Below are 57,671 nucleotides of genomic sequence, written 5' to 3'. Positions count from 1 at the left end.
GGCGTCGGGCCGGTCGGTGGTCTCGCTCATGACGGTCTCCCTCGCGGCGCTCCGGGGTTGTTCTACCGAAGGTACCCGAATGGACGCACTGCGTTCAGCGCGGCCAGAGGTCGGGATCCGGCGCGAACCGGACCTCCAGGGCTCCGTCGCGCAGCGCCGCGCCGTCGACGGTGCAGCGCCGCAGGGCGGAGGGCAGCGGGAGGATCCGGCGGAAACCTTCCGCGTCGACCACGAGTTCGTCACCCCGCCGGACCAGTCCGAGACCCTCACGGGTGGCCCCGGGCAGCGGCAGCCGCCAGCGGAAACGGTCCTCGGCGCCGGGCTGGTCGGTCACGCTCCACGGATCGGCCGCGCGCCCGTCCGTCCCGTCCGGCTCCGCCCCGGGACCCGGCGGTACGGCGCCGAGCGCGCCGAGGTCGTCGGTGCCGCGCGGTTCCCGTCCCAGGTGCGGCAGTTCATGGACCGCCGTACCGGTTCCGGCCAATTCGGCCCGCAGCGCGGCGAGTTCCTTGTGCTGGACGCCGGACAGGTCGGCGAGCCAGGGGTCGGGCGAGTGGTCGGGCAGCAGCCGGTTGGCGACCACGGCCTCCAGCCGGTGCCCGAAGAGCGCCAGTCCGGTACGGGCGGTCCTGACCGCGTCGGCCGCGGCCGCGCCGGGCTCGACGACCAGCCGTACGGTCGTGCCCGCGGCCTCGATCACGGCCTGGGCGGCGGCGAGTTCACGGTCGACGCGCTCGGCGGCCTCGTACGCCCACTGGGCCGGCATCGGCACGCCCGCGAGCTGGGCGAGCACCGGGCGCAGCGCCCTGGCCGCCTGGCGCTGGACGGGGACGAGCCGCCGCAGGTAGCGGCGCAGCTGCTCGGGGAGGGCGAGGGCGGCGAGCGCCGCGGGGGTGGCCGGCAGGTCGACGACGACCACGTCCCAGCCGGCGGATCCGTCGGCCGATTCGCGCAGCGCGCGCAGCAGGGCCAGCGAGTCGGCGCCGGGGAGTTCGGTGAGTTCCTCGGGGTCCAGCGGTTCGGCGCCGAGCAGGTCCAGGAGGGAGCCGAGCCGGGACTGGACGTCGCGGGCGTCGGCCCGGAACGTCGCCTGGGTGTCTATCCGGTGGGCGCGCAGACCGGGCACGGTGGTCCGGTCCCCGTCGAGTACGGCCTCCAGCGACGTGCCACGGTCCGTGGACAGCAGCAGGGTGCGGGCACCCTGCCGGGCCGCGCTCACCGCCGTGGCGGCGGCCGCCGTGGTGCGGCCGGCTCCGCCGGGGCCGGTGACCAGGACCGTGCGCACGGCGCTCAGCTCTTGTCGGGCGGACTGTCGGGCGCGCCGGCGGGCGGACCGGATTCGACGCGCTTCTTCAGACCGGCGAGTGCGCGGTCGATGATGACCTTCTCGGCCTTACGCTTGATCATGCCGAGCATCGGGATCTTGACGTCGACCGTCAGCTGGTACGTGACCTCGGTGCGCGCGCCACCGTCCAGCGGGGCGACGGCGTACGAGCCGTCCAGGGTGCGGAGCATCTGGGACTTGACCAGCGACCAGTGGACCTCGCTGTCGCCGACCCAGCGGTAGGCGAGCGTGTGGTCGTCCTTGATCGCCCCGGCGTCCAGCAGCAGCCGGACCCGCTCCGCGCGGCCCTCGGCGTCGGCGGAGAGGATCTCCGCCTCCTTCACCTCACCGGTCCACTCGGGATAGCGGTGGAAATCCGCGATGACGCCCATGACGTCGGCCGGGGCCGCCTCGATGGTGATGCTCGACTTGGTGTGTTCCGCCATCGCTGTGGCCCCTCCGGGACTTCGCGCCGTATGTCTGGGTCTGCTGGTGCAGGCTACCGCCTGCCGGTCGAACAACTGTCACCCCGGCACTCACCACTCCAGGGCCCATGGCCTGCGGGTGGCGTTGAAGTGTCCGACGTTGACGCACTCGGTCCTGCCGATCCGCATCCGCGGGACCAGCGGCTGGTGGACATGGCCGAAGAGGGCGTACTTGGGGCGGGTGGTGCGGATCGCGTCGAGCAGCGCCTCGCTGCCGCGTTCGAAGCGGCGGGCGACGGTGTCGTAGCAGAGCTCGGGAACGGCGGGCGGGATGTGCGAGCAGAGCACGTCGACCCGCCCGAGCGCCGCGACCTTCCCGGCGTACTCGGCCTCGTCGATCTCGTACGGGGTGCGCATCGCTGTCCGCAGTCCGCCGCCGACGAAGCCGAAGACCAGGCCGCCGATCTCGGCGGTGCCGCCGTCCAGGACCGTGGTGCCCTCGGTGGCGTACTCCGACCACAGCGCCGGAATGTCGACATTGCCGTAGGTGGCGTACGTCGGCGCGGGAAAGGCCGCGAAGAGTTCCGCGTACTGCTTCCGTACGGCGGTCTCGATGGCGCCGCGCCGGTCGATGCCCTCCCACAGCTCGCGGTCGAGGGCGCGGGCCTCCTCGAAGCGCTTGGCGGTCCGCAGCGCGACCATGCGCGAGGCGTTCGCCGCGCCGAAGAGGTCCGGGAAGATCCCCCGTGAGTGATCGGCGTAGTCCAGGAAGAGCACGAGGTCGCCGAGGCAGATCAAGGCGTCCGCACCGTCTCCGGCCCTGGCCAGAGCCTCCGCCGCACCGTGCACATCGCTCACCACATGGACCCGCATGGCCGTCAGCCTATCGCCGGTTACCTGCGGGTTACCGGCGCTCTGGACTACTGTTCGCGGAGCGGTTCAGCCGCACTCCTGGGTATGTGATGCATAAAACATCTGTACTGCACCCCTATCGCGAAAGCTTTACCGGTGGGTAACGTCCAGGCCGTCCAACTATCCCTCCGGGTGCGCCGTCGCGCCGATGAGGAGCACCAGCCTTGCGTGAGTTCAGCCTTCCGGCCCTTTACGAGGTCCCCGCGGACGGCAACCTGACGGATCTGATCCGCCGCAACGCCGCTCAGCACCCAGCTGTTCCGGTGATCGCCCGCAAGAACGCGGGCGGCGAATGGCAGGACGTCACCGCCACCGACTTCTTCTCCGAGGTCAGAGCCGTCGCCAAGGGACTGATCGCATCCGGCGTGCAGCCTGGCGACCGGGTCGCCCTGATGTCGCCCACCCGGTACGAGTGGACGCTCTTCGACTTCGCGATCTGGAGCGCCGGCGCGGTCGCCGTGCCCGTGTACGAGACGTCCTCGGCCGAACAGGTCGAGTGGATCCTCGGTGACTCGGGCGCGGTGGCCTGCATCGTCGAGTCCGGTACCCACGAGGCCGCCGTCGCCTCGGTGCACGACCGGCTCCCCGAGCTCAAGCACATCTGGCGGATCGACGCCGGTGCCGTGGAACACCTGGTGTCCGTCGGCGCAGACATCTCCGAGAAGGTGGTGGACGAGCGGGGAGCGACCGCCGTCGCGGACTCCCCCGCCACGATCGTGTACACCTCCGGGACCACCGGCCGCCCCAAGGGCTGTGTGCTGAGCCACCGGGCCTTCTTCGCCGAGTGCGGCAATGTGGTGGAACGCCTCGCCCCGCTGTTCAGGACCGGCGAGTCCTCGGTGCTGCTGTTCCTGCCGCTCGCGCACGTCTTCGGCCGGCTGGTCGAGGTGGCGGCCGTGATGGCGCCGATCAAGCTCGGGCACGTCAGCGACATCAAGCACCTCACCGACGAGCTGGCCGCGTTCCGGCCGACGATGATCCTGGGCGTGCCCCGGGTCTTCGAGAAGGTGTACAACTCGGCGCGGGCCAAGGCGCAGGCCGACGGCAAGGGCAAGATCTTCGACAAGGCCGCGGACACCGCGATCACCTACAGCCGGGCGCTGGACTCCGCCGGCGGCCCGTCGGTCGGCCTGAAGTTCAAGCACAAGGTCTTCGACCGGCTGGTCTACAGCAAGCTGCGCGCCGTCCTCGGCGGCCGCGCCACGCACGCCATCTCCGGTGGCGCGCCGCTGGGCGAGCGGCTCGGGCACTTCTACCGGGGCATCGGCTTCACCGTCCTGGAGGGCTACGGCCTCACCGAGTCCTGTGCGGCCACCGCGTTCAACCCCTGGGACCGTACGAAGATCGGCACGGTCGGCCAGCCGCTGCCCGGTTCGACGGTGCGGATCGCCGACGACGGCGAGGTGCTGCTGCATGGCGAGCACCTGTTCTCCGGCTACTGGAACAACCAGACGGCCACCGCCGATGCGGTCTCCGACGGCTGGTTCCACACCGGTGACCTGGGCACGGTCGACGAGGACGGCTATCTGTCCATCACCGGCCGCAAGAAGGAGATCATCGTCACGGCCGGCGGCAAGAACGTCGCCCCCGCCGTGATCGAGGACCGGATCCGGGCCGACGCGCTGATCGCCGAGTGCATGGTCGTCGGTGACGGCAAGCCGTTCATCGCCGCCCTCGTCACTCTGGACGAGGAGTTCCTGCCCCGCTGGGCGGAACAGCACGGCAAGGCCGGCCGCAGCGTGGCCGAACTGGCCGAGGACCCGGAGCTGCTGGCCGCCGTGCAGCACGCGGTGGACCAGGGCAACGCGGCCGTCTCCAAGGCCGAGTCGGTGCGCAAGTTCCAGATCCTGCCGAACCAGTTCACCGAGGAGTCCGGCCATGTGACGCCGTCGCTGAAGCTGAAGCGCAACGTCGTCATGAAGGACTTCGCGGGCGAGATCGAGGCGCTCTACCAGCACTGAGCGCACGCACGGAAAACGGCTCCCCCGGACCTCGTCCGGGGGAGCCGTTGCGCGTCAAGTGCCCTTTACAGCAACGACTTCAGACGTTCCGCCAGCAGATCCCAGCGCCACGCCTCCTCGACCCAGCGCCGGCCGCGCTCGCCCATCCGCCGGCGCAGCTCCGGGTCGCCCAGCAGGGTGACGATCCGGTCCGCCGCCTGCGCGGGCGAACCTCCGGGCACCACCCAGCCGGTCTCGCCGTCCAGCACCGCGTCCGGGGCGCCGCCCGAATCGCCCGCCACCACCGGCAGTCCGGTCGCCGAGGCCTCCAGGTAGACGATTCCCAGGCCTTCGACGTCCAGCCCGCCGCGGCGGGTCCTGCACGGCATCGCGAAGACGTCGCCCGCGCCGTAGTGGGCGGGCAGCTCCTCCCAGGGCACCGGTCCGGTGAAGCGCACGGAGGCGGTGACGCCGGTCCGCGCCGAGAGTTCGGCCAGGTCCTTGGCGTACGGTCCGCCGCCGACCACCAGCAGCACCGCGTCCGGCACGGCGGCCAGGATCCGCGGCATCGCCAGGATCAGCGTGTCCTGTCCCTTGCGCGGCACCAGCCGCGAGACGCACACCACCACCGGCCGGTCCGCGAGCCCGAGCCGGGCCCGTACCGCGGCGCCGCCCGAGGCCGGGTGGAAGGTCTTCTCGTCGACACCGGGCGGCAGTTGCACCATCCGCGCCGCCGCGGCGGGCGTGAGCGCCTTCGCGATCCGCGACCGCGTGTACTCGCCCAGGTACGTGATGGTGTCGGTGCCCTCGCCGATCCGGCGCAGCAGCTGCCGGCTGGCGGGCAGTTGGGCCCAGCCCGCTTCGTGGCCGTGCGTGGTGGCGACCAGCCTGCGCGCGCCCGCCCGGCGCAGCGCGGGGGCCATCAGCCCCAGCGGCGCCGCCGCTCCGAACCACACCGACGAGCAGCCGTGCTCGCGCAGCAGCCCGGCCGCGCGCCGGGTCACGCCGGGGGTGGGCAGCAGCATCGTCGTGCGGTCGCGGATGACCGGGAACGGCTGTTCGGCGTCGAAGCGCTCGACCTCGCCGCCGTCCGGCCCTTTCCACGTCGAGGCGTACACGACCACCTGTCCGGGATCCAGCCGCAGCGCCATGCTGTGCACGAAGGCCTGGATGCCGCCGGGCCGGGGCGGGAAGTCATTGGTGACGATCAAGGTCTTGTCCATCGCCGCCGAGAGTAGCCGACCGGTGCCGGTCCCTGCCGGTCCGCACCGGTCCCTGCCCCTGGGTGTCAGGAACGGACTTCCGGTTCCTTGACGGGCACGCTGTCGTCGCCCGGCACCCGCGCGCCGGGTACCGGGCGGCCGGGGTCGGTCCGGTGCAGCAGGACGACGCCGTCCTTCGCCCACAGCACGGTGTAGCCGTTGTCGAGCAGCAGCAGCACGCGGTCGCGCTGGTCGTCCACCGTCGTGAAGGGGAACATCTTCCGCACCGTCTGGAGCAGCACGTACTCGGCGTCGCGCGGGGTCTCGTCCGCGATGACGACCTGGGCGCGGCGGGTCAGCCGGGGCGCCGCGTTGTTGTCGGCCTCGACAGTGGCCCCCGCCGGCACCAGGCGCACGCCCTCGGCGAGCGCCCGTTCCGAGGGGCTGGGCGTCCAGGCGGCCGGCAGCAGCAGATTGCCCAGACCGCACACGACCGAGATCAGCAGTGAACAGGCCACCGCCACCGGCGTCCAGCGAGCGACCGGCCGCCCGGTGTGTCTGCGGTGCAGCCGGGCCGCCGTCTCCACCGCGGCCACCAGCAGGACCGGCCACAGGAAGGCGTCGTAGTGGTGGGTGGTCGCCCAGTGGCTGGGGTTGTCGGAGAAGAGCCGCTCGGCGAGCAGCGGGACCGCGCACCAGAAGGTGGCGGACCCGAGCGGCAGCAGGAGCAGCGGCCCCAGCAGCCACAGCAGGAGAACCGGTTTCGCCGAGTGGTCGACGGTCACCGCGAAGGCCGCGATCGGATCGGTCAGGAAGCGCAGCGCCGCGGACCCCATGTCCGGGCCGAGGGCGCTGTAGTTCCAGTAGTAGCCGGGCACCCCGCCCATCGCCGGTATCAACACCCGGATCGCGAGCAGCGCCGCCACCGGCCCCAGCACGAACAGCGTGAGCCCGGTACGCACCGCCGGCCGGTCCCCGTCCCGGCGGCCGCGGCCGATGAGGACGGCCCCGTACGCCGCCGCGAGCAGCCCCAGGTCCTCCTTGGTGCAGCACAGCAGGACGGCGCAGACCAGCACCGCGCCGTAGCGCCGGGCCAGCCCGCGCTCCAGCATCAGCAGGGTCAGCGGGACGGCGAAGGCGACCTCGTGGAAGCCGACCCCCGAAGCGCGCAGCAGCGGCCAGCCCAGCCCGTGGACCAGGCAGCTCAGGTCGGCGGCCCTGCGGACGGTGGCCTGCGGCGCCTCGGCGAAGCAGTGCCCCGCGATCCGCCGCACGACCGGCACGCCGGCCGCGAAGAGCGCCGCCTGGGCGCCGATCAGCATGCGGGGGTCGTCCCACACCCAGTACAGCGGGGCGAGGAGGGCGAGGACCGGCGAGAAGTGGTCACCCAGCAGGGAGAAGCCGGGCGGGAACTCGTGGTGGTAGTTCTTGATGGGCGAGCGCGGCAGCTGGAAGTGGGAGTACGCGCGGACCGCCTGGTCGAATATCCCCAGGTCGAACCCGCCGATCCGGACGGTCGCCCACTGCTGCAGCCCCACGGCCAGCACGGCGGCGAAGCAGAGCACGGTCAGGGCGACCGTGCGTATTCGGTCCTGCTGCCGCGCGATCGGCGCGGCTGCCGCGCTCTCGCGCGCGGACTGCGATGCGACGAGCTGTGCCACCGTTCGACGCCCTCCCTCGTGAACGAGCCTTCACCCTACTGGGCGCCGCCGCCGCGTCGTGGGCTCCCTCCGGTCACTCCGGCCGCATGACGCACCGGTGAGCACCGCACAGGTCAGCAGGAAGCCCGTCGTCCTCGTGTGGGCGCTGACCCGCGGTGCGCTGCTGCTGTGCGTCTTCCACGTCGTCGCCCTGCCGGGCCCGGATGTCACGACCGATGTGTCTGTGATCTACCAGGGCTGGTACCAGATCCTGCGCACCGGCACCTTCCCGCTGGACGACGTGACCTGGCAGTATCCGCCGGCCGCCGCCCTCGTCGTGCTCTCCCCCGCGCTGCTGCCGTTCCGGGGCTACGCGGCGGAGTTCTTCTGCCTCGTGTGCGCCGCCGACGCCGCGGTGTTCGCGGCCTGCTGCGGGCCGGCCGGGGCCCCGGCCGGCGGCTCACCGGGGCCTGGGTCTGGGGGATCCGCTCCCCCGTCAGCGCACCGCAGGAATCCGCACCCCCGCGCTCACCTCCCGCTGACGTCCCCACCGCCGGGGGCGCGTGGCACTACCGCGCCGCGGCGATCCGTTCGGCCGACGTCGGATGCGTACCGAACAGCGCATGCAGCACCGGCGGCGGCTCCGGATCCGCGATGTTCGCCACCGCCAGCCGGCGCTGCATCGCGATGAACCCCGCCGGATCCCCCGTCAGCCGCAGCGCGTGCGCGTCGGCCCGGCGTTCCACCCGGCGGCTCAGCGCACATCCGAACGGCCCCGCCAGCGTCGACCCCACCGCGGCCACCGCCGCGAGCAGCATCATCGAGCGCGGGTCGGAGAAGCGGGACACGCCCGCGGCGTCGAGGAGCGGCTGCCGGCTCACCACCGCCGCCAGCACGCACACCCCGGCCGCCGCCCCCAGCGCGCCGAGCACCGTCCCCCACGCCACATCCCGGTGCTTCACATGGCCCAGCTCGTGCGCCACGACCAGCTCGACCTCGCGCGGCTCGGCGGTCGTCAGGAGCGTGTCGTAGGCGACGATCCGCCGCGTCCGGCCGAAGCCGGAGACGTACGCGTTGAGCGCGGTGGTGCGCCGGGAGGCGTCGGCGACGAGGACATCGCGTACGGCGATCCCGTCGCGCGCCGCGAGGGCGAGGAGCGCGTCGCGCAGCGGACCCGGTTCCATCGGGGCGAAGCGGTTGAAGAGCGGTTCGAAGACGACGGGGGCCAGCCACGAGAGAGCGACGGTGACGGCGGCCGCACCGAGCGCCGTCCAGATCCACCACCGGGAGGTGGTCCCGGCGAGCGCGTAGCCGGCGAAGAGCGCACCCAGCGCGAGCGGTACGGAGACGAGCAGCCCGCGCAGCACATCCACCGCCCAGCCGCCCCACCCCTGGGTGACCAGCCCGAACCGGGCTCGTACGATCCGCACCCGGGCGGCGAAGGGCAGCGCGACGAGCTGTCGCAGCAGCACCAGGGCGAGCCCGCCGCCGACGATCCGCGCGGCCCAGGAGTCGCCGAAGAGACCGACGAGGCCGGCGCCGGCCGGGGTCAGCCCGAGGACGAGAAGGAGCAGGAGGGAGGCCAGCCGGCCGGCGAGGGCGGGCGGCCACTGCCCGCGCCGCAGCGCCCGTCCCCGCGCGATCTCCTCAGGGGTGAAGTCCGCCTCCGGCACCCCGTCACCGTCACTGCTCCCACCGGTCGTCATGCCAACTCCCGCTGCACATAGGCGCGCCAGCGCGCGGTGAAGTCGTCGAGGCCGGTCCCGAGGACGGCCCGTAGGTGCGTGTCGAGGGGGCCGCCGGTGCCGGCGGCCCGGTACAGCTCGGTGAGTTTCGCGTCGCCCCAGTCGGCGGCGATCAGCCGGCAGGCGAGCCACGCTCCCTCGTACGCCTGCGCCAGACTGCCGGCCGTCGTCCCGAAGCCGGCGTCGGACGGCAGGTTCCGCGGGACTCTGCCCGCGGCCACGTCTCGGCTCAGTTCGGGCGCGTCCTGGCGGGCGGTGCGGCCGCTGCCGCGGTAGCCGACCCAGTCGGCGAAACCCTCGGTGAGCCACAGCGGGGTGGTCGCGGTGGTGGCGGCACGGGTCGCGACATGGGCCGTCTCGTGGGTGAGCACGACCTGGCGGCCGAACGCGGAAAGCTCCCCGAACGCCTCGGGGTTGATGATCACGCGGTCGGCCGGCGCCCCGGAGGATCCGCCGAGTTCGCCGGTGGTGACGGCGGCGATGCCACGGTAGGTGTCGGGGGCCCCGTGCAGCAGCGCGGCCATCCGCGCCAGCGAGGACGGCGCTTCGACGACGACGCGCCCGCTCCAGCCGTTCCCCCAGGCCCGCCCCACCGCGGGCACCGCACGGTCGGCGGCGTCGGCGTAGGTCCGCAGCGCCGCGGGCCCGTCCGTCCCGAGCACGAGGCTGTGCGCTCCGCGCACCACCCGCACCGGGCCCTGGTCCCACAACTGCTGGGCGTCGTGCCGGTCCCCGGCGACGTACCAGCGGCCGCCGCGCCGGACGAACGTCAGATCGGCGTCCGAGGTGACCGCCGAGGTGTCGTACCCGGTCAGCCGGTAGCCGACCTGGACCCGCGCCAGAGCCCGGTCACTGCCACCACCGCCGGCGTCGGCACCGACACCCGTCACCCGGTACGACCACGAGTCGAGCGGCACCTGCGCCAGGTTCCGGAACACCTGCCGCTGCCGGTCCCGGAATCCCGGGTCGACGTCCGCGAGGAACGCCGTCTCGTCGTGGTGCAGCAGCGCCGCCGCATGCCGGTCGAGCACCGACTGGACGGCGGGAACGCCCGGGCCCGCGGGGACGACGGCAGCACCGCTCCCGCCACCGCCGCACCCGGTGAGCAGCGCCGGCAGGGTCAGCACGACGAGAACCACCGCGCACCACAGCGCGGCGGTCCCGGGTCGCGTGCGCGCTGCCGCCATACGCCCGATCGTACGGGCGCCGCCCCGTGGCCCGGGTCAGGGCCGGGTGGCCGACGGGCAGGTCAGGGCCGGGTGACCGCGGAGATCGGCATCATGTTGACCGGGTCGTAGCGCACCCGCGCGCCCGGGTACGGGGCGTGCACCACCCGGCCGCCGCCGACGTACATCCCCACATGGCTCGCGTTGTCCCGGTAGATCACCAGGTCGCCGGGGCGGGCCTGGTCGAGCGGGACCTGGTGGCCGGCGTGCTTCTGCTCCTGCGAGGTCCGCGGCAGCGACACCCCGGCCTTCCGGTAGGAGTACTGCATGAGGCCGGAACAGTCGAAGGACGACGGGCCCGTGCTGCCCCACACATAGGGCGAGCCGATCGCCGCCCGCGCGGCGGCCACGGCCATCGCGGCGCGGGACGAGGAGGCCGGCAGATCCGGCATGTCGGGTACGGAACGGCTCGAGCGCGACGTCCGGTCGTCCAGGCCGCGGACGAATCCGGCGCGCTGCGCGGCCGGCATCTGGTTGAGGAGCCGCTGCGCCGCGCCGAGTTTGCCCTGCACGCTGCGCTTGCGGTCCTTCATCGTGGACCTGGCGCGTTCCAGGTCGGCCAGCTTGGCCGCCGCCATCGAACGCTTCTGCTCCAGCGAGCGCTGTGCTTCCTGCAGTTGCGCCAGATCGGCGGCCTGGTGGTTGCTGATCCGCTCCAGCGCCTCGGCCCGGTCGAGATAGCTGTCGGGATCGGAGGAGAGCATGAGGGCCATCGTCGGGTCGATGCCGCCGCTGCGGTACTGGGCCCCGGCGATCGCGCCGAGGTCGTCCCGCATCCGGTTGACCCGCTCCTGGCCCCGGGCGGCCTGGTCCTGGAGGGAGGCCACCTCGTGCCGCAGCCGGGTGGCGCGCTCCTGCGCCGCGTTGTACTGCTCGGTGGCCTGTTCGGCCTGCTGGTAGAGCTGTCCCACCCGGGACGACGTGTCGGTCGCGGGACCCGCCGGGTCGGCGGCCGCGACCTGGGCCGCCGCGCCTCCGGAGAGCGCCGCCGCGGCGGCCGCCGCGGAGAGCACGGTGACGCGGGAGGTGCGGGTGAAGCCGGGTTGCGGGGACCGCCGATGTGTTGCCACGGCTGAGACAGTAGTCAGACCATCACGCTGAGTTCAAAGACCGCGCGGCCGTGACGGGCGGGCGGCCTTCTCGATGCCCAGGTCACTGCCGCTCGGCCGTCAGCGGTCACCCTCCGATATCACTCGAATGAACCACACCGCCGGCCGGAGGAGACGTGATTCCGGCCGGGCGGGAGAGTGCCGGGAGAACGAACCGGATCAGATCCGTACGCCGAACTGGAACGGCATGTTGCCGATCGCCTCGTAGCGCACGTACGCACCCGGCTTGGGAGCGTGCAGCACCATGCCGTTGCCGGCGTAGAAGCCGACGTGGTGGCGGTCGCCGAAGAAGATGACCAGGTCGCCGGGGGCCAGCTGGCTCATCGTCAGGTGGGTGCCGTAGTTGGCCTGGTCCTGGGACATCCGGGGGATGTTGACACCCGCCTGCGCGTAGGACCACATGGTGAGGCCGGAGCAGTCGAAGGTGTTGGGACCCGTCTTCGCCCACTCGTACGGCATGCCGATCCTGGTCTTCGCGGCGGCGAGCGCGGCGGCGGCACGCTGCGAGGGCGCGGGAACGTCGCCCAGGTTGGGCCGCTCGTTGCTACGGCTCGCGCGGGCGTCCTGGTCCGCGATGGCCGCCCGCTGCTGCGCGGTCAGCGAGTTGAGCACCTTCTGGGCCGCGGCGAGCTTGCTCTGGGCCGCGTTCTTCTGCTTGCCGAGTTCGGTGCGCGCGCTCTCCAGCGAGGCCATCTTGGTGGTGGCCTCGGCGCGCTGCTGGTCCAGGGTGCGCTTGACTTCCTGGATCTGCTTGAGCGATTCGGCCTGCTGGGCGCTCACCTGGTCCATCATGGATGCCTGGGACAGGTAGGTGTCCGGGTCCGCCGACAGGAAGAGCTGGAGCGTCGGGTCGATGCCGCCGGTGCGGTACTGGGCACTGGCCATCGCGCCGAGGCCGTCGCGCAGGGTGTTGAGCGTGCCCTGTTCGCGCGCCACCTGGTCCTGGAGGTCGCCGACCTCCTTCTGCAGCTTGCCCTGCTGCTCCTTGGCCCCGTTGTACTTCTCGGTGGCCTGCTCCGCCTCGTCGTACAACTTGTCGACCTGGGACTTGACGTCCTTGATGTCGGGCTTGGCGGGGGCGGCGTTCGCGGCCTGGGAAGTGAGGGCGACGGCTGCGGCAGCGGTAGCGGTGAGTACGGTCACCCGCATGCGGCTTGTCGGCTTGGGACGACGGTGGGACGCCACGAAGGCGAGCTCCTTCTTCCTTCAGCCGCCTACCCGGTTGGTCGGCGGTCCCCCCTGCGCCCGGTCGTTCGGCCGCTGGACCCACGGTTTTCGTGGTGCGGCTTGATCGACGGCGCGGAGGTTCGAGCCCCGACCATAGTGACCTTCCTGTGATCGGTTCAAATCCTTGTAGGTAAAACTTCGATCGCGACACGTTTTCTTTACGAAGATCGAACGTGCAGTAGTGGTCATCTGACGCTGAGTTGATCGCAGATGCGCATAAGGGACACCGGAGTGCGAGGCACACCGGTACGGGAGCGGACCGGAGTTCAGCCGCGCGCGAGCCGCTTGAGGAGCAGCGTCGATGCGACGGGCCGCGCACCGGCCTTGGCGACGCCGTCGGCGACCTCACGGTCCGCGGAGACCACCACGACGACCCGCCCCGGCGGTTCCGCCCGGACCAGGCGGCGGATCAACTCGTCGGCGGTCTCGCCCGCCTTGCTGAACATCACCCGCACCCCGCGCGGCGGCGCCAGCAGCACCGGGGCGTCCAGATCGGCCCCGTCGAAGACACAGGTGACCTCGGCGCCGCTCTGCGCCGCCAGCACCGCGAGGCCGCCGAGCAGCCGCAGCCGCTGCTTCTCCAACGGCAGGGACGGATAACCCGTCTTGGTGACGTTGTAGCCGTCGATCACCAGGTGCGCCTGCGGGAGGGCCAGCAACTGGTCGAGCAGGGCCGGGTCGTTCTCGGACAGGGCGCGCTGCGCGATGTCCTTGGGGCTGATCGTGCCGGGCGCGACCGCTTCGACGGTGTCGGCCGGCCGGACGCCCATGGTGTCGCGCGGTGGCAGCGCCAGCTCGCGGCGCAGCCCGGTGGCCGCGTCCAGCACGGTGTCCAGCAACAGCCGCAGCCGTACGCCCTCGGCGCTGCGGCCCTCGCGCACGGACCTGCGGCCCGCCTCCAGGGCGGCCTCGGCCTCGGTGACGCGGGTCCTGAGCCGGCGTGCCTCGTTCTCGGCGGCGGCCTTGTCCGCGGCGGCCGCGGCCCGGACCTCCTCCAGCTCGGTCTCCACCTTGCGCAGCGCCGCCTCGGCACGCTTCATGTCGCTGACCGCGCTGCGCAGCCTGCGCTGCGTCGTGTCGATCTCCTTGCGGGCAGCCTCCAGCTCGCCGCGGCCGCGGGCGGCCTCGTCACGGGCCTGCAGCTGGAAATCGGCCAGCTCGTCCCTGAGCTGCTGCAGTTCGCGGGTGGTCTCACCGTCGGCCCGTTCGGCCAGCGCGCGCTGCGCCTCCTCGCCGGCGGTCGCGACGATCTTGGCCCAGCCGGCCGGGCGCAGCAGATAGGCGGCGGCGGCCACGTCGAGCGGGTCCGCGGCGGGCGGCGGGGTGCCCGCCTCCAGCGCCTCGGCCAGCTCCGGCTGGGACTCACGCAGCCGGGCGGCGATCTTCTGCCGGAAGGCGGGATCGGTCTCCAGGGCGGTGGCCAGCGCGGTCGCCGCGAACTTGGCGCGCCGCGACGGGGTGAACCGGGCATAGGGCCGCAGCGGGGACGGCAGTTCGGCGAGGGTGAGGCCGCCGAAGGCATCAGCGGCTATCGTCACGACCCGGTGCCGCACGCCTTCGGGCAGCGGTCGGTCCAGGGCCGGCTCGGCCGCCTCGTCGGCGCCGCTGCTCTCGGCCTGCGGGTGCCCGCCGGTCCCATCCACCAGTCACTCCCGTCCAGTGCTGTCGGCGCCTCCCCGGCCCCCTTCGATCCCTCCGGCCGCCGCCGTACAAGTCCATTGTCGCCGCACAGGGTCAACCCTGCGTCGAATCCGCTTCCGCTTCGACACCGGCGTCGGCGCCGCCCTCGGCTCCCGCACTGGGCCGGTCGACCAACTCGACCTGGTCGGCCGCGTTGCACCAGCGGCAGCGCACCGACTCCACGGTCTCGCTGAGCACCTCGGTCTCCTCGACCTTCGCCTCACCGGCGAGGTCCAGGTGGACGTACTCCACGACCTTCGTCGATCGCGTGACATCGAACCGGGTCAGATTGCCGCACAGCGTGCAGCGCCACCGGGTCGTCGCGGTCGGCAGGGGAACCGGCATCGGGCGGACACCTCTTTCGGGACTTTCGGGTCGGCACGTGGCGTACGCGCGCGTTCCGGTTACCCTACGGCCTCCACGGCGGGCGGCGCTGCGGCGAGGCGCCCCCTGACCGATACGCCTGTTCCGTCATGATCGATACATGGTCATCCCGGTCTACGACAAGAACCCGGTCCGCCGCACTCCCGTGGTGACGTACGCCTTGATCGCCCTGTGCGTGGTCGTGTTCCTGCTGGGTCCGATCTCGGGGTTCAACCCCTCCTACGGCACGGGTGACCAGCTCCAGTGCGCCCAGGCGGTGTATTTCGACCGCTGGGGAGTCATCCCCGCCGAGCTGTTCCACGGGCAGCTGCCGCTGGACCGGCTGGGGCTGCCCGCCGGCTGCCCGGCCCCGCACACGTTCACCAAAATGACATTTCCGTCGGTGCTCACCGCGATGTTCGTCCATGGAAGTTGGCTGCATCTGATCGGCAACATGCTGTTTTTGTACGTCTTCGGCGACAACGTCGAGAGCCGCATGGGCCGCTTCCGCTATCTGCTGTTCTTTCTGGCCGCCGGATACCTCGCCACGTACGGCTTCGCGCTCGCCGGCGCCGACTCGACGCAGACCCTGGTCGGCGCCTCCGGCGCCATCTCCGGGGCGCTCGGGGCGTATCTCTACCTCTATCCCAAGGCGCGGGTGACGAGCCTGTTCCCGTTCCTCTTCTTCGTCCCGCTGCGCTTCCCGGCCTGGATGGTTCTCGGCTTCTGGTTCGCGCTGCAGTGGCTGGCCGCCCAGACCAGCCAGTCGGGTCCCGGGGTCGCCTATCTGGCCCACGTGGTGGGCTTTGTCTTCGGCTTCCTGGCCGCCGTGGTGTGCTTCCGCCGAAGCCCTAAGCTGGAGACCGCAGCCAGGGCGACCCAAGGAGACCTACAGCCGTGATCACCGCGATCGTGCTCATCAAGACCAGCGTCGACCGGATCCCCGAGATCGCCGAGGCGATCGCCGCCCTGGACAGCGTCAGCGAGGTCTATTCGGTCACCGGGACGTACGACCTGGTCGCCATGGTCCGGGTCTCCCGGCACGACGACCTCGCGGACATCATCCCGGGCCGGATCAGCAAGATCCCCGGCGTCGAGGCCACCGACACGCATGTCGCGTTCCGCACGTACTCCCAGCACGACCTGGAGGCTGCCTTCGCGATCGGCCTCGAAGGCTGACGCGGCCGGCCGCCGCCCGGCGTATCCGGCCGCTCAGTCGCGGGCGGGCACGCAGCGGCCGTCCTCGGTGCGGTAGTTCCACTTGGCGCCGTCCCTGACGAGTTCCGTGACGGCGCCCAGGAAGCGGTCCACGTGCTCGTCCGGCGTGCCCGCCCCGAAGCTCACACGGATCGCGTTGAGCGACTTCTCCCCCGGCTCGGTCTCCGGGGATCCGCACTCGCCCGGCTCGGTCGGCTCGCTGCCCAGCAGGGTGCGGACCAGCGGGTGGGCGCAGAAGAGGCCGTCGCGCACCCCGATGCCGTACTCGGCGGACAGCGCGGCGGCGAAGTGCGAGCTGTTCCAGCCGTCCACGACGAACGAGATGACACCGACCCGGGGCGCGTCGTCGCCGAACAGCGACAGCACCCGGACCTCCGGTACTCCGGCCAGTCCGGCGCGGACCCGGGTGACCAGGCCCTGCTCCCGCTCCACGAGCGAGTCGAAGCCCGCCTCGGTCAGCGCCCGGCAGGCCGAGGCGATCGAGTACACGCCGATGACGTTCGGCGATCCGGCCTCGTGCCGGGCCGCGGTGGTGTGCCACTCGACGTCCACCCCGCCGTCGGCACGCCGCGCGACCTTGCGGCTCGCGCCGCCGCCCGCCAGGTACGGCTCGGCCTCCTGCAGCCAGTCCGCCCGGCCGGCCAGCACGCCGGAGCCGAACGGGGCGTAGAGCTTGTGCCCGGAGAACGCCACCCAGTCCACGTCCAGCTCCGCGATGTCCACCGGGTGGTGCGGGGCGAGCTGCGCGGCGTCCAGCACGATGCGGGCGCCGTGCGCGTGCGCCGCGTCGGCCAGCTCACGGACCGGCCACAGCTCACCGGTGACGTTCGAGGCGCCGGTCACGCACACGAGCGCGGGGCCGTAGGGGTCGCGCTGCGCGAGCGCCGCCTCCAGCGAGGCGACGGCCTGCTCGGGGGTGCGGGGCGCGGTCAGGTACGTGACGCGCGCGTCCCGCCACGGCAGCAGCGACGCGTGGTGCTCGGTCTCGAAGACGAAGACCTGGGTGCCGGCCGGGAGCACCGAGGCCAGCAGGTTCAGCGAGTCGGTGGTCGAGCGGGTGAAGACCACCTGGTCGCCCTCCCGGCAGCCCAGGAAGTCGGCCACCGTCGCCCGGCTCTGCTCGAACAGGTCGGTGGAGAGCTGCGACAGGTAACCGGCCCCGCGGTGCACGCTGCCGTAGTAGGGCGCGTACGCGGCCACGTCGTCCCAGACCCGCTGCAGCGCGGGCGCGCTGGCCGCGTAGTCCAGGGCCGCGTAGGTGACCTCGCCGCCGGTCACCAGCGGGACCCGGACGTCACGGCCGAGCACTTCGAGGGGAGCGGTGGCCACGGAACCGGGGGTGCAGGTGGAAACGGGGTGCACGGACATGACGGAGCTCCTCAGGGACCTGGACCCCGGAAGCAGTCGCGAAGGGGCCCGCGCTTGCCGTAGACACCTCGCCTACGGCCCGGTCATCACCTGGGGCACCCCGCCACGGACGGAGGGTTGCCGGACAGCAAGCCAGGGCCAAATCGCTGTCACTCGTGACCTGACGAGAAGTATGCCAGCTGTCCTGCCGACGGCAAGCGGCATTCCGCGATACGGACGGTCCTCCGGACGGGCTCGAGGGAAGCCCGCCGTCAGGACGGGCAGGCCTCGTCCCGGTCCGGGAGCGCGGAGAGCCCCCGGACCGGGGAGCGGACAGGGATCCGCCGGACGGGGTGCTGGGGCCTGTCCGGCTGGGCAATGGGCAGCCCAGACGCCGTCCGCCGCAGGGGGTCTCCCCGCCCGAAGGCGGGGGAAGCCTCGTCAGGGCTCCCTCCGGCCGAAGGCCGGGAAAGAGCCGTTCCTCATCCGCCGGAAGGGCGTTACGCGTTGCTCGCCGCGACCCAGCGGTCCAGCGCGATCCTGGCCGCGCCCGAGTCGATGGCCTCGGCGGCGCGGTTGATGCCGTCGGCGATCTGGACCTCCAGGGTGGCGGATCCGGGGTCGAGGGCGACCAGGGCGGCGGCCGAGTTGAGCAGGACCGCGTCGCGGACCGGACCGCGCTCGCCCGCCAGCAGCCGGCGGGCGACCTCGGCGTTGTAGGCGGCGTCCGCGCCGCGCAGGGCCTCGACGGGGACCAGCGGGATCCCGACGTCACGGGGGTCGAACGCGACCTGGTCGACCTTGCCGTCCCGGACCACCCACACCTGGGAGGTCGCGGTGGTGGTCAGCTCGTCCAGCCCGTCGTCGCCGCGGAAGACCAGCGCGGAGGAGCCGCGCTCGGCCAGCACACCCGCCATGATCGGCGCCATCCGGGCGTCGGCGACCCCGGTGGCCTGGGCGCGGACCCGGGCCGGGTTGGTGAGCGGGCCGAGGAAGTTGAACGTGGTCTGGGCGCCGAGCTCCCTGCGGGCCTTGGCCGCGTACCGCAGCGCGGGGTGGAACTTCACCGCGAAACAGAACGTGATGCCCGCTTCCTCGGCGACCTCCACGACCCGCTGCGGGGTGAGCTCCAGATTGACCCCGAGCCGCTCCAGCACGTCGGACGAGCCGCTCTGGGACGACGCGGCGCGGTTGCCGTGCTTGACGACCTTGGCGCCGGTGCCCGCCACGACGATCGCCGACATGGTGGAGATGTTCACCGTCCTGGCGAGGTCACCGCCGGTGCCGACGATGTCCACCGTCCGGCCCGGCACCTCGATGATGTTGGCGTGCGCGTACATCGCCCGGACCAGGCCCGACATCTCGTCGACGGTCTCGCCCTTGGAGCGCAGCGCGATGGCGAAGCCGGCGATCTGCACGTCGGTCGCCTCGCCGGTCATGATCTGGTCCATCGCCCAGGCGGTGTCGTCGGCCGTCAGGTCATGGCCGCGCAGCAGCTGGTTCAGTACGCCCGGCCATGAGTGGTTCGCCGAGCTGTCGCCGCCTGCCGGGGTCACAACGCTCATGGTCCACACTCCTGGTGGTCGGGTCGATACTGCGTGCCCAAGCCTATCGGGGGCGGGGCACGGCGAAGGGCCCCGTCCATGTCATGGACGGGGCCCTTCGAGGTTGCCGTCAGCCGGCGCGAGGGATCAGCGGACGATCAGCGGTGGCCGTGGCCACTGGTGATCTCCGCGTGCTCCTCGGGGGTCGGCTTGGGGATCTGGCTGGCCTCGCCGTAGAAGCCGTGCGACAGCTTGGTGCGCAGCTTCGTGATCGGGCCGATCTTGCGTTCCACGCCGTTCTCGTCGACCTCGGGGCCGGCTTCGAGCGGCTTCGGCTGGTCGTGCGCGGTGAGCGTGTGCAGCGCCTCCTGGGAGAGCTGCTCGTGCACCTCGATGAACTCACCGTGCGGCAGCCGCTTGATCAGGCCGGTCTCGCGACCGTGCAGGACCTTGTCGCGGTCGCGGCGCTGGAGGCCGAGGCAGATCCGCTTCGTCGCGATGAACACGAGCACCGGGAGCACGAAGAACCCGATGCGCACGACCCAGGTGATCTGGTTGAGCGACAGGTGGAAGTGCGTCGCCCAGAGGTCGTTGCCGCCACCGACGAGCAGGATGCCGTACCAGCTCAGCCAGGCCGCGCCGAAGCCGGTGCGGACCGGGTGGTTGCGCGGCCGGTCCAGCAGGTGGTGCTCCCGCTTGTCCCCGGTGACCCAGGACTCGACGAACGGGTAGATCGCGATCGCGACGAGTACCAGCGGGAAGATCATCAGCGGGATGAACACACCCAGGGCCAGGGTGTGGCCCCATGCGTTGATCTCCCAGCCCGGCATGACACGGATCAGGCCCTCGGAGAAGCCCATGTACCAGTCGGGCTGGGCGCCGGTGGACACCTGGTCCGGCCGGTAGGGGCCCATCGCCCAGATCGGGTTGATCGACGCGATCGAGGCGACCGCCGCGATGACACCGAAGACCAGGAAGAAGAAGCCGCCCGCCTTCGCCATGTACACCGGCAGCAGCGGCATGCCGACGACGTTCTTCTCCGTCTTGCCGGCACCCGGGAACTGGGTGTGCTTGTGGTAGAAGACCAGGATCAGGTGGGCCACCAGCAGACCGGCCATGATGCCCGGCAGCAGCAGGATGTGCACCGAGTAGAAGCGCGGTACGAAGTCGGTGCCGGGGAACTCCCCGCCGAACATGAAGAACGACAGGTACGTGCCCACGACCGGCATGGACAGCACCGCGCCGTCCATGAACCGGACACCGGTGCCCGACAGCAGGTCGTCCGGCAGCGAGTAACCGGTGAACCCGGTGAACATGCCGAGGACCAGCAGCAGGAAGCCGAAGAGCCAGTTGACCTCGCGGGGCTTGCGGAACGCACCCGTGAAGAACACGCGCATCATGTGCACGAGCATCGCGGCCACGAAGATCAGTGCGGCCCAGTGGTGGATCTGGCGGACCAGCAGACCGCCGCGCACCTCGAAGCTGATGTGCATCGTCGACGCGAACGCGTCGGACATGCGCTGGCCCTGCAGCGGGGCGTAGGGGCCGTCGTAGACGACCTCGGCCATGCTGGGGTGGAAGAACAGCGTCAGATACACACCCGTGAGGATGAGGATGATGAAGCTGTAGAGGCAGATCTCACCGAGCATGAAGGACCAGTGGTCCGGGAAGATCTTGCGCATGTTGGCCTTGGCCAGGCCGTAGATGCCGAGACGGCCATCCGCCCAGTCGGCGACCCGCTCGCCGGCGGGGGCTTTGCCCCGGCGCTGCGAGTTTTCAGCAGTGGTACTCATCCGCGCTCCCAGAAGCTCGGGCCGACGGGCTCCGTGAAGTCGCCGAGGGCGATGAGGTTGCCCTCCTCGTTCACGCTGATCCGCAGCTGCGGAAGGGCGTGACCGGCAGGGCCGAAGATGACCCGGGCGCCGTCGGACAGGTCGAACGTCGACTGGTGGCACGGGCAGAGGACGTGGTGCGTCTGCTGCTCGTAGAGGCTGATCGGGCAGCCGACGTGCGTGCAGATCTTGGAGAACGCGACGATGCCCTCGTGGGCCCAGTCACGCTCCCGCTTGTCCTTGATGTCGTTCGGCTCGAGCCGGATGATCATCAGGGCGGCCTTGGCGATCTCCTTCTGGAACCGCTCCTGGTTCTCCTCCAGGCCCTCGGGCATGGCGAAGGTGAGCGATCCGACGGGAACGTCCTCGGGCCGGAGCGGCTTGTTGGTGTTCTGGTTGATCAGTACCTTGCCCTTGGACCACAGGGTGTGCCGGAGCTTGTCGCCCGGCAGCGGTCCCAGGTCACGCAGGAGCACGACACCGGAGAGCGGCACCAGGGCCAGCGCGCCGAACATCGTGTTGCGGATCAGCTTCCGGCGGCCGAAGCCGCTCTCCTTCGCGCCCTGCGCGAAGTCGGCCAGCACCTGGGCCTTGACCTCGGGCTCGGCCGAAATCGGGTGACGCTCGGCGGCGTGCTCCTCGTCGGACATCAGCGTGCGGGCCCAGTGGACCGCGCCGGCGCCGATACAGAAGAGGGCAAGACCCAGCGTCAGGCCGAGCGAGAAGTTCAGCGCACTGACGTGGCCGAACGGGAAGACGTAGATGATCTTGTCGACGGGGAAGACCACGAAACAGGCGATGAAGCCGATCGTGGACAGCATCGACAGGAGGAAGAGGAACGCGATGGTGCGTTCCGAGCTCTTCGCGGCACGCTCGTCGATGTCCTGACGGCGGTGCTCGTGGGGCGGAAGGCCGGGGTCGGCGAACGCGTTCTCTCCGCGGACGGCCGGCACGTCGCCCCCGTGAGCGTGTGACGGCTCACTCGGCAGGTTCTCTTCTGACTCTGACATGTCCTGACTCATGACTTCTTGGCCTTCGTGGTCCGGGCCGCAACCCAGATGGCGACAGCGATCATGGCTCCGAGGCCGAAGACCCAGGCGAACAGACCCTCCGAAACCGGTCCGATGCCTCCGAGCTCAAGGCCACCGGGGCTGGGGGTCTTTTCGCCGTTCACGGCGTCGAGGTACGCGATGATGTCCGCCTTCGCGTCCTCCGGCATCGTGGTGTCGGGGAAGGACGGCATGCTCTGCGGGCCGCTCTGCATGGCCTCGTAGATGTGCTTGGGGTCCACGTCCTCCAGGCTGGGCGCGTACTTGCCGTTGGTCAACGCACCGCCCTTGCCTGTGAAGTTGTGGCACTGCGCGCAGTTCGTGCGGAACAGCTCCCCGCCCCTGGCGGCGTCCGCGCCGTCCGGGCTGTACTGCTCCTTGGTGGGTACCGAGGGACCCGGGCCCAGCGAGGCGATGTACGCGGCGAGCTGGTCGATCTGGGCCTGCGTGTAGATGTTCTTCTTCTTCGGGATCTGCGATCCCGGCTGCTGGGCCGGCATGCGGCCGGTGCCCACCTGGAAGTCGACGGCTGCGGCGCCGACGCCCACCAGGCTCGGGCCGTCGTTCTTACTTCCCTGGCCGGACGTGCCGTGGCAGCTGGAGCAGCCGACGGCGTACAGCTTCTTGCCCTCTTCGATCGCGAGGGACTGGGCTGTGTCGTCAGCCTGCGCCTTCTGCGCCGGCGCGAACGCGGCGTACAGCCCCCCGGTGGCCGCGAGCGCGAGAAGTAGGACGACAAGCGCCGCCAGCGGATGGCGCCGTCGTGCGGAGAGCTTTTTCACGGATTACCCCGGTCAGGATCTGTGTCGATGCTTCTGTCTGTGTCTGTCTGCACGTCGTTCCGGCCCGTGGCCGGCCCGCCGGTTACTTGATCAGGTAGATCGTGGCAAAGAGGCCGATCCAGACGACATCGACGAAGTGCCAGTAGTAGGACACGACGATGGCCGCCGTGGCCTGCTCGTGAGTGAACCTCTTGGCCGCGTACGTTCTGCCGAGAACCAGCAGGAACGCGATCAGACCACCTGTCACGTGCATCCCGTGGAAGCCGGTCGTGAGGTAGAACACCGATCCGTACGGGTCGGACGACAGCGAGAGGCCGTCGTTCTTGACCAGTTCGGTGTACTCGAAGATCTGGCCACCGATGAAGATCGCGCCCATCACGAACGTGAGCATGAACCACGCGCGGAGCTTCTTCACGTCGCCGCGCTCGGCGGCGAACACGCCGAGCTGGCAGGTGAGGGAGGAGAGCACGAGGATCGTCGTGTTCGTCGCCGAGAACGGAACGTTCAACGCCGACGCGTGTTCCTTCCAGAACTCGGCACCCGTCACCGAGCGAAGGGTGAAGTACATCGCGAAGAGGGCCGCGAAGAACATCAGCTCGGAACTCAGCCAGATGATGGTTCCGACGCTGGTGAGGTTCGGCCGGTTGACCGACGGGTGCGCGTGCCCGGTATCTACTGCTGTTGCTGTCGCCACGTCCGACATTATGTCGGTCCCTTATCTCGCGCTCACTCCGGGGGGTGCCATTCGGTGTGTCCGGCCCCGCAGGAGACCCGCGTGGCCTACCGAAGCCGTCCCTCGAAGGAGGGATGACGGAGCATCGGACGGATCTTGTCCTGGGCCGAAGGCTCCTCGCGGAGCTGTTCACGGGAGTAGCATCCGAGCCGCTTGACGACGGACTCGACGACGATTCCTCGACGATCAGGAGGCACGATGCGGGCGACTGCCACGGTGCTGGTCTACAGCGACGACGCGAACACCCGGGAGCAGGTCCGGCTCGCCGTCGGGCGCAGGCCGGCGCCCGACCTGCCGCCGGTCGAATTCCTGGAGTGCGCGACACTGCCGGCCGTCCTCACGGAGTTGGAACGGGGCGGCATCGACGCCTGCGTCTTCGACGGTGAGGCGGCTCCCGCGGGGGGCATGGGCGTGTGCCGGCAGGTGAAGGACGAGATCTTCCAGGCGCCGCCGGTGCTGGTGCTGATCGGCCGGCCGCAGGACGCGTGGCTGGCCACCTGGAGCCGGGCCGAGGCGGCGGTTACGCACCCCGTCGACCCGGTGGCGCTCGCGCAGGCCCTGGCCGGGCTGCTGCGCAAGCGCCTCGCGGTGACCGCACCGGCGTAGCCGGACCGGTCAGACCTCGGGACGGAGCCGGGCGGGGGCGGCGGTGTTCTGCACCGCCGCCGCCTTGCCCGGGCTGCCCAGCGCGCTGCCCTTCTTCCACTCGGACCAGTTCAGGTTCCAGTCGCCGAAGCCGTTGTCGAACGGAGTCATCGTCGAGCCCGCGCTGTTGACGACCTGGACGACGTCGCCCATGCGCACCTGGTCGAAGAACCAGTGCGCGTTCTCGGTGCTCATCCCGGTGCAGCCGTGGCTGACGTTGTCGACCCCCTGCGAGCCCTCCGACCAGGGCGCCGCGTGCACGTACTCGCCGCTCCAGGTCACCCGGGTGGCCCAGTAGACGGGAAGGTCGTACCCCTCCGAGCTGCCGGCGGCTATGCCGATGCTCTCGCTCTGCATCCGGACGAAGCTCTCCTTGCCCAGGACGACCTTGACGCCGTTGCGGGTGGAGAACCCGGGCTTGCCGGTGGTCACGGGTATCGTGCGGACGACGCTGCCGTTGCGCTTGAACGTCATCTCGTGGGAGCCCGCGTCCGTTATCGCCTCGACCCGGTCACCGGTCGTGAGCGTCAGCGGCTTGGAGGCTCCGCCGTGGAGGCTGTCCGTGACGCGGACGCCGTCCAGGGTGCTGCGGACCTCGATCTTCGCGTGGGCGGGCCAGAAGGTCTCAGGCCGGTAGTGCAGCGTGCGGTCGTCCACCCAGTACCAGGAGCCGACGGCGGCCTCCGGACTGGCGGTGACCTGCAGGTTCTGCTCGACCTTGGCGCGTGCCGCGGGGTCCTTGACGGGCACGGTCAGCATGGCGGTGACGGGCTGTCCGACGCCGTAGGTGCCGGTGTCAGGGCCGAAGGTGACCCGGAGCAGGCTGTCGGAGGCCTTCGTGTCGAATCCGACGGTCTCCCGGCCGGGACGCCCGGCGCTGTCCTCGGTGCTCACCCGGACCGTGTAGTGGGCTCCTGCGGCCAGCGGGGCGGTGCTGTGCCAACGTATGCCGTCCGGGGAGAGTTCGCCCCTGACGTAGCGTCCTGCGGCGTCCGTGGCCGTGACGTCGGTGATCCGGCCGTCGTCCTTGGCGGTGATCTCCAGGGGCTTGTTCGGGTCCACCTTGCCGCCGTCGGCGAGACTGTAGGAGACCTCGCCCGCCGCGTCGTAGGGAGAGGCGGCCAGCGGATCCCCGCCGTCACCGCCGCATGAGGTCAGCCCCACCGCGAGAGGGGCTACGAGAAGCGCGTATCGCATCGCCGTCCGGCGTGTCGAGAAGTGACTCATGGTCACAAGGTATGAAGATTCGCCCGGATCGGCGCGTTGAGCGCATGCGAACGGGCTGGGCCCGGACACCGTGCGGTGTCCGGGCCCAGCCCGTGATGTGTCGCGGCGGTCGCCCGCCGGTCCTACTGTGTCTGGTTCTCACCGCGGTAGTACTCGAACACCCAGCCGTACAGGCCGATGAGGAGCATCGGGGCGGAGAAGTACAGCAGCCACCAGCCGAAGATCACACCGAGGAACGCCAGCGCGCCGCCGATGGCGAGCGAGAGCGGCTGCCAGCTGTGCGGGCTGAAGAAGCCCACCTCGCCGGCGTCGTCCGCGACGTCCGCGTTCTCGTTGTCCTGGGCTCCGGTGTCCGCCCGGCGGGCGGTGAAGGCCAGGTAGAACCCGATCATCACGCTGAGGCCGAAGGCAAGGAACAGCGCCGTGGTGCCGGCGGGCTCCTTGGACCAGTAGCCGTAGACGATGGCCGAGGCGAGGATGAAGACCGCCAGGCCGAGGAACATCTTGCCTTGGACCCTCACAGCTGCTTCCCCTTCTCCTCGTGCTCCTCGCCACCGGCGACGAGGGCGCCGCGCTCAGGGTCGAGGTTCTGCTCGAGCTCCATCGCGGAGATCTCCGGGTGGTGCAGGTCGAACGCCGGCGACTCGGACCGGATACGCGGCAGCGTGAGGAAATTGTGCCGCGGCGGCGGGCAGGAGGTCGCCCATTCGAGGGAACGGCCGTAGCCCCACGGGTCGTCGACCTCGACCTTCTTGCCGTACTTGGCGGTCTTCCACACGTTGTAGAAGAACGGCAGCATCGACAGGCCGAGCAGGAACGAACTGATGGTCGAGATGGTGTTCAGCGTGGTGAACCCGTCGGCCGCCAGGTAGTCCGCGTAACGGCGCGGCATGCCCTCGACACCCAGCCAGTGCTGGATCAGGAACGTGCCGTGGAAGCCGAAGAACAGCGTCCAGAAGGTGATCTTGCCGAGCCGCTCGTCCAGCATCTTGCCGGTGAACTTCGGCCACCAGAAGTGGAAGCCGGAGAACATCGCGAAGACCACGGTCCCGAAGATCACGTAGTGGAAGTGCGCCACCACGAAGTACGAGTCCGAGACGTGGAAGTCCAGCGGCGGCGCCGCCAGGATCACACCGGTCAGACCACCGAACGCGAAGGTGATCAGGAAGCCGACGGCCCACAGCATCGGGGTCTCGAAACTCAGTGACCCCTTCCACATCGTGCCGATCCAGTTGAAGAACTTCACCCCGGTCGGGACCGCGATGAGGAACGTCATGAACGAGAAGAACGGCAGCAGCACACCGCCGGTGACGTACATGTGGTGCGCCCAGACGGTGACCGACAGGCCGGCGATGGAGATCGTCGCGCCGATCAGGCCGACGTAGCCGAACATCGGCTTGCGGCTGAACACCGGGATCACTTCGCTGATGATGCCGAAGAACGGCAACGCGATGATGTACACCTCTGGATGCCCGAAGAACCAGAACAGGTGTTGCCATAGCAACGCCCCGCCGTTGGCGGCATCGAAGACGTGCGCCCCGAACTTCCGGTCGGCCTCCAGGGCGAACAGCGCGGCGGCGAGCACCGGGAAGGCCAGCAGGACCAGCACACCGGTCAGCAGGACGTTCCAGACGAAGATCGGCATGCGGAACATCGTCATGCCGGGTGCGCGCATGCAGATGATCGTGGTGATGAAGTTGACCGAACCGAGGATCGTGCCGAAACCGGAGAAGGCCAGACCCATGATCCACATGTCGGCGCCGACGCCCGGGGACCGGACCGCGTCCGACAGCGGGGAGTACGCGAACCAGCCGAAGTCGGCCGCGCCCGCCGGCGTCAGGAAGCCGGCCACCGCGATCAGCGAGCCGAACAGGTAGAGCCAGTAGGCGAACATGTTCAGCCGCGGGAACGCCACGTCGGGCGCGCCGATCTGCAGCGGCATGATCCAGTTCGCGAAGCCCGCGAAGAGCGGCGTCGCGAACATCAGCAGCATCACGGTGCCGTGCATCGTGAACGCCTGGTTGAACTGCTCGTTCGACATGATCTGGGTGCCCGGGCGGGCCAGTTCGGCGCGCATGAGCAGCGCCATGATCCCGCCGAGGATGAAGAAGAAGAACGAGGTGATCAGGTACATCGTCCCGATCGTCTTGTGGTCGGTGGTGGTGAGCCACTTGATGACCACGGCGCCGGGCTGTGCCCGCTTCACCGGCAACTCGTCCTCGTACGACTCGCCGATGGCGGCCGCGCCCTGATGGGGTTCGTTGAGAATGCTCATGTGGTCTTGGGCTCCGCATTCTTGGCGTTGCCCGTGGTGGCAATGCCCGCCGGGAGGTAACCGGTCTGGCCCTTCTTCGCCAGATCCTGCAGGTGCTGCTGGTACTGCTCCGGGGAGACGACCTTCACGTTGAAGAGCATCCGGGAGTGGTCCATGCCGCACAGTTCCGCGCACTTGCCCAGGAAGGTGCCCTCCTTGCTCGGGGTCACCTCGAAGACGTTGGTGTGGCCCGGGATGACGTCCATCTTCATGAGGAACGGCACCACCCAGAACGAGTGGATGACGTCGCGCGAGGTGAGGACGAATCGCACCGTCTCGCCCTTCGGCAGCCAGAGCGTCGGACCGGGGTTACCGGTGTCCTGGTTCTTCGTGGCGGGAGTGCCGAAGTCGTAGACGCCCTCGGCACCCACCGGGAACTTCAGCTTGTCGACGGGGATCTGCTCGAGCTCCTTGGGAGCCACCGCAGGGGACGACTTGTTGCCGTCCACGTCCTCGACGTAGTTGAAGGCCCAGCTCCACTGCATGCCGACCACGTTCACCACGTGGTCCGGCTTTTCTGAGGTCGCCAGAAGCTTGGATTCGTCACGCGCGGTGAAGTAGAAGAACACCGCGATGATGATGATCGGGACCACGGTGTACAGCGCCTCGATGGGCATGTTGTACCGGGTCTGCGGAGGAACCTCGACCTTCGTCCGGCTTCGCCGGTGGAAGATCACACTCCAGATGATCAAACCCCAGACAAGTACACCGGTCGCCAGCGCGGCGGCCCAGGAGCCCTGCCAGAGCGCCAGGATCCGGGGGGCTTGTTCCGTAGCGGGGCTGGGCATGCCAAGGCGGGGGTATTCACAACCGGTAGCGGTCACAAGGACCAGCGCCGCGGCCAGCGCCTGCGGCAGCTTCCGCCGCACCGGGCGCCGCGACGAGCGGTCGGAGCCGTTGGGACTCACGTAGCGCCTTCCCGAGAGTCTCGCCCACGCGTCCGGGTGCCCGGCCGTCAGCTGGTCGGTCGGCCCTGGCGCGGGCAGGTAGGTGTGGATGTTTATGCGGACCAAACCCTACTGGACGCTATTTGGGGTCGCGCGGGGAGGGGGTCCAACGCGCCGGGGCACTTCCCGAAGGGATGGACCGGCATGCTCCGCATGCCGCCTGACGGCCCGCCGGGCGACAGGCGTAGCGTGCCGGGCGTGTCCTACTTCGATGCGGCTTCGGCCGCTCCCCTGCACCCCGTCGCCCGCCAGGCGCTGGTAGCCGCGCTGGACGAGGGGTGGGCGGATCCGGCCCGCCTGTACCGCGAGGGGCGGCGCGCCCGGCTGCTGTTGGACGCCTCCCGCGAGGCGGCCGCCGAAGCGGTGGGCTGCCGTCCCGACGAACTGGTTTTCACTCCTTCGGGAACCCGTGCCGTTCACACGGGCGTGTCAGGAGCCATGGCGGGACGGCGGCGGACGGGGCGTCACCTCGTGGTGTCGGCCGTCGAGCACTCGTCGGTACTCCATGCGGCCGAGGCGTACGAGGCCACCCAGGTCGGGGTGGACCGTACGGGGCGGGTGGACGCCGCCGCGTTCGCCGCCGCGCTGCGGCCGGACACGGCACTGGCCTGCCTGCAGTCCGCCAACCACGAGGTGGGTACGGTCCAGCCGGTCGCCGAGGCCGCCGAGCTCTGCCGGGAGGCGGGGGTGCCGCTGCTGGTGGACGCGGCGCAGTCGCTGGCCTGGGGGCCGGTGGAGGGCGGCTGGTCGCTGCTCACCGCCAGCGCCCACAAATGGGGCGGACCGCCCGGGGTCGGGCTGCTCGCGGTCCGCAAGGGCGTGCGCTTCGCCGCTCAGGGCCCCACGGACGAACGGGAGTCGGGACGCTCCCCCGGCTTCGAGAACCTGCCGGCCATCGTGGCCGCGGCGGCGTCGCTGCGCGCCGTGCGGGAGGAGGCCGCGGCCGAAGGGGCGCGGCTGTCGGAGCTGGTCGGCCGGATCCGCTCCCGGGTGCCGGTACTCGTCCCCGATGTGGAGGTCGTCGGCCATCCCACGCTGCGGCTCCCGCACCTCGTGACGTTCTCCTGCCTCTACGTCGACGGGGAAGCGCTGCTCGGCGGGCTCGACCGCGCGGGCTTCTCGGTCTCCTCCGGCTCGTCCTGCACCTCCAGCACCCTGACCCCGAGCCATGTGCTGCGCGCGATGGGCGTCCTGTCGGAGGGGAACGTCCGGGTGTCACTGCCGCCGGGCACTCCTGCGGAGGACGTCGAGCGGTTCCTCGGCGTGCTGCCGGAGGTCGTCCGCTCGGTCCGCGACCAGCTCGGCGCCCCGGCCTCCCCCACCGCGGACACCTCCGCCCCGCCGGCCGAGGTCGCCGGTGCCCCCGACGAGCCCGCGCTGACGGTCGACTCGCTCGGCAAGCGCTGCCCGATCCCGGTCATCGAGCTCGCCAAGGTCATCGGCGATGTGCCGGTGGGCGCGGTGATCTCCGTGCTGTCCGACGACGAGGCGGCGCGGCTGGACATCCCCGCGTGGTGCCAGATGCGGGACCAGGAGTACGTCGGCGAGCGCGCGGCGGAGCGGGGTACGGCGTACCTGGTGCGGCGCAGAACGTGAGAAAGATGGCCTCGAGCTCCCCCGGACTCCGTCCGGGAGGTACCCCCAGGCCGGGCTGAAGGAATCAGCCCGGCCGGCGATCGAGGGAACGAAAGGGTCAGGCCAGGTGGGTCTTGACCTCGGCGGCGGCCTCGTGGCCGTAGGCCTTGGTGAAGCGGTCCATGAAGTGGCCGCGGCGCAGCTCGTACTCCTGGGTGCCGAGCGTCTCGATGACGAGGGTCGCCAGCATGCAGCCGAGCTGGGCGGAGCGCTCCAGCGACAGGTTCCAGTCCAGGCCCGCCAGGAAGCCGGCGCGGAACGCGTCGCCGACGCCGGTCGGGTCGACCTTCGCCTCTTCCTCGGCGCAGCCGACCTCGATCACCGGCTGGCCGACCCGCTCGATGCGGACGCCCTGCGCGCCGAGGGTGGTGATGCGGGTGCCGACCTTGGCGAGGATCTCTTCGCCGGTCCAGCCCGTCTTCGACTCGATGAGCGCCTTCTCGTACTCATTGGTGAAGAGGTACGTGGCGCCGTCCACGAGGAGGCGGATGTCCTCGCCGTCCATGCGGGCGAGCTGCTGCGAGGGGTCGGCCGCGAACGGGATGCCACGGCTGCGGCACTCCTGGGTGTGCCGGATCATCGCCTCGGGGTCGTCCGCGCCGATGAGGACCAGGTCCAGGCCGCCCACCCGGTCGGCGATCGGCTGCAGCTCGATCTGCCGGGCCTCGCTCATCGCGCCGGTGTAGAAGGACGCGATCTGGTTGTGGTCGGTGTCCGTGGTGCAGACGAAGCGCGCGGTGTGCAGCACCTCGGAGATGCGGACGGACGCGGTGTCGACGCCGTGCCGGTCCAGCCAGGCGCGGTACTCGGCGAAGTCGGAGCCCGCCGCGCCCACGAGGACCGGCCGGAGGCCGAGCACGCCCATGCCGAAGCAGATGTTCGGAGCGACTCCGCCGCGCCGGACATCGAGGTTGTCGACGAGGAAGGAGAGCGAGACCGTGTGCAGCTGGTCCGCGACCAGCTGGTCGGCGAAGCGGCCGGGGAAGGTCATCAGGTGATCGGTGGCGATGGATCCGGTGACAGCGATACGCACGACTGAATGCTCCTGCGGGGGCGGCGGCGAAGGTCGGCAAGGGCCGGAAGGAGGCCCTGGGCAACACGGAAAAGGCACAGCCATCGTATGGGGTGCGCCGCCGCGACCGGGAACCGACCACCGGACACGGAGAAACTACCCGATAGTAGGGCTTACCCCTACCTGATCAAGTGCCTAGGGTCGAAGACATGGCTTCTACTGCGTCCCCACTGCCCCCCGTCGTCGAACCTGAATCCCGCTCCGAATCGCTCGCCGAACTGCTCGGCGACTGCCGTCGGATGGCGCCGCACTGGACGGTTCCCGCCCATGCGGCCCCACCGGTGGCCGCTCCGTCGAGCCTGCACGGAATCACCGTGCCGCTCGCGTCCGCGCACGTCGTGGACGGTATGGCGGAGTACGGCGCCTGATCCCGGCCGGTCGCGGAACCGCGCGGTGGGAACCGCGCGGGCTCCGGCTCCGTCACAGCTGCATCTGACGGTACGGAGCCGAGGGAGCAGCACGGTGAGCACCGAACGTAACGACGACACGATGGAGCATCCCGTCCCCCGCCGCCGCCTCAGGTCACCACTGGCCGTCGCCGCGATGGCCGCGGCGGTCCTGGTGGCTGGCGGCGGCGGGGCCTACTGGGCGACGGCGAACGCGGGCAGCAGCGCCCTCGACAAGAGCGAGAGCAAGGCACCCGCGCCACTGGCGCTGGACGGCGCCAGGACCGGGGTGGCAGCCGGCACGGACAGCGGCGCGGCGGCCCCCGCCGGGGCGCAGTACCAGGTCACGAAGCCGCTGCCGGCCGGTCCGAAGGAGGCACCGGTCCACCGGCCGCACGGGGACGTGACGCAGGCGGCCGTCGAGAAGCTGGCGAAGGCGCTGGATGTGCCCGGCCCCGTCAAGCTCGACCACGATTTCTGGCGGGCGGGCGGCACCCCGGACGGCAGCGGGCCGTTCCTGCAGGTCAACCGGTCGGGCGAGGGCAACTGGTCGTACTCCCGGCTCGGCCCGATCGCCAAGTGCTACCGCACCACGCCGATGAAGCCGGGGGTGCCGAGTGCTCCCAGCGCCGGCGGTCCCGACTCCCCGGTCTGCACCGGCCCGCCGGTCGCCTCGGCCGACGGCGCGGGCGGTACCTCGACGTCGTCCTCCGGGCCGGCCGGCACGAGTGACGGCGCGGTCTCCGAGGACCGGGCGAAGCAGGCCGCGGCGCCCGCCCTGGCCGCTCTCGGACTGACCGGAGCCGCGGTGGACGCGAGTGAGACCGCCGGCGCGGTGCGCATGGTGAACGCCGACCCGGTGGTGGGCGGGCTGCCGACGCACGGCTGGCGCACCACCCTGCGGATCGGCGCGGACGGGCAGCTGAGCGGCGGCTACGGTCTGCTGGCGGCCCTCGACAAGGGCGACCAGTACCCGGTGATCGACGCGGCGCAGGCCCTGAAGCAGCTGGAGACCGGCGGAGCCGGCAGCACGGACCACGGGGTCGGCGGCACCTGCCCGGCACCGCTCCCGAAGGCGCCGACGGCGCCGAGCGACGACAAGACGCTGCCGCAGTCGATGCCGTGTGTGCCGGCCGCCGAGCAGAAGCTGGAGGTCCGCGGCGTCACGTTCGGGCTGTCGGCCCAGTTCGTCTCGGGCGCGCGGGCACTGGTGCCGTCCTGGCTGTTCGACGTGGCACAGGCCGGAGTGGTGAAGGCGCACACGGTGGCACAGCCCGCCGTCGAGGCGCGCTACATCCAGCAGACGGCGCCGGGCACGGGACTGCCGAGTGAGCCGGGCGGTCCGGGTACGACCGCGCCGACGCAGCCCGCCGACCCCGGGCAGCCCGCCGACCCGAACGCGCCCAAGAAGCAGAAGGCCGTCTCGTACACCGTGCGCGGCAACGTCCTGGAGCTGCACTTCTGGGCCGGTGTCTGCTCCACCTACGCGGCGACCGCCGAGGAGTCCGACGCGGCGGTGACCGTGCGGATCACGGGGATGCACGACCCGGCCGTGCGGGGGATGTGCATCATGATCGCGAAGGACACCACCAGGACCGTGCAGCTGGCCAAGCCGCTCGGTGACCGCAAGGTCGTCGACCTGTACGACGGCACCGTCGTGCCGCTGCGGAAGTAGCCGGACAGGTTCCGGGCGGACCGGTTCCCAGCGGTCCGCGGAACGACGAAGGCGGCGGTCACCCTCTCGGGTGGCCGCCGCCTTCGCGTGCGATCAGTGGAACGAATCGCCGCAGGCGCAGGAGCCGGTGGCGTTCGGGTTGTCGATCGTGAAGCCCTGCTTCTCGATCGTGTCCACGAAGTCGATGGAGGCGCCGCCCAGGTACGGGGCGCTCATGCGGTCGGTGACGACCTTCACACCGTCGAAGTCCTTCACGACATCGCCGTCGAGCGAACGCTCGTCGAAGAACAGCTGGTAGCGCAGACCGGAGCAGCCACCGGGCTGAACGGCGACACGCAGCGCCAGGTCCTCGCGGCCTTCCTGCTCGAGCAAGCCCTTGACCTTGGCCGCGGCGGAATCCGACAGGAGAAGTCCGTCGTTCGCGGTGGTCTCGTCCTGAACCGTCATCTGCTTCACTCCCGGGTTGTTCGGACTGCTGCCACCGACTGGTAACCGATGACCCCCCGGATTCATTCCGGGTCCGATACGTCTTTCCGCCAACAATGCTCGCACACCGGAGGCCGGGAACGGAATGCGTCACATTGACGCGACCCCCATCGTCAATCTGACACGAACGGGCTATCATAGATAACGTCAGGTAGACGAAAAGGCTGTGCTGCACAGAAAGGGCTCCGGGCCCGTGACCACCACAGAACCGCTGGATGTGCTGGATGTTCAGCCCACGCCGCTCGCCCTGCTGCTGCTCGGGCGGGAGTCCGATCCCCGTAGCGAGCGCGGAGTTGACTGCCCCGGCGACCTGCCGGCCGCGTCCGACCCCGACCTGGTCGAGCGCGCCCGCGCCGCCAAGGCGAAGCTCGGGAGCAAGGTCTTCATCCTGGGCCACCACTACCAGCGCGACGAAGTCATCGAGTTCGCCGATGTGACCGGTGACTCCTTCAAACTCGCGCGGGACGCCGCCGCGCGCCCGGAGGCCGAGTACATCGTCTTCTGCGGTGTGCACTTCATGGCCGAGTCCGCGGACATCCTCACGTCCGGCAAGCAGGCCGTGATCCTCCCGGACCTGGCGGCCGGCTGCTCGATGGCCGACATGGCCACCGCCGAGCAGGTCGCCGAGTGCTGGGACGTGCTGACCGAGGCGGGCGTGGCCGAGGCCACCGTCCCCGTCTCCTACATGAACTCCTCCGCCGACATCAAGGCCTTCACCGGCCGGCACGGCGGCACGATCTGCACGTCCTCGAACGCCGAGCGCGCGCTGGAGTGGGCGTTCTCACAGGGCGAGAAGGTGCTCTTCCTTCCCGACCAGCACCTGGGGCGCAACACCGCGGTACGCGATCTGGGCCTGTCGCTCGACGACTGCGTCCTCTACAACCCGCACAAGCCGAACGGCGGCCTGACCGTCCAGCAGCTGCGCGACGCCAAGATGATCCTGTGGCGCGGCCACTGCTCCGTGCACGGCCGCTTCTCGATCGAGTCGGTCGAGGACGTCCGCGCCCGGATCCCCGGGGTCAATGTGCTGGTGCACCCCGAGTGCAAGCACGAGGTCGTCTCCGCCGCCGACTACGTCGGCTCGACGGAGTACATCATCAAGGCGCTGGACGCGGCCCCGGCCGGCTCCGCGTGGGCGATCGGCACCGAGCTGAACCTGGTCCGCCGGCTCGCCAAGGCGCACCCGGACAAGCAGATCGTCTTCCTCGACAAGACCGTCTGCTTCTGCTCGACGATGAACCGCATCGACCTGCCGCACCTGGTGTGGACCCTGGAGTCGCTGGCGGACGGCAAGCTCGTCAACCGCATCCAGGTGGACGAGGAGACCGAGCGGTTCGCCAAGCTGGCCCTGGAGCAGATGCTGGCGCTGCCGTAAGGCCCGGTAACGCTGAACGGGCGGGCCGGAACCCTGAGGGTTCCGGCCCGCCCGTTCATGAGCGGTACGAGGTGCGAGGTGCGATCGCGCGGCTCAGCCCGGGATGAGCCCGTCGTCGCCGAGCATCTCCCGGACCTCCGTGAGGGAGGCGTCGGGAGACGGCAGGATCAGCTCCGACGGCTCCAGGGAGGCGTCGGGCAGCGGTTCGCCCAGTTCCCGTACGGCGTCGAGCAGGGCTCCCAGCGTCTTGCGGAAGCCTTCCTCGTCACCGCTCTCGATCTGGGCGAGCAGTTCGTCGTCCAGCACGTTGAGGCGGGTGAGATGGCTGTCGGCCACCTTCACCTGCCCCTCCCCCATGATCCTGACGATCATGACGGCGCCTCCTAGTCGGTTCGGCTACGGCCCGGCGGTTGTCCTGCGTCACTGCTGTCCTGCGTTACTGCTTGTCCATCCGCGGCTTGTCCTCGGGCTGCTTTCCGCCCTCGATGGCCTGCTGCGGAGTGCCACCGGCCAGTTCGGCCTTCATCCGGGCCAGCTCCAGCTCGACGTCCGTACCACCGGACAGCCGGTCCAGCTCGGCCTGGATGTCGTCCTTCTGCAGGCCGCTCTGGTCGTCCAGGGCGCCGGACGCCATCAGCTCGTCGAGGGCACCGGCCCGCGCGCGCAGCTGCTCGGTCTTGTCCTCGGCGCGCTGGATCGCCATGCCGACGTCGCCCATCTCCTCGGAGATGCCGGAGAACGCCTCGCCGATCTTGGTCTGGGCCTGGGCGGCCGTGTACGTGGCCTTGATGGTCTCCTTCTTGGTGCGGAAGGCGTCCACCTTGGCCTGCAGCCGCTGCGACGCGAGAGTGAGCTTCTCCTCCTCGCCCTGCAACGTCTGGTGCTGCGTCTCCAGATCCGTGACCTGCTGCTGCAGCGCGGCCCGGCGCGACAGCGCCTCACGGGCCAGATCCTCACGACCCAACGCCAGCGCCTTGCGGCCCTGGTCCTCGTAGGTCGACGACTTCTTCTGCAGCTCGTTCAGCTGCAGCTCCAGGCGCTTGCGCGAGGTGGCGACATCGGCCACACCCCGACGTACCTTCTGCAGCAGTTCCAGCTGCTTCTGGTACGAGTAGTCAAGCGTCTCGCGCGGGTCCTCGGCCCTGTCCAGGGCCTTGTTGGCCTTCGCGCGGAAAATCAATCCCATCCGCTTCATGACACCGCTCATGGGCCTCGCGCGCCCCCTTCTCGGACTACAGCTCCAGCACCTCTACAGACCCCACAGTACGGGCCCTGGTTCCATTACCGCACTGTTCGGCGACGGATGCGCTCCTCCCTAGGGACGATCACGGTTCGGTGACCTAAGGCCCAAGGAGTAGGTGAAGGCTGGGGTTCCCGCCCCGGGGCACGTAACCTGGAGTCGTGTTCCGACGTCGTTCCCCAGATGAGCAGGCCTCAACCACCACGGTGCTTGAGGACCAGCCCCGCGACCCGCAGGCTCCCAAGGGTCGCCCCACGCCCAAGCGCAACGAGGCCCAGGGCCAGCGCCGCACCCGTGCCGTCGTGCCGACCGACCGCAAGGCCGCGGGCAAGCAGGCACGCGAAGCGCGCCGTGCCGAGATGGCCAAGCAGCGCGAAGCGCTGGCCGGTGGCGACGAGCGCTACCTGCCCGCACGAGACAAGGGACCGGTGCGCAAGTTCGTCCGGGACTATGTCGACTCGCGCTACCGCGTCGCGGAGTTCTTCCTTCCGCTCGCGGTGGTCATCCTCGTCCTGAGCATGATCCAGAACACTCAGCTGCGGAACCTCTCGCTGCTGCTGTGGATGGTCGTGATCGTCCTGATCCTGGTCGACTCCGTCATCACGACGATCCTGCTGCGCAAGCAGCTGCGCACCCGCTTCCCCGACAAGAACCTGCGCGGTGCGGTGGCGTACGCCCTGATGCGGACGCTCCAGATGCGCCGGCTGCGGCTGCCGAAGCCGATGGTCAAGCGCGGCGTGAAGCTCTGAGCACCGGCAGATCCGGGTTCGAGGGCGGCGCGGCCGGCTGGCTGGGCGGTCTCGGCGGGCTGCGCAACGTCGTCCGCCAGGAACTGGTGGCTCGGCAGCTCGACGAGCAGATAACGGCGCGCTTCGCCGTGGGCCGCCGGCTGCGGGTGCTCGACGTCGGCCCCGGCCAGGGCACCCAGGCGCTCCGGCTGGCCCGCGCGGGGCACCAGGTCACCGGCCTGGAGTCCGACCCGGAGATGCTCGACGCGCTGCGCACCGCGCTGGCCGTCGAACCGGAGGGCATACGCGAGCGGGTCTCCCTGATCGCGGGCGACGGCCGGGAGACCGGCCGGCACTTCGGCCCCGGCAGCTTCGACCTCGTGCTCTGCCACGGCGTGCTGATGTACATGCCCGAGCCCGACCCGATGCTGGCCGCGCTGGCCCGGGTGCTGGCGCCCGGCGGTCTGCTGTCGCTGCTCGTACGCAACGCCGACGCGCTGGCCATGCGGCCGGGGCTGCTCGGCGACTGGCCAGCAGCGCTCGACGCCTTCGGCAGCGACACGTACACCAACCGGATCGGCCTCGACGTGCGCGCCGACCGCCGGGAGGCCGTGACCGCGACCCTCAACGGGCTGGGCACCCCGGTGCACTCCTGGTACGGGGTCCGGGTCCTCACCGACGCCGCACCGAACGACGCGCCGGTACCGGCGGATCTCGAACCGCTGCTGGCCGCCGAGGAACAGGCCGGGCGGACGGACCCGTACCGCGCCGTGGCGGCACTGCTGCACCTGTGCGGGGTACGCGCCTAGGGCGTGCTTCGGCCGTCGGCCGGACCGTCGGCGAAGGCAGTGAGAGCGACGGCGGCACCGGGGCCACGATCGCGAACATGGTGCAGACCTCGGCCGCGATCAACCCCGGCAACAGCGGCGGCGCCCTGGTGAACCTCGACAACGAGGTCATCGGCATCCCGACCCTGGCCGCCACCGATCCCCAGATGGGCGCGGGAGCGGCGCCGGGCATCGGCTTCGCGATCCCGGCCGCGACCGTCACCGACATCGCCGGCCAGATCATCAAGGACGGCCGCGTCACCGACTCCGGCCGCGCCGCCCTCGGCATCACCGCCCGCACCGTGGTCGGCGACGACCTCCAGCCGTCCGACGTCGCCGTGGTCTCGGTAACGGGCGGCGGAGCCGCCGCGAAGGCCGGACTCAAGGCGGGCGACGTCATCACCAAGATCGACACAACCGGGATCTCGACGCTGCAGTCCCTGACGGAGGCACTGGCGGCCCACAAGCCGGGCGACAAGGTCCAGGTGACGACGAGCGTGGCGGGGCCACGAAGACGGCGGAGGTCACGCTGGGGTCGGTCTGACTCGTCAGGCGTGCCACAGCCGGGGCCCGGATCCCCGGCCCTATCCGCACGTGGCGCGGGCCCGTCACACATTCCCCACCGGGGCCTGGACGCGAGGGGCCGGGATCGCGGTTGGGGGCACCCCCGGCCGAAGGTTGCGGGAGGGTCCGAAATGCTGCCGTGTATTCGTGAGCCGCCAGGCTCATAAATAGTCGATTTCGGACCCCCCACGCCGGAGAGCCCGGCCCCGACCCCGAAGCGGCCGGTACCGAACCCCCCGCGCGCTACGCCGCTATTCCTCGTTCCCGTGCAGGCTCATCGGGCCGTAGATCTTGGTCTCCCCGTCGAAGAGCACGACCTGGTCCGCGCCGCCCTCCACCAGGTCCTTCCAGAGCTCACCGATCCAGGACTCCGCATCCCCCTGCGTCGTGAACTCCTCCGGCTGCACCGCGGGCGCAACCTCGGTGCCGTCGGCCTTCTCGAACCGCCACGTCCACGCCATGTATTTCTCCTCGGTCCTCGGTCCACAGCTGCTGCTGTCCGTCGTGTGCCTGTCCCGCAGGGTAACCGCATGGCGGACCCGGCGAGCCCGCCGTACGCGGACGCGAGACGATCGGGGGGTGGAACTGACACTGCTCGGCACCGGAGGCCCCGAGGGCCTGCCCCTGCCCGACTGCCCCTGCGCCTCCTGTGCGGGCGCCATCGGCGACCGCGACGGGCCGCGCGCCGCGACCGCCGTCCTCGTGGACGGCGTGCTGCTGCTCGACCTCACCCCCGGGCTGGCCTTCGCCGCCGCCCGTTCCGGGCACTCCCTCGGCGGCGTGCGGCAGGCACTGCTGTCCCACCCGCACGACGGGCCCGCGGTGGAGATCCCCGTCGGCCTGCCGGCACCGGGCCGCGTCCCCGACGGTCAGGAGCTGACGCTCCTGACCGGGCACCGGGTACGCGCCGTCCCCACGGACGCGCCCGGCACCGGCTACGAGATCGAGGGGCCGGACGGGATGAAGGCCCTCTATTTGCCACCGGGCTGCGCCCCCGCCGGGGTCCAGGAGGCCGCCGCACCGTACAACGTGGTGCTGTTCGACGCGGTCGACCGGCCCGACGCGCTGGGCAGGCTGCGCGCCGCCGGCGCCGTGGGCCCGACCACCGACGTCGTCGCCGTGCACATCGACCACAGCGCGCCGCCCGGCGCCGAGCTGCGGCGCCGGCTCGCCGCGCTGGGCGTGCGCGCCGTCCCCGACGGCACCACGCTGGTCGCCGGCGACTACCACGACGTACCGGACGTGCCCCGCCGCACGCTGGTGCTCGGTGGCGCCCGCTCCGGCAAGTCCGCCGAGGCGGAACGGCGGCTCGCCGCGTTCTCCGACGTCCTGTACGTGGCCACCGGCGGCACCCGCGAGGGCGACCAGGAGTGGGCGCGCCGCGTCGCGCTGCACCGCGACCGCCGGCCCGGTACGTGGGCGACGCAGGAGACCTGCGACCTGGTGCCGCTGCTCGCCGTGGACGGCGCGCCGCTGCTCATCGACTGCCTGGCGCTGTGGCTGACGTCCGCGATGGACTCCGTCGGCGCCTGGGACGACGAGCAGTGGGCGTCGGGCGGCGAACGCGAACTGCACGCCCGGGTCGCCGAGTTGACGGCGGCGTGGCGGGCGACGCGGCGCACGGTGGTCGCGGTGAGCAATGAGGTGGGTTCGGGGGTGGTTCCGGGGACGGCGTCGGGGCGCCGGTTCAGGGACGAGTTGGGGCGGTTGAACGCCGCTGTTGCGGGAGAGTCCGAGCAGGTGCTTCTTGTGGTGGCGGGTCAGGCGGTTTCGCTGCGCGGCTGATGGGGCTGTGTCCTGGTCGGGGCCGGGCTCTCCGGCAGGGGGGTCCGAAATCGACTATTTACGGGCCTGGCGGCCCACAAATAGCTCGGCAGCATTTCGGACCCCCCTGCCTGCGATCCCGGCCCCTCGCGTTCACGCCCCGGTGGGGGTTGGGTGACAGGCCCGCGCCACGTGCGGGTAGCGCCGGCCCTTCGCGTTCACGCCCCGGTGGGGGTTGGGTGACGGGCCCGCGCCACGTGCGGGTTGGGGGTGGGAACTCCGGGCCGCCGCCGGTCGATCCCGCGCCGGCAGGCGACCCTGCGGCCCGCACCCCACGGCCGGAGGCCGGCAGGCGCCCGCTTCCCCTGGCCCGAGGCGCAGCCGGTACTGTGCGGCGAATGAGCGGCCTGAATCTCGATGACTTCGGCTCCCTGGTGGAGCGTCCCGACGCCGGTGTGCGGCGTGACGCGCAAGACCGGTGGCAGCGTCTGGTGAGCCCTCCGGGGGCTCTCGGCAAGCCCGCGGAGCTGGCCGAGTGGCTGTCGGCCGCTCAGGGGCGGGTTCCGGCGCGGCCGATCGCCCGGCCACGGGTGCTGCTGTTCGCCGGGGACCACGGGGTCGCGAGCCTGCGCGTCTCGGCGCATGAGGCCGGTACGGCCGTGGCGCTGGTCCGGGCGGTGCTCGACGGTGGGGCGCCGGTGAATGTGCTGGCGCGTCAGTTCGGGGCGCAGGTCCGCGTGATCGACATGGGCCTGGACTGCGATCCGGCGGAACTGCCGGCCGAGGTCACCGCGCACCGGGTGCGCCGCGGCTCAGGGCGGGTGGACGTGGAGGACGCGCTCACCGTCGAGGAGGCCGAACTGGCGTTCCGCGCGGGCATGGCCATCGCCGACGAGGAGGCCGACTCCGGTACCGACCTCGTGCTGCTCGGTGACATCAGCGTCGGTGGCACCACGGCCGCCGGCATTCTCGTGGCGGCGCTGTGCGGTACGGACGCCTCTGTGGTGACCGGCCGCGGCTCCGGGATCGACGACCTGGCGTGGATGCGCAAGTGCGCGGCGATCCGTGACGGGCTGCGCCGGGCCCGGCCGGTCCTGGGCGACCAGCTCGAACTGCTGGCCGCGAGCGGTGGCGCGGACCTCACCGCGATGACGGGCTTCCTGCTGCAGGCCGCCGTGCGCAAGCTGCCCGTCGTGCTGGACGGTGTCGTCTCCGCGGCCTGTGCGCTGGTCGCGCAGCGTGTGGCGTTCCGGGCTCCCGACTGGTGGCTGGCGGGCCAGGCGAGTGGTGAGCCGGGGCAGGCCAAGGCTCTGGACCGGCTCTCCATCGAGCCGCTGCTCGACCACGGCGTACGGCTCGGCCAGGGCACCGGCGCGCTGCTCGCGCTGCCGCTGCTGCAGGCCGCGGCGGCGCTGGCGGCGGAGTTGCCGGACGTGTCGGGCGAGCCGGTGGTGGAGCGGGCCCCGGAACCCGTCACGGAACCTGTCGCCGTCACGTCGGAGGAGCCGCCCGCGGACCCGCCCCGCGACGCGGCCGACACTCCGTAGAGCGCCGTTCCGCCCGCCCTCCGGGGTGGGCTCCGCGGGGCGTAGCCGGATCCGGCCACCGCCCCTGCGACGAGGATCCGGACATTCCGTCATAAGATCCACAACCATGGGAATGGGCAGCACGACACCGGGTCGCACACCGCAGGACGGGGAGGGCCGTCCGCATGTCTGGGGGCAGCGCTCCGCCGCCTACGCCGTCTGGTATCTGCGGGCTGTCGCCTTCCTCAACTTCCTCGGGGCGGTGTGGGTCTCCTTCGGAGCCGACATCCGGCGGCACAACATCGAGGACCTCTTCACCCCGTATCTGCTGACCGCGGGCTTCACCACGGGTGTGTTCGCGCTCTTCTTCGCCATCACCATGCGGCGCCGCAAACGGGCCGCGTGGGTGCTCAATCTCGTGCTGAGCGGGCTGTTCCTGCTGGTGCTGGCGCTGACGATGGGCTTCGCCGAGTACCGGGGCCACGTCCAGAACTGGATCACCCTGGGCCTGACCGGCTCCTTCGTCGCCGCCCTGCTGGTCGGCCGCCGTGAGTTCCGGGCCAAGGGCGACCGCTCCAATCCGAAGCACGCGATCCTGACCGCCGTCGGCGGCCTCATCGTGGGCTCGCTGATCAGCGCGCTGCTGGTCACCGCGACCAACAGCGAACACGGCTCGGACTTCGGCGCCAGCTTCCGTTACGCGATCATGCGCATGATCGCGCTCGACCCGAATGACGACAATTACGCGAACATCTCAACGCCCGGGTGGGTGGATGTCGTCATCAACGTCATGAGTGCGTTGCTCTTCCTGCTCGTGCTGTACGTGGCGTTCCGCTCGCCGCGCGGCCGGGCACTGCTCGGCCCGGAGGACGAGGCCAAGCTGCGCGGGCTCCTGGACCGCTACGGCGACCGGGACTCGCTCGGCTACTTCGCGCTGCGCCGCGACAAGAGCGTCATCTGGTCGCCGAGCGAGAAGTCCGCGATCGCGTACCGGGTCGTCGGGGAGGTGTCGCTGGCGTCCGGGGATCCGATCGGCGACCCCGAGGCGTGGCCCGGCGCCATCGACGCCTGGCTCGCCGAGGCCCGCGAGCACGCCTGGGTGCCCGCGGTGATGGGCGCGAGCGAGGAAGCGGGCGTGATCTACGCCAGGCACGGCCTGGACGCCCTGGAGATCGGGGACGAGGCGATCGTCGAGACCGCCGAGTTCACCCTGGACGGCCGCGCCATGCGGACCGTGCGGCAGGCGTACAACCGCGTCAAGCGGACCGGCTACACCGTCCGGATGCGCCGGCACGACGACATCCCCGCGGACGAGATGGACGCGATGCTGGAGCGCGCCGACGCCTGGCGCGACGGCGAGACGGAGCGCGGGTTCTCGATGGCGCTCGGCCGGCTCGGCGACCCCGCCGACGGGCGCTGCGTCATGGTCGAGTGCCACGACGGCGAGGGTGTGCCGCGCGCGCTGCTGAGCTTTGTCCCGTGGGGTCCGCAGGGGCTGTCGCTGGATCTGATGCGCCGCGACCGCGACTCCGAGAACGGGCTGATCGAGTTCATGGTCATCGAGCTGATCCAGCGCGCCGACGAGGTGGGCGTGCGGCAGATCTCGCTGAACTTCGCGATGTTCCGCTCGGTGTTCGAACGCGGCTCGAAGCTGGGCGCCGGGCCGGTGCTGCGGTTCTGGCGCTCCCTGCTGACGTTCTTCTCGCGCTGGTGGCAGATCGAGTCGCTGTACCGGGCCAACGCCAAGTACCGGCCCATCTGGGAGCCGCGGTATCTGCTGTTCGGCAAGAGCAGCGAGCTGCCGCGGATCGGAATCGCCAGTGCCCGGGCCGAGGGCTTCCTCGAAGCGCCGCGGCTGCCGTCCCCGCTGCGCAGACGCGACCGAGAGCGGACCGCTGCCAGGTGAGCCCCTTCAACAAGCGCCTCCGCGACTTCGCATACGTCGAATGGGGCGGAATCTCCCGAGATGTGTGGTTCGAGCTGCGGACGAAGAAGCTCCGCGCGATCCCACTGACCCTCTCCGCGTGCCTGTCCATCCTGACCCTTCAGGTGATCCAGCACTCCGGGAGCACCGGCACGGAGTGGGTCAACCGGCTCGGCGGCGTCTACGCGACGCTCCCGTGGTGGAAGGCGCTGCTGCGCACGCCCCTCTCGCTCTTCGTCCCCGACCCGTCGCTGCCGGTGTGGGGGCTGATCGCCCAGGTCGTCTTCATGTTCGGCATCGCCGAGATGACGGTCGGCAGGCGGCACACCCTCGGCATCGGGCTCCTCGCGACGCTCGCCGGCACGTCGTTCGCCCGCTACTCGCTCGCGGTCGGCCCCGACGGCTTCCTCGGGCTCCCGGTCTCCACCCTCGTCGTGCGCGACACCGGCCCGTCGGCGGCGGTCGTCGCCCTCGGGGTGTACGTGGCCTGCCGCTACCGCGCCTGGTGGACGGGGGGCGCGCTGATCCTCGCGATGCTCGTCGAGGTCGTCTTCATCGTGAACCTCGCGGGCTTCGAGCATCTGACGGCGATCGTGGCGACGCTGCTGCTGTGCGCCCTGGAGGGCCACCTCCGGCGGCGCCGGGAGGCGGAGCTCCATCGGGAGTCACCGCGGCAGCCCTCGGGTTAGCCGCCCGGGGTAGCCTCACGCGGTGACCGACTCCGCCGAGCCCTCGAAGGCCGGACCCGCGCCCGCCGCCTCCGTCGCGGACGCGCTCCGCTTCGCCTTCGGCACCCTCACCGCGCTGCCGGTGACCCTCACCCGCTGGGACCGGTCCGCCGCGCGCGGCGGGATGCTGTGCGCGCCGGTCGTCGGGGCGGTGGTGGGCCTGTGTGCCGCCGCGGTCGGCGGACTGCTGCTGCTCCTGGACGCGTCCCCGCTGCTCGCCGCCGTCGCCACCGCGGCCGTGCCCGCCGCCCTGACCCGCGGTCTGCACCTGGACGGCCTGGCCGACACCGCCGACGGGCTCGGCAGCGCCAAGCCCGCCGAGGACGCCCTGCGGATCATGAAGCAGTCGGACATCGGGCCCTTCGGCGTCCTGACGCTGCTCTTCGTCCTCCTCGCCCAGGTCGCCTGCCTCGCCGCCCTCTACGCCGACAGCTGGTCCCACGGCGCCGCCGCGGCCGCCGTCTCCGCCGTGGTGGCCCGTACCGCCATGACCCTGGCCTGCCGCGACGGCGTCCCCCCGGCCCGCCCCGACGGCCTGGGCGCCGCCGTGGCCGGAGCGGTCCCGCTCCGCATCGCGGCCCTCACCGCGGCCGGCACCCTCGTGGTCGCGGCGGCGGCCGGCGCCCTCTTCGGCCTCTCGCCCGCCCTCCACTTCGCCCTGGCCGCCCTCCTCGCCCTCATCACGGCCGAACTCCTCCTCCGCCACTGCCGCACCCGCTTCGGCGGCATCACGGGCGACGTCTTCGGCGCCCTGGCCGAAACGGCGGCGACGGCGGTTCTGGTCGTCCTGTCCCTGGGCTGAGGGCGGCCTCGCCGGGTGCTGTCGCACCAGGCGCCATGGAAGCGTCTGTGGCGGAAGTGAAAGGATCGCTCGGACAGAGGCGAATCACGGGGGTTAGACAGTGGCGAATCGTCCGACGGATTGGCATGTGCTGGACCTGGACCGGGATCCGGTGCCGGGTGATCCGTACGAGGTGAAGGAACTCGCCCGGAAACTGGGCGACTTCGCGGACGATGTGTCGTCGGCGTTGCGGTCGGTGCGCGGGCTGAGCGGCAACAACGCGGTGCAGGACTGGGCGGGTCTGGCGGGGGACGCGTACCGCGAGCAGTTCGGGGATCTGCCGGGCGAGCTGGGCAAGTTGGAGAAGTCCTACCGGCTGGCTTCCGGGGCGTTGGAGACGTACTGGCCGAAGCTGGAGACCGCGCAGGCGGACGCGGACCGCGCTTTGGCGCAGGGGCGTACCGCCCGGCAGGATCTGGACGCGGCCAAGACCACGCAGGGCAACGCCGACGACTGGGTGAAGCGGGCGGGCGACAAGTCCAAGGAGTACCAGGCCGATCCGAAGCCGGGCGTGGAACCGCCGTCGGCGGACGAGGTCCGTACCGCCACCCGTAATGCGCTGGACGCTTCGAACGCGCAGAAGTCCGCGAACACCGCCGTCCACGACGCGCAGCAACGCCTGGACGCGGCGAAGGAACTGGCAGCTCAGGCCGCCCACCTGCGGGACACCGCCGCGTCGACCGCGGAGCACGCCCTGCACGAGGCGTCCGACGCTGGGATCAAGAACAAGCACTGGTGGGAGAAGGCGGTCGACTGGGTCGCCGACCACTGGGACGACATCGTCGCGGTCTGCAAGGTCATCGTCGCCGTGCTCGGCATCGTCGTCCTCATCATCGGCGGACCGCTCGCCTGGATCGTGCTGGCCGCCGCATTGGTCGTCCTCGCCGACACCCTCATCAAATACGCGCAAGGAAAAGCCAGCCTCTGGGACGTCTTCTTCGCCGCCCTCGACTGCATCCCCATGTTCAAGGGCCTGACCACCGCTGGCGGCCTGCTCAAAATGGCCAAGGAACTCCCGGCACTGCTGAAGAGCGGCAAGGCCCTGGAGAACATCGCCAACAGCGTCCGCAAGGGGGCAGGCGGGCTGCGTCAAATGGGACGCGAGATGAAGAAGCTCTTCACCTGTGGCGACCCCATCGACGTGGCAAGCGGCGAAATGGTCATGTCAGCCACCGATCTCCAACTTCCCGGTGTCCTGCCGCTGACCCTGGATCGCCACTTCCGCTCCTCGTACCGGGCGGGCCGCTGGTTCGGTAAATCCTGGGCCTCAACGCTGGACCAAAGGCTTCATCTCGACGATCAGGGTGTGCGCTTCACCACTGGCGACGGGATGCTGCTGCACTATCCCGTCCCCAGCGCAGGCCTTTCCCTCATGCCTCTCGAGGGTCCACGCTGGCCCTTGACATGGGACGGCGGACCTACCAGTGACATGTCGGTCCGCATACCCGAGTCCGGCCGGACTCTCGGTTTCACGCCGCACCCGGGCACAGCCGAACTCCTGCTCACTTCGATCAGCGATCGGTACAACAACCGCGTCACCATCACCTACTCCGCGGACGCGGCCCCCGTCGATCTGCGCCATACGGGGGGATACCACGTCGGAATCGAGACAGGGGGCGGCCGAGTCACCGCTCTGCGCCTCCTCAGCGATCCGGAACGGCCGCTGTTGATGGGATACGGATATGACGGCGACGGCAACCTCACCCAAATCTTTGACTCCTCCGGCCTGCCGCTCGCCTTCAGTTACGACAAACGTGGCCGTATCACGGGCTGGGAGGACCGGACAGGGACCTCGTACGGCTACGAGTACGACGAAGCAGGACGCTGTGTGGGTACGACAGGCTCGGAAGGGATTCTGAACTACCGCTACTCATACGATCCCGACGCCCGCACCACCGTCGCCACAAATTCTCTCGGCCACGCCACCACGTTCCACTTCAATGATCAGTACCAACTCATCCGCGAGACCGATCCGCTGGGGCAGGTCACCCTGCTGAGCTGGGATCGGTACGACCGCCTGCTCACCAGGACCGACCCCCTCGGCCGCACGACGAGCTGCGCGTACGACGGTGCCGGCAACCTGACCATGGCGACCCGCCCTGACGGCAGCTCCGCGACGATCGAGTACAACGACCTCAACCTGCCCGTGAGGATCACCCAACCCGACGGAACGCGCGCCCGCTACTCCTACGACGCCGCTGGGAACCGTACGTCCGCGACCGACGCGCTCGGCGCCACGACGACCTTCACCTACGACGAGCGCGGCGGTCTGACCAGCGTCACCGACGCGTTCGGCACAGTGCAACAGGTCGTGGTCAATGACTCCGCCGGTCTTCCGGCGGCGATCACCGACGTAGGTGGCACCACGATCCGGATCACGCGGGATGCATTCGGACGCATGGTGGAGGCCGCTGACGCGTCCGGGGCGTCCACGAGTGTCGGCTGGACGGGCGAAGGGCAGATCGCTTGGCGCATGGCTCCGGACGGGTCCGTTGAGCAATGGTCGTACGACGTCGAGGGAAACCCCGTCGCGCACCGCTCCGGCAGCGGCCGTGCAACACGATACGAGAACACTCATTTCGACCTCTGCGCCGTTCGTACGGAACCGGACGGCTCTCGTTACGAGTTCACCTACGACACCGAGCTACGAGTGGTGGCGGTAACCAACGCGCAGGGCCGAGTCTGGAGCTACGACTACGATCCCTCGGGCCGCCTCGTTGGGGAGACCGACTTCAATGGCCGGAAGCTCAGTTATCGCTACGACGCAGCCGGTCAATTGACGGAACGCATCAACGGAGAGTGGCAAAGCATCCGATTCGAGCGGGATGTCCTGGGCAATGTCACCCGGCAGGATGCCGGTGGTGTGGTCACCGACTTCGTTCACGACGCACTCGGACGCCTGAAATGTGCCGTCAGCCCCGTTGCCGACCTCTCCCGGGAGCTGGACCCTCTCGGCCGCATTCTGGCCGAAAGCGTCAACGGTCGTACTGTTTCCTCGCGTTACGACGCAATAGGCCGCCGTACTCGGCGCACCACGCCGAGCGGGGTCCTGAGCGTCTGGGAATTCGGCACCACCGGCAGGCCGATGTCCCTGCGGTCGGGCAGCCACACCGTGCGCTTCGCGTACGACGAAGCGGGCCGGGAGGTCGAGCGCGACCTAGGGGGCGTGGCACTCAGCTGGCAGTGGGACGACAACAACCGTTCGACAGCACAGACACTGTCAACCCGCGGCCCGAAGTCCCCGACGGCGCAACGGCGGACCTTCACTCACGCCGCGGACGGAAGCCTCACAGCCGTCGATGACGCCTCGGGGGGCTTTCACCACTTCGAGCTGGATTCCGCGAGCCGCGTCACTGCCGTCAACGGTGCCGACTGGACCGAGGCATACGTCTATGACACCGCCGGGAATCTCGCCGCCGCGACACTGCCGGCCGGTGAGCACACCAGCCCGGAATCGGGCGACCGGTCCTACAACGGAACGCTCATCCAGCGGGCGGGGCACGTCAACTACGCATACGACGATCAGGGCCGGGTGGTCAGGCGTACGCAAAAGCTACTCTCGGGTGGCAGTCGTGTATATCAATACGTGTGGAACGCCGAAGACCGGCTCACGGACGTCACCACCCCGGACGGCATCGCCTGGCACTACGAGTACGACCCGCTCGGCCGCCGAATCTCCAAGTCACGCCTTGCCGACGACGGAACTACCGCCCTGGAAACAACGGAATTCGTCTGGGACGGCACGCGCCTCGCCGAGCAGACAACCGCGGATGCCACGACAACATGGGATTGGGAACACGGCGACATACCCGTCGCACAGACGGTTCGCGCCGCATTGCGCGATGCCCCTCAGGACGACATCGACGAGCGCTTCTACGCCATAGTCACCGATCTGGTCGGTACGCCAACCGAAATGGTCGACGTATACGGTGTGATCGTCTGGAAGAATCGGTCGACACTGTGGGGATCACCGCTCGGCGGCACGTCACCGGCGAATGTGGACTGCCCTCTGCGCTTTCCCGGGCAGTACTACGACGCCGAGACCGGCTTGCACTACAACTATCAACGCTATTACGAACCCGGGACCGCCCGATACCTCAGTCCGGACCCGCTCGGCCTCACTGCCGCTCCCGATCACCACGGCTATGTCTCCAACCCTCTCAATTGGTCCGATCCGCTGGGTCTCAAGGCCAAGTGTCTGGTGGATCTCTACCACGGCACAACGGGAGCCGGCCTGGACGGAATCCTCAAGAACGGGATCGATCCCACCTTCAGTACTCGGGCCATGGACTTCGGACGCGGCGGCTTCTACGTCACCAATGACGCCAACCAGGCCCGACAGTGGGCCACAAGACTCGCCGACCGGGCGGGCGGCACAGCGGAGGTACTGCACTTCCGCGTTCCGAAGAGCGAGCTGGACAACCTCACGAGTAAGATCTTCCATGGTCCCAGCGACGACCTGGCCAGCTTCATCAGGCATCACCGCAATGGCGGCGCAATGCACAGCTTCGAGATGGTGGAGGGCCCCATGCTGTTGAACCTCAGGGCTTTCCGCGGCGGCGCGGACGGCGTCTTCAAGGGACACCAGATAGCGATCTTCTCCTCTAAGGCAGCTGATCTGTTCACCCGATCCTTGGTCCGTTAGGAGATCGACTCGTGTCCGAGTTCACGATGCCCGCAGTTCCGGAGATGCAGGAATACCTGGGCGAAGTCGCCGAAGAACTGGTGACCCTCTTCGGGATCTCCCGGGCCGAGGCGGTGGCGCGTATCAACCGGGCGTGGGGCAACCAGGTGTTCAACGAATGGCCCGACCTACTGGCCCACGAGGAGCCCGAGCACTGGGCCTACGGCCTCTATTACGAAGGTGACGTGCCCTACTGGGAGCCCGACGCCGACCGGTCCCAATGGCGGATCCGCCAGGCCCCGCCGCGGGACTCGCCCGCCTGGACCCTGGAGGCCTGACCGGGTGGCGGTATCGCGGGCCCGGCAGAGGCACTCGGCACGGTCCGCCCGGTGCCGACGGATCCTCAGCGCGACCTGGCAGGCCACATCTGACCGGAAAGGATGCTCCGAACCCCTTCCCCGCACCGCAGGATGACAAGGGCTGAGCGGTTCCGGGGTCATGGGGGGAACGGACGATGCAGCATCTGGCGTGTCCTGAGGGCCGCTGGGAGGTGGCGACGGCGCTGCCGCATGCCCGGCTGCGGCCGGGGGTGCAGCGGTACCGGGGGTACCGGCTGAACCTGGACCTGCCGCGGCAGCGGCTGGAGGTCCCGGACGGCGCGGTGACGCTGTTGTTCTCCTTCGACCATGAAGTGCGGGTGACGGAGGCCCTGACGCCGTCGGCCCCCGGCAACGCCCACCGCTCGATGCTGGTCGGGCTGCGCACCAGCGCCGGCCTCGGGCGGCACAGCGGCCGGCTGTACGGCCTGGAGGTCATCCTCTCGCCGTGGAAGGCGTATTCGCTGTTCGGGATCCCGATGCACGAACTCGCCGACACCATCACCGACCCCATCGACCTGCTCGGCCCCCGCTGCCGCGATCTCGCCGACGCCCTCGCCTGCGCCCCCGGCTGGGCCCAGCGCTTCGACCTGCTGGACACCGTGTTCCTGCACTGGTCCGAGGACGCGCTCCCCGTCTCAAACCGCGTCCGGTACGCCTGGCGGGAACTCGCCAGGACCTCCGGCGCCCTGCCCATCGGCGAGCTCGTCGCCGCCACCGGGTGGGGCTGGCGGCAGTTGGAGAACCGCTTCCGCGCCGAGATCGGGCTGACGCCGAAGGGCGCGGCGCGCGTCATGCGGCTGCGCAAGGTGCTGCGGCTGATGGCGGCGGACCTGCCGGTGGCGGGCATCGCCGCCGAGTGCGGATTCAGCGACCAGGCGCACCTGAACCGCGAGTTCAAGGCGATGATCGGCCGCACCCCCCGCCAGTTCCGGCACGCCCGCGGCCTGGACTTCGCGGGCCCGCCCACGGTGGACCGGGTGGACGGCCAGGTCACCAGCATCATCCTGACCTGACGCCGGCCTGCGCCGAACCGTGCCGGGTGCGGGTGCCGGGTGCGGGTGCGGGTGCGGGTGCGGGTGCGGGTGCGGGTGCGGGTGCGGGTGCGAATTTCTTCAATACGGCGCGACCGCCGCTCTGCGAGCCTGCCGAGGTGTATGACACCCGAACGGCCCCGTCCGCCCCGGCGGCACTACGGCGCTACCAGGAACTGCTCGCGGACCAGAACCGGTTGCTCGCCGAGCAGAACGCCCTGCTGGAACGCATCCAGACCTTCACCGCCCTGGCCGCCGCACCGTCACCGCCCGCCGTCTCCCGCTGCGACCCACCCGTCCTGCCCCCGACGCTCGTGCAGCGCCACATCCTGCTGCTCCTCGCGGACGGCACCAAGGACAGCGCGATCGCCCGCCGGCTGGGCGTCAGCGAACGATCCGTCCGCCGCCACGTCGGCTCCCTCGCCGAACGGGCCGGAGCCAGCAACAGGTTCACCCTGGCACTGGCCGCGGCCCGCCTCGGCTGGCTGCCGGCCTACGACCGGCGGGCCGTCTAGGCCCACTGGGCCCTCTAGTACCAGCCGGTACACACGGTGGTGCCGTTGAACCCGCACGCCCGCATGACGTAACCCGCGTCATCGAAGGCCGGCGTGTGGGTGTCGCTGCCCGACTGCTGCGTGGTCATCCCCATCGGCCCGGTCCACGTGGACCCACCGTTGCTCGACCGGTCGACCCACACCTTGTTGCCCACGTTGGAACTGCTGATCCGTCCCCACGCGCACCGGCTGGACGTGCTGTAGCGCAGCTCGATGTACATGCTGCCGTTGTGCGCGGTCTTCTTGGTCACCGCGTTGCTCGTACTGCACGCCGCGGGCGCGCTGGGCGCCGCGCTCGCGGCTGGGGCGAGGGTGACGACACCTGCCACGACGATGGCGGTACTTCCGATTCCTGCGGCGATCCGGCGCTTGAGCGAAGACATCTGCGATTCCCTTCGGCTACCTGCTGGGACCCCCCGATCCCACCAGCCGAAGTCCTCCCGGACGAGGGCGAACAGGACATGCGTCCCCTTCCGGACACCCTGGAACCGTTAGACCGCCGCGTACGTCGCTGCGGCGGTCACCGTGCCGCCAGCTCGAACCACATCAGCTTGCCGCACAGCCCGAACGGCTCCTCCCCCAGCGCGTATCCGCCGCACCGGTCCGAGAACAGGTCCAGCAGGAAGAGCCCGCGCCCGCCGTCCGCGTCCGGATCCGGCGCGAGCGCCGCCGGCAGCTCCGGGTTGTTGTCCCGGACCGTCACCCGCAGCCGACGCGGCTCCCAGTTGAGCCGCAGCGAAGCGGGGCCCTGCGCGTAGCGGTACGCGTTGGTCGCCAGCTCCGAGGTCAACAGCGCCGCCGTGTCGACGAGTTCACGTAAGCCGTGTGCCACGAGGATCGCCCGGACGGTCGTCCGGGCGATCCCGGGTGCGCGTGGGTCGTGCGGCAGCTGGAGGTAGTACTCCCAGCCATCACTGGAGGTGGGATCGGGGCACGACGGCTGCACTGCGTACATGTTGCCCTCCGGGCAGGTCGAGTGGCGTGCGTCACACAGTAGAGCGTTGAGTTAGATACTTTCTACCAAACACGGTAGATCTGTCGTCCAATGGACCCTTGGGACTCGGAACGGCAGACTTGGCCGCGATCGGAAAGAGGGGCCAATGCCGCCGAGGACAACGCCAACTGCGCGTCAGCAGCGCCTGGGTGCCGAGATGCGCAAGCTTCGGGAGAAGGCGGGGATGTCCGCTCGCGAGGCCGGAGCCCTGCTGGGCGGGGACCAGGCGCGGATCAGCAACATCGAGACCGGTCGGGTCGGGCTCAGCGCGGACCGCGTCAGGACGCTCGCCTGCAACTACGACTGCTCGGACGACGGGCTGATCGAGGCCCTGACCGGGATGACCGGCGAACGCAAGCGCCAGTGGTGGGAGGAGTACCGGGGCGTTCTGCCGCCCGGCATGCTCGACATCGCCGAACTGGAGCACTACGCGGTCGAATTGCGTACCGCGCAGACCGTGAGCCTGCCCGGCCTGCTGCAGACCGTCGACCACGCGCGGGCCGTCTTCCGCGAGGCGGTGCCCACCCTGCCGCCGCCGGAGATCGAGCACCGGCTCTCACACCGGATCAAGCGGCAGGCCGTCCTCTACCGGGACGCCCCGCTCCGCTACACCGCGGTCATCCATGAGGCCGCCCTGCGGATGCAGTTCGGCGGCCGGGCGGCCTCCCGCGAGCAGTTGCAGCACATCCTGGACATGAGCGAGCGTGACGGCGTCACGGTCACGGCGATCCCCTTCGCGGCCGGAGGCTTCCCCGGCTCCGGTCAGACGATCGCCTACGCGTCCGGCGCCGTCCCGCAACTGGACACCGTCCTGCTCGACCAGTCCCACGGCCCGGCGCTCCTGGACGCCGAGGCTCAGCTGGCCAAGTACCGCGACATTCTGGACCGGCTGGACCGGGTGGCTCTCAAGCCCGGCGAGTCCCGGGACTTCATCCGTGAGATCGCCCAGAGCCTCTGAAAGGCAGGACCCTTGTCCACGTCGGACTGGCAGAAGTCTTCGCACTGCGCCGAGAGCAGCAACTGCATACAGCTGGCCGCCGTCGGCCCCCGCGTATCCATACGCGAAAGCACCGAACCCGGGGCGATCGTGACGACCACCCCCGCCCGGCTCAGGGCGTTCCTCGACGCCGTGAAGGCAGGGGCCCTCGACGCGCCGCGTCAGGCGTAGGCTCGACCGCGGCACAGGCCGCGCAGCCCTGGCGTGCCGCCCCGCGGGCGTAGCGGAATACGATGCGAGGGGCGCGGCCGGCCCACCCCTCGGCCGACAACATTCGACGGAACAGGACCACCCTCACCGTGACTGCACTGACACTCAGCACTTCCTCCGGCGCAGCGTTGCGCGCGGATGCCGTCGTCATCGGAGTGACCAAGGGCGCCAAGGGCCCCGAGGTCGCCGCCGGTGCCGAGGCCGTGGACGCGGCGTTCGACGGCAAGCTCGCCGCGACGCTGGAACTCCTCGGCGCCTCGGGCGGCGAGGGCGAGGTGACGAAGCTGCCGGCTCCGTCCGGCGTGAAGTCGGCGGTGGTGCTCGCTGTGGGTCTGGGTGAGACGCCCGCCGACGGTGCCGGCTACGACGCCGAGGCGCTGCGCCGGGCGGCCGGTGCCGCGGCGCGTGCGCTGTCCGGGACGAAGAAGGCGGCGTTCGCGCTGCCGGCGACGGACGCGGCGGGCGTGGAGGCGGTGGCGACGGGCGCACTGCTGGGCGCTTACGCGTACACGGCGTACCGGGTGGACAGCGCCGGCGGCAAGGGTCCGCTGGGCGAGATCGCCCTGGTGGGTGCCAAGCCGCGCGACAAGGCGCACAAGGCCGCGGCCGAGCGGGCAACCGCGGTGGCCGAGGAGGTCAACCGGGCGCGTGACCTGATCAACATGCCGCCGAACGACCTGAACCCGAAGGCGTTCGCGTCGGCGGTCCAGGCCGCGGGCAAGGAGCACGGCCTCAAGGTCGAGGTGCTCGACGAGAAGGCGCTGCTCAAGGGCGGCTTCGGCGGCATCATGGGCGTCGGCCAGGGCTCGGCGACCCCGCCGCGGCTGGTGAAGGTGGCGTACACCCACCCGAAGGCGAAGAAGACCGTCGCGCTGGTCGGCAAGGGCATCACGTACGACTCGGGCGGCATCTCCCTCAAGCCCCCGGGCCACAACGAGACGATGAAGTGCGACATGAGCGGCGCGGCCGCCGTGTTCGCGACCGTCGTGGCCGCGTCCAAGCTGGGCCTGCAGGTCAACGTGACCGGCTGGCTGGCGCTCGCGGAGAACATGCCGGGCGGCAACGCGACGCGTCCCGGCGACGTGCTGAAGATGTACTCGGGCAAGACCGTCGAGGTGCTCAACACCGACGCCGAGGGCCGGCTGGTCCTGGCGGACGCGCTGGCGCGCGCCTCCGAGGACAACCCGGACGCGATCGTGGACGTGGCGACGCTGACCGGCGCGATGGTGCTGGCGCTCGGTACTCGTACGTTCGCGATCATGTCGAACGACGACGGCTTCCGTACCGTGCTGCACGAGACGGCGACGGAGTCGGGCGAGCAGGCGTGGCCGATGCCGATGCCGCCGGAGCTGCTCAAGGCGATGGACTCCCCGGTCGCGGACATCGCGAACATGGGCGAGCGGGCGGGCGGCGGCCTGGTGGCCGGTCTGTTCCTGCAGGAGTTCGTGGGCGAGGGCATCACCTGGGCGCACCTGGACATCGCGGGCCCGGCGTTCAACGAGGGCGCGCCGTTCGGCTACACCCCCAAGGGCGGCGCCGGCACGGCGGTCCGCACCCTGGTCCGGCTGGTCGAGAAGGCCGCCGCGGGCGACATCCTCTAGACCCCCGGCAAACCCCGGACGGACGCGCTTCCGACCGCGCGTTTCAGCCGGAATTCAGTGCTCGTTTGTACGAAGGTACGGCCCCGGGCTAGCACGCCCGGGGCCGTACGCGCGACCGGGCGGGTGTTCGCCCTGAGCGAGATTCCAGCGCCCGGAGTGCCCCTTACGGGCCAGTAGCCTCCCGGGATGAGGCTTAAGTCCGTCTCAGACCCCGGCCCGGTGGCCCGTCCGCCGCGAACAAGTGCGAAGATGTTGGTCGGCACGACAGGGCCCAGTTTTCACAGTTTTCAGACATAGCGGCCGAATAACAGCCGCCGCCCGGTCACCACAGACCGGCTCCGGCGTACCCATGCATGGAGGACGTGACGTGGCGAACGACGCCAGCACCGTTTTCGACCTAGTGATCCTCGGCGGCGGCAGTGGCGGTTACGCCGCGGCGCTGCGCGCGGCGCAGCTGGGCCTGGACGTCGCCCTGATCGAGAAGAACAAGCTCGGTGGCACGTGTCTGCACAACGGCTGCATCCCCACAAAGGCTCTGCTGCACGCGGGCGAGATCGCCGACCAGGCTCGTGAGAGCGAGCAGTTCGGTGTCAAGACCACCTTCGATGGCATCGACATGGCGGGTGTCCACAAGTACAAGGACGACGTGATCGCGGGCCTGTACAAGGGTCTGCAGGGGCTGGTCGCCAGCCGCAAGATCACTTACGTCACGGGTGAGGGCCGGGTGTCCTCCCCCACCACCGTCGATGTGAACGGCGAGCGCTACACCGGCCGCCACCTCCTGCTGGCGACCGGCTCCGTGCCGAAGTCGCTGCCGGGTCTGACCATCGACGGCGACCGCATCATCTCCTCGGACCACGCGCTGGTCCTGGACCGCGTCCCGAAGTCCGCGATCGTGCTGGGCGGCGGCGTCATCGGCGTCGAGTTCGCCTCCGCGTGGAAGTCCTTCGGCGCGGACATCACGATCATCGAGGGCCTGCCGCACCTGGCCCCGCTGGAGGACGAGAACAGCTCCAAGATCCTGGAGCGCGCCTTCCGCAAGCGCGGCATCAAGTTCAACCTCGGCACCTTCTTCCAGAAGGCCGAGTACACGGCCGACGGTGTGAAGGTGACCCTCGCCGACGGCAAGGAGTTCGAGGCCGAGCTGCTGCTCGTCGCCGTCGGCCGCGGCCCGGTCTCGCAGGGCCTGGGCTACGAGGAGGCCGGTGTCGCACTCGACCGCGGCTATGTCCTCGTCGACGAGTACATGCAGACCAACGTGCCGACCATCTCGGCCGTCGGCGACCTCGTCCCGACCCTCCAGCTCGCGCACGTCGGCTTCGCCGAGGGCATCCTGGTAGCTGAGCGGCTGGCCGGTCTCAAGGCCGTGCCGATCGACTACGACGGCGTTCCGCGCGTCACGTACTGCCACCCGGAGGTCGCCTCCGTCGGTATCACCGAGGCGAAGGCCAAGGAGCTGTACGGCGCCGACAAGGTCGTCACCCTGAAGTACAACCTCGCGGGCAACGGCAAGAGCAAGATCCTCAAGACCGCGGGCGAGATCAAGCTCGTCCAGGTCAGGGATGGTGCCGTCGTCGGCGTCCACATGGTCGGTGACCGTATGGGCGAGCAGGTCGGCGAAGCCCAGCTGATCTACAACTGGGAAGCCCTGCCGGCCGAGGTCGCCCAGCTCATCCACGCGCACCCGACCCAGAGCGAGGCGCTCGGCGAGGCTCACCTGGCCCTCGCGGGCAAGCCGCTGCACTCGCACGACTAAGCCCCTCACCACGCACCCCATCCGCACAGATCGTTAGGAGCAACCGCAACCATGGCGGTTTCCGTAACCCTTCCGGCGCTCGGCGAGAGCGTGACCGAGGGCACCGTCACCCGTTGGCTCAAGGCCGAGGGTGAACGCGTCGAGGCAGACGAGCCGCTGCTCGAGGTGTCGACCGACAAGGTCGACACCGAGATCCCGTCGCCCGCTTCCGGCATTCTGGCCTCCATCAAGGTGGCCGAGGACGAGACCGTCGAGGTCGGCGCCGAGCTGGCCATCATCGACGACGGCTCGGGCGCGCCCGAGCCGTCGTCGATAATGGCCA

General features: G+C 70.5%; 53 protein-coding genes, 2 pseudogenes and 1 riboswitch (1 of these 56 running past the window's edge). Of the genes and pseudogenes, 26 read left to right on the top strand and 29 right to left on the bottom strand.

Going from position 1 to position 57,671, the window contains the following annotated elements; translation table 11 throughout:
• The 4 genes from G3I60_RS32040 to G3I60_RS32025 form a co-directional block, all read right to left on the bottom strand.
• A protein-coding gene (locus G3I60_RS32040; RefSeq protein WP_164296244.1) for a DUF5304 domain-containing protein crosses the window boundary here: on the bottom strand, positions 1–30 show its start. 402 nt of this gene lie to the left of the window's left edge; 30 of the gene's 432 nt are visible here — the first part of the coding sequence; its start codon is at positions 28–30; its stop codon lies beyond the left edge, outside the window.
• A gap of 64 nt (positions 31–94) precedes the next feature.
• Positions 95–1,285, bottom strand: a complete 1,191-nt coding sequence (locus G3I60_RS32035) for an ArsA-related P-loop ATPase (protein ID WP_164296243.1) — start codon at positions 1,283–1,285, stop codon at positions 95–97.
• A 5-nt stretch (positions 1,286–1,290) separates the two neighbouring features.
• Positions 1,291–1,770: an SRPBCC family protein gene (locus G3I60_RS32030; RefSeq protein WP_164296242.1), complete on the bottom strand. Its 480-nt coding sequence runs from the start codon at positions 1,768–1,770 to the stop codon at positions 1,291–1,293.
• A gap of 90 nt (positions 1,771–1,860) precedes the next feature.
• Positions 1,861–2,622 carry a metallophosphoesterase gene (locus tag G3I60_RS32025; protein ID WP_138356183.1) on the bottom strand — a complete coding sequence of 254 codons (762 nt, stop codon included), beginning with the start codon at positions 2,620–2,622 and terminating at the stop codon, positions 1,861–1,863.
• Positions 2,623–2,825: 203 nt separating this feature from the next.
• On the opposite strand from G3I60_RS32025, the gene G3I60_RS32020 reads away from it, so the two are divergent.
• Complete coding sequence (locus tag G3I60_RS32020) at positions 2,826–4,622, top strand: long-chain fatty acid--CoA ligase (RefSeq protein ID WP_164608067.1); 1,797 nt, start codon at positions 2,826–2,828, stop codon at positions 4,620–4,622.
• 65 nt (positions 4,623–4,687) lie between these two features.
• Here G3I60_RS32020 and G3I60_RS32015 read toward each other — a convergent pair whose 3' ends face one another.
• On the bottom strand, positions 4,688–5,824 hold the full coding sequence (locus G3I60_RS32015; protein ID WP_164296238.1) for a glycosyltransferase family 4 protein: 1,137 nt from the start codon (positions 5,822–5,824) through the stop codon (positions 4,688–4,690).
• A 65-nt stretch (positions 5,825–5,889) separates the two neighbouring features.
• Complete coding sequence (locus G3I60_RS32010; RefSeq protein WP_244809137.1) at positions 5,890–7,464, bottom strand: DUF2079 domain-containing protein; 1,575 nt, start codon at positions 7,462–7,464, stop codon at positions 5,890–5,892.
• 97 nt (positions 7,465–7,561) lie between these two features.
• Here G3I60_RS32010 and G3I60_RS45865 point away from each other — a divergent pair.
• A pseudogene (locus G3I60_RS45865) lies at positions 7,562–7,923 on the top strand (hypothetical protein); the annotation flags it as partial.
• An 89-nt stretch (positions 7,924–8,012) separates the two neighbouring features.
• On the opposite strand, the gene G3I60_RS32005 reads toward G3I60_RS45865, so the two are convergent.
• From G3I60_RS32005 to G3I60_RS31980, 6 genes are all read right to left on the bottom strand, one after another.
• Complete coding sequence (locus G3I60_RS32005) at positions 8,013–9,149, bottom strand: M48 family metallopeptidase (RefSeq protein WP_203674390.1); 1,137 nt, start codon at positions 9,147–9,149, stop codon at positions 8,013–8,015.
• Positions 9,146–10,375, bottom strand: coding sequence for a hypothetical protein (locus G3I60_RS32000; protein WP_164608065.1), 1,230 nt, complete (start codon positions 10,373–10,375; stop codon positions 9,146–9,148). Before G3I60_RS32000 ends, G3I60_RS32005 begins: the two co-directional genes overlap by 4 nt.
• A 62-nt stretch (positions 10,376–10,437) precedes the next feature.
• Positions 10,438–11,484: a C40 family peptidase gene (locus G3I60_RS31995; protein ID WP_164296235.1), complete on the bottom strand. Its 1,047-nt coding sequence runs from the start codon at positions 11,482–11,484 to the stop codon at positions 10,438–10,440.
• Positions 11,485–11,682: 198 nt separating this feature from the next.
• Complete coding sequence (locus G3I60_RS31990) at positions 11,683–12,708, bottom strand: NlpC/P60 family protein (RefSeq protein ID WP_164296234.1); 1,026 nt, start codon at positions 12,706–12,708, stop codon at positions 11,683–11,685.
• Between the two features lie 308 nt (positions 12,709–13,016).
• On the bottom strand, positions 13,017–14,393 hold the full coding sequence (locus tag G3I60_RS31985; protein WP_138356189.1) for an NYN domain-containing protein: 1,377 nt from the start codon (positions 14,391–14,393) through the stop codon (positions 13,017–13,019).
• 91 nt (positions 14,394–14,484) lie between these two features.
• A complete protein-coding gene (locus G3I60_RS31980; protein ID WP_138356190.1) occupies positions 14,485–14,775 on the bottom strand; it encodes a hypothetical protein in 291 nt (96 codons plus the stop codon).
• Positions 14,776–14,914: 139 nt separating this feature from the next.
• Between G3I60_RS31980 and G3I60_RS31975 the strand changes: the two genes are divergently transcribed.
• Entirely contained in the window at positions 14,915–15,694 is a 780-nt protein-coding gene (locus G3I60_RS31975; protein WP_164296232.1) for a rhomboid family intramembrane serine protease, read from the top strand.
• Complete coding sequence (locus G3I60_RS31970) at positions 15,691–15,972, top strand: Lrp/AsnC family transcriptional regulator (RefSeq protein WP_138356192.1); 282 nt, start codon at positions 15,691–15,693, stop codon at positions 15,970–15,972. The genes G3I60_RS31975 and G3I60_RS31970 overlap by 4 nt, the downstream gene beginning before the upstream one ends.
• Before the next feature lie 33 nt (positions 15,973–16,005).
• Here the strand turns inward: G3I60_RS31970 and G3I60_RS31965 are convergent, their stop codons facing one another.
• The 6 genes from G3I60_RS31965 to G3I60_RS31940 form a co-directional block, all read right to left on the bottom strand.
• Positions 16,006–17,379: an aminotransferase class V-fold PLP-dependent enzyme gene (locus G3I60_RS31965; protein ID WP_164296231.1), complete on the bottom strand. Its 1,374-nt coding sequence runs from the start codon at positions 17,377–17,379 to the stop codon at positions 16,006–16,008.
• Between the two features lie 45 nt (positions 17,380–17,424).
• Positions 17,425–17,540: riboswitch (SAM riboswitch) on the bottom strand.
• A 318-nt stretch (positions 17,541–17,858) separates the two neighbouring features.
• Positions 17,859–18,923 (bottom strand): anthranilate phosphoribosyltransferase, encoded by a 1,065-nt coding sequence (gene trpD, locus G3I60_RS31960; protein WP_138356194.1) that lies wholly within the window; start codon positions 18,921–18,923, stop codon positions 17,859–17,861.
• Positions 18,924–19,060: 137 nt separating this feature from the next.
• Positions 19,061–20,695 carry a cytochrome bc complex cytochrome b subunit gene (locus G3I60_RS31955; RefSeq protein ID WP_164296230.1) on the bottom strand — a complete coding sequence of 545 codons (1,635 nt, stop codon included), beginning with the start codon at positions 20,693–20,695 and terminating at the stop codon, positions 19,061–19,063.
• Positions 20,692–21,744, bottom strand: a complete 1,053-nt coding sequence (locus G3I60_RS31950) for a ubiquinol-cytochrome c reductase iron-sulfur subunit (RefSeq protein ID WP_232484789.1) — start codon at positions 21,742–21,744, stop codon at positions 20,692–20,694. Before G3I60_RS31950 ends, G3I60_RS31955 begins: the two co-directional genes overlap by 4 nt.
• Positions 21,745–21,752: 8 nt before the next feature.
• Entirely contained in the window at positions 21,753–22,565 is an 813-nt protein-coding gene (locus G3I60_RS31945; RefSeq protein WP_164296228.1) for a c-type cytochrome, read from the bottom strand.
• 82 nt (positions 22,566–22,647) lie between these two features.
• Positions 22,648–23,268, bottom strand: coding sequence for a heme-copper oxidase subunit III (locus G3I60_RS31940; protein WP_138356198.1), 621 nt, complete (start codon positions 23,266–23,268; stop codon positions 22,648–22,650).
• 228 nt (positions 23,269–23,496) lie between these two features.
• On the opposite strand from G3I60_RS31940, the gene G3I60_RS31935 reads away from it, so the two are divergent.
• Positions 23,497–23,904 (top strand): hypothetical protein, encoded by a 408-nt coding sequence (locus G3I60_RS31935; RefSeq protein WP_138356199.1) that lies wholly within the window; start codon positions 23,497–23,499, stop codon positions 23,902–23,904.
• A gap of 9 nt (positions 23,905–23,913) precedes the next feature.
• Here the strand turns inward: G3I60_RS31935 and G3I60_RS31930 are convergent, their stop codons facing one another.
• The 4 genes from G3I60_RS31930 to coxB all read right to left on the bottom strand — a co-directional run bounded on the left by G3I60_RS31930 (position 23,914) and on the right by coxB (position 28,392).
• Positions 23,914–25,170 carry an Ig-like domain-containing protein gene (locus G3I60_RS31930; RefSeq protein WP_138356200.1) on the bottom strand — a complete coding sequence of 419 codons (1,257 nt, stop codon included), beginning with the start codon at positions 25,168–25,170 and terminating at the stop codon, positions 23,914–23,916.
• A 122-nt stretch (positions 25,171–25,292) separates the two neighbouring features.
• Entirely contained in the window at positions 25,293–25,691 is a 399-nt protein-coding gene (locus G3I60_RS31925; protein WP_138356201.1) for a cytochrome c oxidase subunit 4, read from the bottom strand.
• Positions 25,688–27,445 (bottom strand): cytochrome c oxidase subunit I, encoded by a 1,758-nt coding sequence (ctaD, locus tag G3I60_RS31920; protein ID WP_138356202.1) that lies wholly within the window; start codon positions 27,443–27,445, stop codon positions 25,688–25,690. The genes G3I60_RS31925 and ctaD overlap by 4 nt, the downstream gene beginning before the upstream one ends.
• Positions 27,442–28,392 (bottom strand): cytochrome c oxidase subunit II, encoded by a 951-nt coding sequence (gene coxB / locus G3I60_RS31915; protein WP_138356203.1) that lies wholly within the window; start codon positions 28,390–28,392, stop codon positions 27,442–27,444. The genes ctaD and coxB overlap by 4 nt, the downstream gene beginning before the upstream one ends.
• Positions 28,393–28,629: 237 nt before the next feature.
• Between coxB and G3I60_RS31910 the strand changes: the two genes are divergently transcribed.
• A complete protein-coding gene (locus G3I60_RS31910; RefSeq protein ID WP_164296226.1) occupies positions 28,630–30,027 on the top strand; it encodes a cysteine desulfurase/sulfurtransferase TusA family protein in 1,398 nt (465 codons plus the stop codon).
• A 97-nt stretch (positions 30,028–30,124) separates the two neighbouring features.
• On the opposite strand, the gene G3I60_RS31905 is transcribed toward G3I60_RS31910, so the two are convergent.
• Positions 30,125–31,099, bottom strand: a complete 975-nt coding sequence (locus G3I60_RS31905; RefSeq protein WP_138356205.1) for a carbohydrate kinase family protein — start codon at positions 31,097–31,099, stop codon at positions 30,125–30,127.
• Positions 31,100–31,287: 188 nt separating this feature from the next.
• Here G3I60_RS31905 and G3I60_RS31900 point away from each other — a divergent pair, with 188 nt between their 5' ends.
• The gene (locus G3I60_RS31900) at positions 31,288–31,506 is read left to right on the top strand and encodes a hypothetical protein (RefSeq protein WP_164296225.1); all 219 of its coding nucleotides are present in this window, start codon (positions 31,288–31,290) and stop codon (positions 31,504–31,506) included.
• A 94-nt stretch (positions 31,507–31,600) separates the two neighbouring features.
• Positions 31,601–33,199: a hypothetical protein gene (locus G3I60_RS31895; RefSeq protein WP_164296223.1), complete on the top strand. Its 1,599-nt coding sequence runs from the start codon at positions 31,601–31,603 to the stop codon at positions 33,197–33,199.
• Positions 33,200–33,292: 93 nt separating this feature from the next.
• Here the strand turns inward: G3I60_RS31895 and G3I60_RS31890 are convergent, their stop codons facing one another.
• Positions 33,293–33,646 carry an iron-sulfur cluster assembly accessory protein gene (locus tag G3I60_RS31890; protein WP_138356207.1) on the bottom strand — a complete coding sequence of 118 codons (354 nt, stop codon included), beginning with the start codon at positions 33,644–33,646 and terminating at the stop codon, positions 33,293–33,295.
• 232 nt (positions 33,647–33,878) lie between these two features.
• Here G3I60_RS31890 and nadA point away from each other — a divergent pair, with 232 nt between their 5' ends.
• Complete coding sequence (gene nadA, locus G3I60_RS31885; RefSeq protein ID WP_138356208.1) at positions 33,879–35,060, top strand: quinolinate synthase NadA; 1,182 nt, start codon at positions 33,879–33,881, stop codon at positions 35,058–35,060.
• Positions 35,061–35,153: 93 nt separating this feature from the next.
• On the opposite strand, the gene G3I60_RS31880 is transcribed toward nadA, so the two are convergent.
• Both G3I60_RS31880 and G3I60_RS31875 read right to left on the bottom strand, forming a co-directional pair.
• Positions 35,154–35,432, bottom strand: a complete 279-nt coding sequence (locus tag G3I60_RS31880) for a hypothetical protein (RefSeq protein WP_164296222.1) — start codon at positions 35,430–35,432, stop codon at positions 35,154–35,156.
• 64 nt (positions 35,433–35,496) lie between these two features.
• Entirely contained in the window at positions 35,497–36,267 is a 771-nt protein-coding gene (locus tag G3I60_RS31875) for a PspA/IM30 family protein (RefSeq protein ID WP_138356210.1), read from the bottom strand.
• Positions 36,268–36,461: 194 nt separating this feature from the next.
• Here G3I60_RS31875 and G3I60_RS31870 point away from each other — a divergent pair, with 194 nt between their 5' ends.
• The 3 genes and pseudogenes from G3I60_RS31870 to G3I60_RS31860 all read left to right on the top strand — a co-directional run.
• Positions 36,462–37,049 carry a DUF3043 domain-containing protein gene (locus G3I60_RS31870; RefSeq protein ID WP_138356211.1) on the top strand — a complete coding sequence of 196 codons (588 nt, stop codon included), beginning with the start codon at positions 36,462–36,464 and terminating at the stop codon, positions 37,047–37,049.
• Positions 37,050–37,135: 86 nt separating this feature from the next.
• Complete coding sequence (locus tag G3I60_RS31865) at positions 37,136–37,837, top strand: bifunctional 2-polyprenyl-6-hydroxyphenol methylase/3-demethylubiquinol 3-O-methyltransferase UbiG (RefSeq protein ID WP_138356212.1); 702 nt, start codon at positions 37,136–37,138, stop codon at positions 37,835–37,837.
• 8 nt (positions 37,838–37,845) lie between these two features.
• A pseudogene (locus G3I60_RS31860) lies at positions 37,846–38,399 on the top strand (S1C family serine protease); the annotation flags it as partial.
• Positions 38,400–38,670: 271 nt separating this feature from the next.
• Here the strand turns inward: G3I60_RS31860 and G3I60_RS31855 are convergent.
• Entirely contained in the window at positions 38,671–38,880 is a 210-nt protein-coding gene (locus G3I60_RS31855) for a hypothetical protein (RefSeq protein ID WP_138356213.1), read from the bottom strand.
• A gap of 118 nt (positions 38,881–38,998) precedes the next feature.
• Between G3I60_RS31855 and G3I60_RS31850 the strand changes: the two genes are divergently transcribed.
• From G3I60_RS31850 to G3I60_RS31810, 9 genes are all read left to right on the top strand, one after another.
• A complete protein-coding gene (locus tag G3I60_RS31850) occupies positions 38,999–40,204 on the top strand; it encodes a bifunctional adenosylcobinamide kinase/adenosylcobinamide-phosphate guanylyltransferase (protein WP_164296219.1) in 1,206 nt (401 codons plus the stop codon).
• A gap of 377 nt (positions 40,205–40,581) precedes the next feature.
• Entirely contained in the window at positions 40,582–41,730 is a 1,149-nt protein-coding gene (gene cobT, locus G3I60_RS31845; RefSeq protein WP_164608063.1) for a nicotinate-nucleotide--dimethylbenzimidazole phosphoribosyltransferase, read from the top strand.
• A gap of 112 nt (positions 41,731–41,842) precedes the next feature.
• Entirely contained in the window at positions 41,843–43,615 is a 1,773-nt protein-coding gene (locus G3I60_RS31840) for a phosphatidylglycerol lysyltransferase domain-containing protein (protein WP_164296215.1), read from the top strand.
• On the top strand, positions 43,612–44,322 hold the full coding sequence (locus tag G3I60_RS31835) for a hypothetical protein (protein WP_164296214.1): 711 nt from the start codon (positions 43,612–43,614) through the stop codon (positions 44,320–44,322). The genes G3I60_RS31840 and G3I60_RS31835 overlap by 4 nt, the downstream gene beginning before the upstream one ends.
• A gap of 22 nt (positions 44,323–44,344) precedes the next feature.
• Complete coding sequence (locus tag G3I60_RS31830; protein WP_164296212.1) at positions 44,345–45,163, top strand: adenosylcobinamide-GDP ribazoletransferase; 819 nt, start codon at positions 44,345–44,347, stop codon at positions 45,161–45,163.
• A gap of 100 nt (positions 45,164–45,263) precedes the next feature.
• Complete coding sequence (locus tag G3I60_RS31825) at positions 45,264–49,847, top strand: DUF6531 domain-containing protein (protein ID WP_343241495.1); 4,584 nt, start codon at positions 45,264–45,266, stop codon at positions 49,845–49,847.
• A gap of 11 nt (positions 49,848–49,858) precedes the next feature.
• Positions 49,859–50,164, top strand: coding sequence for a hypothetical protein (locus G3I60_RS31820; RefSeq protein ID WP_244809140.1), 306 nt, complete (start codon positions 49,859–49,861; stop codon positions 50,162–50,164).
• A 176-nt stretch (positions 50,165–50,340) separates the two neighbouring features.
• Positions 50,341–51,219, top strand: coding sequence for a helix-turn-helix domain-containing protein (locus tag G3I60_RS31815; protein ID WP_164296209.1), 879 nt, complete (start codon positions 50,341–50,343; stop codon positions 51,217–51,219).
• A 137-nt stretch (positions 51,220–51,356) separates the two neighbouring features.
• Positions 51,357–51,752 carry a LuxR family transcriptional regulator gene (locus G3I60_RS31810; RefSeq protein ID WP_164296207.1) on the top strand — a complete coding sequence of 132 codons (396 nt, stop codon included), beginning with the start codon at positions 51,357–51,359 and terminating at the stop codon, positions 51,750–51,752.
• 14 nt (positions 51,753–51,766) lie between these two features.
• On the opposite strand, the gene G3I60_RS31805 is transcribed toward G3I60_RS31810, so the two are convergent.
• Together G3I60_RS31805 and G3I60_RS31800 are read right to left on the bottom strand one after the other, a co-directional pair.
• Positions 51,767–52,174 (bottom strand): DUF2690 domain-containing protein, encoded by a 408-nt coding sequence (locus G3I60_RS31805; protein WP_138353715.1) that lies wholly within the window; start codon positions 52,172–52,174, stop codon positions 51,767–51,769.
• Positions 52,175–52,311: 137 nt separating this feature from the next.
• Complete coding sequence (locus tag G3I60_RS31800; RefSeq protein WP_138353716.1) at positions 52,312–52,746, bottom strand: ATP-binding protein; 435 nt, start codon at positions 52,744–52,746, stop codon at positions 52,312–52,314.
• A gap of 145 nt (positions 52,747–52,891) precedes the next feature.
• Here G3I60_RS31800 and G3I60_RS31795 point away from each other — a divergent pair, with 145 nt between their 5' ends.
• The 5 genes from G3I60_RS31795 to G3I60_RS31775 all read left to right on the top strand — a co-directional run.
• Positions 52,892–53,743 carry a helix-turn-helix transcriptional regulator gene (locus G3I60_RS31795; protein ID WP_138353717.1) on the top strand — a complete coding sequence of 284 codons (852 nt, stop codon included), beginning with the start codon at positions 52,892–52,894 and terminating at the stop codon, positions 53,741–53,743.
• Between the two features lie 12 nt (positions 53,744–53,755).
• Entirely contained in the window at positions 53,756–53,953 is a 198-nt protein-coding gene (locus G3I60_RS31790) for a DUF397 domain-containing protein (RefSeq protein ID WP_164296205.1), read from the top strand.
• Positions 53,954–54,081: 128 nt separating this feature from the next.
• Positions 54,082–55,593 (top strand): leucyl aminopeptidase, encoded by a 1,512-nt coding sequence (locus G3I60_RS31785; protein ID WP_164296203.1) that lies wholly within the window; start codon positions 54,082–54,084, stop codon positions 55,591–55,593.
• 367 nt (positions 55,594–55,960) lie between these two features.
• Entirely contained in the window at positions 55,961–57,349 is a 1,389-nt protein-coding gene (gene lpdA / locus G3I60_RS31780) for a dihydrolipoyl dehydrogenase (RefSeq protein WP_164296201.1), read from the top strand.
• A 51-nt stretch (positions 57,350–57,400) separates the two neighbouring features.
• Positions 57,401–57,671: biotin/lipoyl-containing protein (locus G3I60_RS31775; RefSeq protein WP_343241983.1), on the top strand; the 271-nt coding region annotated here is incomplete at its 3' end.

This window comes from Streptomyces sp. SID13666 (assembly GCF_010548325.1).
Lineage (GTDB): Bacteria > Actinomycetota > Actinomycetes > Streptomycetales > Streptomycetaceae > Actinacidiphila > Actinacidiphila fildesensis.
This window is presented reverse-complemented; position numbering and strand designations above follow the sequence as displayed.

Bases quoted from the DNA above. Each gene is read 5' to 3' on its own strand.
- G3I60_RS32030 (WP_164296242.1), bottom strand. From the start codon at position 1,770: ATGGCGGAACACACCAAGTCGAGCATCACCATCGAGGCGGCCCCGGCC.
- G3I60_RS32025 (WP_138356183.1), bottom strand. From the start codon at position 2,622: ATGCGGGTCCATGTGGTGAGCGATGTGCACGGTGCGGCGGAGGCTCTG.
- G3I60_RS32015 (WP_164296238.1), bottom strand. From the start codon at position 5,824: ATGGACAAGACCTTGATCGTCACCAATGACTTCCCGCCCCGGCCCGGC.
- G3I60_RS32005 (WP_203674390.1), bottom strand. From the start codon at position 9,149: ATGACGACCGGTGGGAGCAGTGACGGTGACGGGGTGCCGGAGGCGGAC.
- G3I60_RS32000 (WP_164608065.1), bottom strand. From the start codon at position 10,375: ATGGCGGCAGCGCGCACGCGACCCGGGACCGCCGCGCTGTGGTGCGCG.
- G3I60_RS31980 (WP_138356190.1), bottom strand. From the start codon at position 14,775: ATGCCGGTTCCCCTGCCGACCGCGACGACCCGGTGGCGCTGCACGCTG.
- G3I60_RS31975 (WP_164296232.1), top strand. From the start codon at position 14,915: ATGGTCATCCCGGTCTACGACAAGAACCCGGTCCGCCGCACTCCCGTG.
- G3I60_RS31965 (WP_164296231.1), bottom strand. From the start codon at position 17,379: ATGTCCGTGCACCCCGTTTCCACCTGCACCCCCGGTTCCGTGGCCACC.
- trpD (WP_138356194.1), bottom strand. From the start codon at position 18,923: ATGAGCGTTGTGACCCCGGCAGGCGGCGACAGCTCGGCGAACCACTCA.
- G3I60_RS31955 (WP_164296230.1), bottom strand. From the start codon at position 20,695: ATGAGTACCACTGCTGAAAACTCGCAGCGCCGGGGCAAAGCCCCCGCC.
- G3I60_RS31950 (WP_232484789.1), bottom strand. From the start codon at position 21,744: ATGTCAGAGTCAGAAGAGAACCTGCCGAGTGAGCCGTCACACGCTCAC.
- G3I60_RS31940 (WP_138356198.1), bottom strand. From the start codon at position 23,268: ATGTCGGACGTGGCGACAGCAACAGCAGTAGATACCGGGCACGCGCAC.
- G3I60_RS31935 (WP_138356199.1), top strand. From the start codon at position 23,497: ATGCGGGCGACTGCCACGGTGCTGGTCTACAGCGACGACGCGAACACC.
- G3I60_RS31930 (WP_138356200.1), bottom strand. From the start codon at position 25,170: ATGAGTCACTTCTCGACACGCCGGACGGCGATGCGATACGCGCTTCTC.
- ctaD (WP_138356202.1), bottom strand. From the start codon at position 27,445: ATGAGCATTCTCAACGAACCCCATCAGGGCGCGGCCGCCATCGGCGAG.
- G3I60_RS31900 (WP_164296225.1), top strand. From the start codon at position 31,288: ATGGCTTCTACTGCGTCCCCACTGCCCCCCGTCGTCGAACCTGAATCC.
- G3I60_RS31890 (WP_138356207.1), bottom strand. From the start codon at position 33,646: ATGACGGTTCAGGACGAGACCACCGCGAACGACGGACTTCTCCTGTCG.
- G3I60_RS31880 (WP_164296222.1), bottom strand. From the start codon at position 35,432: ATGATCGTCAGGATCATGGGGGAGGGGCAGGTGAAGGTGGCCGACAGC.
- G3I60_RS31875 (WP_138356210.1), bottom strand. From the start codon at position 36,267: ATGAGCGGTGTCATGAAGCGGATGGGATTGATTTTCCGCGCGAAGGCC.
- G3I60_RS31855 (WP_138356213.1), bottom strand. From the start codon at position 38,880: ATGGCGTGGACGTGGCGGTTCGAGAAGGCCGACGGCACCGAGGTTGCG.
- cobT (WP_164608063.1), top strand. From the start codon at position 40,582: ATGAGCGGCCTGAATCTCGATGACTTCGGCTCCCTGGTGGAGCGTCCC.
- G3I60_RS31840 (WP_164296215.1), top strand. From the start codon at position 41,843: ATGGGCAGCACGACACCGGGTCGCACACCGCAGGACGGGGAGGGCCGT.
- G3I60_RS31815 (WP_164296209.1), top strand. From the start codon at position 50,341: ATGCAGCATCTGGCGTGTCCTGAGGGCCGCTGGGAGGTGGCGACGGCG.
- G3I60_RS31805 (WP_138353715.1), bottom strand. From the start codon at position 52,174: ATGTCTTCGCTCAAGCGCCGGATCGCCGCAGGAATCGGAAGTACCGCC.
- G3I60_RS31800 (WP_138353716.1), bottom strand. From the start codon at position 52,746: ATGTACGCAGTGCAGCCGTCGTGCCCCGATCCCACCTCCAGTGATGGC.
- G3I60_RS31795 (WP_138353717.1), top strand. From the start codon at position 52,892: ATGCCGCCGAGGACAACGCCAACTGCGCGTCAGCAGCGCCTGGGTGCC.